The organism is Kribbella sp. CWNU-51 (assembly GCF_054073265.1).
The window spans coordinates 1-55,715 of the sequence record NZ_JBSXMZ010000059.1; the positions used below are offsets into that span (position 1 = coordinate 1).

General features: G+C 68.7%; 55 protein-coding genes (1 of these 55 running past the window's edge). 22 read left to right on the forward strand and 33 right to left on the reverse strand.

The annotated features are described in order from the left end of the window. Window positions 1-105: 105 nt before the first annotated feature. The 5 genes from ACXC9Q_RS39720 to ACXC9Q_RS39740 form a co-directional block, all read right to left on the reverse strand. Complete coding sequence (locus ACXC9Q_RS39720; protein WP_457062014.1) at window positions 106-1,647, reverse strand: glycoside hydrolase family 13 protein; 1,542 nt, start codon at window positions 1,645-1,647, stop codon at window positions 106-108. 9 nt (window positions 1,648-1,656) lie between these two features. Next, entirely contained in the window at window positions 1,657-2,526 is an 870-nt protein-coding gene (locus tag ACXC9Q_RS39725; protein ID WP_457062015.1) for a carbohydrate ABC transporter permease, read from the reverse strand. Further along, the gene (locus ACXC9Q_RS39730) at window positions 2,523-3,296 is read right to left on the reverse strand and encodes a carbohydrate ABC transporter permease (RefSeq protein WP_457062017.1); all 774 of its coding nucleotides are present in this window, start codon (window positions 3,294-3,296) and stop codon (window positions 2,523-2,525) included. Before ACXC9Q_RS39730 ends, ACXC9Q_RS39725 begins: the two co-directional genes overlap by 4 nt. A 179-nt stretch (window positions 3,297-3,475) precedes the next feature. Next, window positions 3,476-4,846 carry an ABC transporter substrate-binding protein gene (locus ACXC9Q_RS39735; RefSeq protein ID WP_457062018.1) on the reverse strand — a complete coding sequence of 457 codons (1,371 nt, stop codon included), beginning with the start codon at window positions 4,844-4,846 and terminating at the stop codon, window positions 3,476-3,478. A gap of 172 nt (window positions 4,847-5,018) precedes the next feature. Next, a complete protein-coding gene (locus ACXC9Q_RS39740; protein ID WP_328524130.1) occupies window positions 5,019-6,011 on the reverse strand; it encodes a LacI family DNA-binding transcriptional regulator in 993 nt (330 codons plus the stop codon). A 67-nt stretch (window positions 6,012-6,078) separates the two neighbouring features. Here ACXC9Q_RS39740 and ACXC9Q_RS39745 point away from each other — a divergent pair, with 67 nt between their 5' ends. The 3 genes from ACXC9Q_RS39745 to ACXC9Q_RS39755 are packed head-to-tail and all read left to right on the forward strand — an operon-like array spanning window position 6,079 to window position 8,927. Then, window positions 6,079-7,326, forward strand: a complete 1,248-nt coding sequence (locus tag ACXC9Q_RS39745) for a DUF4032 domain-containing protein (RefSeq protein WP_457062266.1) — start codon at window positions 6,079-6,081, stop codon at window positions 7,324-7,326. A 52-nt stretch (window positions 7,327-7,378) separates the two neighbouring features. Then, entirely contained in the window at window positions 7,379-7,894 is a 516-nt protein-coding gene (locus ACXC9Q_RS39750; protein WP_457062020.1) for a SigE family RNA polymerase sigma factor, read from the forward strand. A 1-nt stretch (window position 7,895) separates the two neighbouring features. Next, entirely contained in the window at window positions 7,896-8,927 is a 1,032-nt protein-coding gene (locus tag ACXC9Q_RS39755) for a hypothetical protein (protein ID WP_457062021.1), read from the forward strand. Between the two features lie 3 nt (window positions 8,928-8,930). Here the strand turns inward: ACXC9Q_RS39755 and ACXC9Q_RS39760 are convergent, their stop codons facing one another. Then, window positions 8,931-9,332, reverse strand: coding sequence for a type II toxin-antitoxin system VapC family toxin (locus ACXC9Q_RS39760; RefSeq protein WP_457062022.1), 402 nt, complete (start codon window positions 9,330-9,332; stop codon window positions 8,931-8,933). Further along, entirely contained in the window at window positions 9,332-9,604 is a 273-nt protein-coding gene (locus ACXC9Q_RS39765; RefSeq protein ID WP_457062023.1) for a type II toxin-antitoxin system Phd/YefM family antitoxin, read from the reverse strand. The genes ACXC9Q_RS39760 and ACXC9Q_RS39765 overlap by 1 nt, the downstream gene beginning before the upstream one ends. Before the next feature lie 134 nt (window positions 9,605-9,738). Here ACXC9Q_RS39765 and ACXC9Q_RS39770 point away from each other — a divergent pair, with 134 nt between their 5' ends. After that, window positions 9,739-10,047, forward strand: coding sequence for a hypothetical protein (locus tag ACXC9Q_RS39770; protein ID WP_457062024.1), 309 nt, complete (start codon window positions 9,739-9,741; stop codon window positions 10,045-10,047). 20 nt (window positions 10,048-10,067) lie between these two features. On the opposite strand, the gene ACXC9Q_RS39775 is transcribed toward ACXC9Q_RS39770, so the two are convergent. Together ACXC9Q_RS39775 and ACXC9Q_RS39780 are read right to left on the reverse strand one after the other, a co-directional pair. Further along, window positions 10,068-10,835: an SDR family NAD(P)-dependent oxidoreductase gene (locus ACXC9Q_RS39775; protein WP_457062025.1), complete on the reverse strand. Its 768-nt coding sequence runs from the start codon at window positions 10,833-10,835 to the stop codon at window positions 10,068-10,070. Beyond that, entirely contained in the window at window positions 10,835-11,983 is a 1,149-nt protein-coding gene (locus tag ACXC9Q_RS39780; RefSeq protein WP_457062026.1) for an acyl-CoA dehydrogenase family protein, read from the reverse strand. Before ACXC9Q_RS39780 ends, ACXC9Q_RS39775 begins: the two co-directional genes overlap by 1 nt. An 85-nt stretch (window positions 11,984-12,068) precedes the next feature. Between ACXC9Q_RS39780 and ACXC9Q_RS39785 the strand changes: the two genes are divergently transcribed. From ACXC9Q_RS39785 to ACXC9Q_RS39800, 4 genes are all read left to right on the forward strand, one after another. Beyond that, on the forward strand, window positions 12,069-12,653 hold the full coding sequence (locus ACXC9Q_RS39785) for a TetR/AcrR family transcriptional regulator (RefSeq protein WP_329484103.1): 585 nt from the start codon (window positions 12,069-12,071) through the stop codon (window positions 12,651-12,653). A 44-nt stretch (window positions 12,654-12,697) separates the two neighbouring features. Further along, on the forward strand, window positions 12,698-14,368 hold the full coding sequence (locus tag ACXC9Q_RS39790; RefSeq protein WP_457062027.1) for a DUF7800 domain-containing protein: 1,671 nt from the start codon (window positions 12,698-12,700) through the stop codon (window positions 14,366-14,368). Window positions 14,369-14,417: 49 nt separating this feature from the next. Continuing rightward, window positions 14,418-15,302: a S1 family peptidase gene (locus tag ACXC9Q_RS39795; RefSeq protein ID WP_457062028.1), complete on the forward strand. Its 885-nt coding sequence runs from the start codon at window positions 14,418-14,420 to the stop codon at window positions 15,300-15,302. Between the two features lie 127 nt (window positions 15,303-15,429). Then, window positions 15,430-16,314 carry a S1 family peptidase gene (locus ACXC9Q_RS39800; RefSeq protein ID WP_457062029.1) on the forward strand — a complete coding sequence of 295 codons (885 nt, stop codon included), beginning with the start codon at window positions 15,430-15,432 and terminating at the stop codon, window positions 16,312-16,314. 49 nt (window positions 16,315-16,363) lie between these two features. On the opposite strand, the gene ACXC9Q_RS39805 is transcribed toward ACXC9Q_RS39800, so the two are convergent. From ACXC9Q_RS39805 to cysS, 4 genes are read right to left on the reverse strand one after another with little or no spacing between them, the layout of a single operon-like run. After that, the gene (locus ACXC9Q_RS39805) at window positions 16,364-16,768 is read right to left on the reverse strand and encodes a type II toxin-antitoxin system VapC family toxin (protein ID WP_457062030.1); all 405 of its coding nucleotides are present in this window, start codon (window positions 16,766-16,768) and stop codon (window positions 16,364-16,366) included. Continuing rightward, on the reverse strand, window positions 16,765-17,046 hold the full coding sequence (locus ACXC9Q_RS39810; protein WP_457062031.1) for a type II toxin-antitoxin system Phd/YefM family antitoxin: 282 nt from the start codon (window positions 17,044-17,046) through the stop codon (window positions 16,765-16,767). Before ACXC9Q_RS39810 ends, ACXC9Q_RS39805 begins: the two co-directional genes overlap by 4 nt. A gap of 32 nt (window positions 17,047-17,078) precedes the next feature. Further along, window positions 17,079-18,035, reverse strand: coding sequence for a 23S rRNA (guanosine(2251)-2'-O)-methyltransferase RlmB (rlmB, locus tag ACXC9Q_RS39815; RefSeq protein WP_457062032.1), 957 nt, complete (start codon window positions 18,033-18,035; stop codon window positions 17,079-17,081). 1 nt (window position 18,036) lies between these two features. Continuing rightward, window positions 18,037-19,473, reverse strand: coding sequence for a cysteine--tRNA ligase (gene cysS, locus ACXC9Q_RS39820; protein WP_457062034.1), 1,437 nt, complete (start codon window positions 19,471-19,473; stop codon window positions 18,037-18,039). 72 nt (window positions 19,474-19,545) lie between these two features. Between cysS and ACXC9Q_RS39825 the strand changes: the two genes are divergently transcribed. From ACXC9Q_RS39825 to ACXC9Q_RS39840, 4 genes are all read left to right on the forward strand, one after another. Next, on the forward strand, window positions 19,546-20,715 hold the full coding sequence (locus ACXC9Q_RS39825; protein WP_457062036.1) for a neutral zinc metallopeptidase: 1,170 nt from the start codon (window positions 19,546-19,548) through the stop codon (window positions 20,713-20,715). A gap of 103 nt (window positions 20,716-20,818) precedes the next feature. Continuing rightward, on the forward strand, window positions 20,819-21,646 hold the full coding sequence (locus ACXC9Q_RS39830; RefSeq protein WP_457062038.1) for a lysozyme: 828 nt from the start codon (window positions 20,819-20,821) through the stop codon (window positions 21,644-21,646). A gap of 42 nt (window positions 21,647-21,688) precedes the next feature. Beyond that, window positions 21,689-22,246, forward strand: coding sequence for a GNAT family N-acetyltransferase (locus tag ACXC9Q_RS39835; protein ID WP_457062040.1), 558 nt, complete (start codon window positions 21,689-21,691; stop codon window positions 22,244-22,246). A 76-nt stretch (window positions 22,247-22,322) separates the two neighbouring features. Beyond that, a complete protein-coding gene (locus ACXC9Q_RS39840; protein ID WP_457062042.1) occupies window positions 22,323-23,615 on the forward strand; it encodes a peptidase C39 family protein in 1,293 nt (430 codons plus the stop codon). Between the two features lie 54 nt (window positions 23,616-23,669). On the opposite strand, the gene ACXC9Q_RS39845 is transcribed toward ACXC9Q_RS39840, so the two are convergent. Then, the gene (locus ACXC9Q_RS39845) at window positions 23,670-25,352 is read right to left on the reverse strand and encodes a DUF2207 domain-containing protein (protein WP_457062044.1); all 1,683 of its coding nucleotides are present in this window, start codon (window positions 25,350-25,352) and stop codon (window positions 23,670-23,672) included. A 920-nt stretch (window positions 25,353-26,272) separates the two neighbouring features. Further along, window positions 26,273-26,497, reverse strand: a complete 225-nt coding sequence (locus tag ACXC9Q_RS39850; protein WP_457062045.1) for a hypothetical protein — start codon at window positions 26,495-26,497, stop codon at window positions 26,273-26,275. 144 nt (window positions 26,498-26,641) lie between these two features. Here ACXC9Q_RS39850 and ACXC9Q_RS39855 point away from each other — a divergent pair, with 144 nt between their 5' ends. Beyond that, window positions 26,642-27,688, forward strand: a complete 1,047-nt coding sequence (locus ACXC9Q_RS39855) for a neutral zinc metallopeptidase (RefSeq protein WP_457062046.1) — start codon at window positions 26,642-26,644, stop codon at window positions 27,686-27,688. A 31-nt stretch (window positions 27,689-27,719) separates the two neighbouring features. Here ACXC9Q_RS39855 and ACXC9Q_RS39860 read toward each other — a convergent pair whose 3' ends face one another. Further along, complete coding sequence (locus tag ACXC9Q_RS39860; protein WP_457062047.1) at window positions 27,720-29,417, reverse strand: DUF2207 domain-containing protein; 1,698 nt, start codon at window positions 29,415-29,417, stop codon at window positions 27,720-27,722. 75 nt (window positions 29,418-29,492) lie between these two features. On the opposite strand from ACXC9Q_RS39860, the gene ACXC9Q_RS39865 reads away from it, so the two are divergent. Continuing rightward, window positions 29,493-30,602, forward strand: a complete 1,110-nt coding sequence (locus ACXC9Q_RS39865) for a neutral zinc metallopeptidase (protein WP_457062049.1) — start codon at window positions 29,493-29,495, stop codon at window positions 30,600-30,602. 10 nt (window positions 30,603-30,612) lie between these two features. Here the strand turns inward: ACXC9Q_RS39865 and ACXC9Q_RS39870 are convergent, their stop codons facing one another. Next, complete coding sequence (locus ACXC9Q_RS39870; RefSeq protein WP_457062051.1) at window positions 30,613-30,993, reverse strand: nuclear transport factor 2 family protein; 381 nt, start codon at window positions 30,991-30,993, stop codon at window positions 30,613-30,615. A 123-nt stretch (window positions 30,994-31,116) separates the two neighbouring features. Here ACXC9Q_RS39870 and ACXC9Q_RS39875 point away from each other — a divergent pair, with 123 nt between their 5' ends. Then, entirely contained in the window at window positions 31,117-31,950 is an 834-nt protein-coding gene (locus ACXC9Q_RS39875) for a MerR family transcriptional regulator (protein ID WP_457062052.1), read from the forward strand. Window positions 31,951-32,346: 396 nt separating this feature from the next. Here the strand turns inward: ACXC9Q_RS39875 and crcB are convergent, their stop codons facing one another. The 3 genes from crcB to ACXC9Q_RS39890 are packed head-to-tail and all read right to left on the reverse strand — an operon-like array spanning window position 32,347 to window position 33,562. Further along, the gene (gene crcB / locus ACXC9Q_RS39880) at window positions 32,347-32,715 is read right to left on the reverse strand and encodes a fluoride efflux transporter CrcB (RefSeq protein WP_457062053.1); all 369 of its coding nucleotides are present in this window, start codon (window positions 32,713-32,715) and stop codon (window positions 32,347-32,349) included. Beyond that, the gene (locus ACXC9Q_RS39885) at window positions 32,712-33,077 is read right to left on the reverse strand and encodes a DUF190 domain-containing protein (RefSeq protein WP_457062054.1); all 366 of its coding nucleotides are present in this window, start codon (window positions 33,075-33,077) and stop codon (window positions 32,712-32,714) included. The genes crcB and ACXC9Q_RS39885 overlap by 4 nt, the downstream gene beginning before the upstream one ends. Then, window positions 33,074-33,562, reverse strand: a complete 489-nt coding sequence (locus ACXC9Q_RS39890) for a fluoride efflux transporter FluC (RefSeq protein ID WP_457062055.1) — start codon at window positions 33,560-33,562, stop codon at window positions 33,074-33,076. Before ACXC9Q_RS39890 ends, ACXC9Q_RS39885 begins: the two co-directional genes overlap by 4 nt. 247 nt (window positions 33,563-33,809) lie before the next feature. Here ACXC9Q_RS39890 and ACXC9Q_RS39895 point away from each other — a divergent pair, with 247 nt between their 5' ends. Continuing rightward, the gene (locus tag ACXC9Q_RS39895; RefSeq protein ID WP_457062056.1) at window positions 33,810-36,962 is read left to right on the forward strand and encodes a BTAD domain-containing putative transcriptional regulator; all 3,153 of its coding nucleotides are present in this window, start codon (window positions 33,810-33,812) and stop codon (window positions 36,960-36,962) included. Between the two features lie 3 nt (window positions 36,963-36,965). On the opposite strand, the gene ACXC9Q_RS39900 is transcribed toward ACXC9Q_RS39895, so the two are convergent. From ACXC9Q_RS39900 to ACXC9Q_RS39910, 3 genes are all read right to left on the reverse strand, one after another. Then, complete coding sequence (locus ACXC9Q_RS39900) at window positions 36,966-37,802, reverse strand: DUF4097 family beta strand repeat-containing protein (RefSeq protein WP_457062057.1); 837 nt, start codon at window positions 37,800-37,802, stop codon at window positions 36,966-36,968. A 61-nt stretch (window positions 37,803-37,863) separates the two neighbouring features. Continuing rightward, window positions 37,864-38,607 (reverse strand): ABC transporter permease, encoded by a 744-nt coding sequence (locus tag ACXC9Q_RS39905; RefSeq protein ID WP_405071064.1) that lies wholly within the window; start codon window positions 38,605-38,607, stop codon window positions 37,864-37,866. Further along, entirely contained in the window at window positions 38,604-39,551 is a 948-nt protein-coding gene (locus ACXC9Q_RS39910; RefSeq protein ID WP_457062058.1) for an ATP-binding cassette domain-containing protein, read from the reverse strand. The genes ACXC9Q_RS39905 and ACXC9Q_RS39910 overlap by 4 nt, the downstream gene beginning before the upstream one ends. Window positions 39,552-39,779: 228 nt before the next feature. On the opposite strand from ACXC9Q_RS39910, the gene ACXC9Q_RS39915 reads away from it, so the two are divergent. Together ACXC9Q_RS39915 and ACXC9Q_RS39920 are read left to right on the forward strand one after the other, a co-directional pair. After that, the gene (locus ACXC9Q_RS39915; RefSeq protein WP_457062059.1) at window positions 39,780-43,718 is read left to right on the forward strand and encodes a Pls/PosA family non-ribosomal peptide synthetase; all 3,939 of its coding nucleotides are present in this window, start codon (window positions 39,780-39,782) and stop codon (window positions 43,716-43,718) included. Next, window positions 43,718-45,085 (forward strand): M1 family metallopeptidase, encoded by a 1,368-nt coding sequence (locus tag ACXC9Q_RS39920; RefSeq protein ID WP_457062060.1) that lies wholly within the window; start codon window positions 43,718-43,720, stop codon window positions 45,083-45,085. Before ACXC9Q_RS39915 ends, ACXC9Q_RS39920 begins: the two co-directional genes overlap by 1 nt. Here ACXC9Q_RS39920 and ACXC9Q_RS39925 read toward each other — a convergent pair. Further along, window positions 45,082-45,957: a LysR family transcriptional regulator gene (locus tag ACXC9Q_RS39925; RefSeq protein WP_457062061.1), complete on the reverse strand. Its 876-nt coding sequence runs from the start codon at window positions 45,955-45,957 to the stop codon at window positions 45,082-45,084. The genes ACXC9Q_RS39920 and ACXC9Q_RS39925 overlap by 4 nt on opposite strands. Before the next feature lie 70 nt (window positions 45,958-46,027). Between ACXC9Q_RS39925 and ACXC9Q_RS39930 the strand changes: the two genes are divergently transcribed. Beyond that, complete coding sequence (locus ACXC9Q_RS39930) at window positions 46,028-47,011, forward strand: nitrilase family protein (protein WP_457062063.1); 984 nt, start codon at window positions 46,028-46,030, stop codon at window positions 47,009-47,011. Here the strand turns inward: ACXC9Q_RS39930 and ispF are convergent. Genes ispF through ACXC9Q_RS39945 form a run of 3 tightly spaced genes read right to left on the reverse strand, consistent with a single transcriptional unit; the run spans window position 47,005 to window position 48,713 of the window. Continuing rightward, window positions 47,005-47,475, reverse strand: a complete 471-nt coding sequence (gene ispF, locus ACXC9Q_RS39935) for a 2-C-methyl-D-erythritol 2,4-cyclodiphosphate synthase (RefSeq protein ID WP_457062065.1) — start codon at window positions 47,473-47,475, stop codon at window positions 47,005-47,007. The two genes, ACXC9Q_RS39930 and ispF, sit on opposite strands and share 7 nt — an antisense overlap. Then, a complete protein-coding gene (ispD, locus tag ACXC9Q_RS39940) occupies window positions 47,472-48,167 on the reverse strand; it encodes a 2-C-methyl-D-erythritol 4-phosphate cytidylyltransferase (RefSeq protein ID WP_457062066.1) in 696 nt (231 codons plus the stop codon). The genes ispF and ispD overlap by 4 nt, the downstream gene beginning before the upstream one ends. A gap of 60 nt (window positions 48,168-48,227) precedes the next feature. Further along, entirely contained in the window at window positions 48,228-48,713 is a 486-nt protein-coding gene (locus tag ACXC9Q_RS39945; protein WP_012918679.1) for a CarD family transcriptional regulator, read from the reverse strand. A 275-nt stretch (window positions 48,714-48,988) separates the two neighbouring features. On the opposite strand from ACXC9Q_RS39945, the gene ACXC9Q_RS39950 reads away from it, so the two are divergent. Continuing rightward, entirely contained in the window at window positions 48,989-49,555 is a 567-nt protein-coding gene (locus tag ACXC9Q_RS39950; RefSeq protein WP_457062069.1) for a hypothetical protein, read from the forward strand. Between the two features lie 25 nt (window positions 49,556-49,580). Here the strand turns inward: ACXC9Q_RS39950 and ACXC9Q_RS39955 are convergent, their stop codons facing one another. From ACXC9Q_RS39955 to ACXC9Q_RS39965, 3 genes are all read right to left on the reverse strand, one after another. After that, window positions 49,581-50,597, reverse strand: coding sequence for an iron-siderophore ABC transporter substrate-binding protein (locus ACXC9Q_RS39955; RefSeq protein ID WP_457062070.1), 1,017 nt, complete (start codon window positions 50,595-50,597; stop codon window positions 49,581-49,583). 88 nt (window positions 50,598-50,685) lie between these two features. Next, window positions 50,686-51,363, reverse strand: coding sequence for a response regulator transcription factor (locus ACXC9Q_RS39960; protein ID WP_131353111.1), 678 nt, complete (start codon window positions 51,361-51,363; stop codon window positions 50,686-50,688). Beyond that, window positions 51,360-52,574, reverse strand: coding sequence for a sensor histidine kinase (locus ACXC9Q_RS39965; RefSeq protein ID WP_457062073.1), 1,215 nt, complete (start codon window positions 52,572-52,574; stop codon window positions 51,360-51,362). Before ACXC9Q_RS39965 ends, ACXC9Q_RS39960 begins: the two co-directional genes overlap by 4 nt. A 206-nt stretch (window positions 52,575-52,780) precedes the next feature. Here ACXC9Q_RS39965 and phoU point away from each other — a divergent pair, with 206 nt between their 5' ends. Both phoU and ACXC9Q_RS39975 read left to right on the forward strand, forming a co-directional pair. Continuing rightward, a complete protein-coding gene (gene phoU / locus ACXC9Q_RS39970; RefSeq protein WP_457062074.1) occupies window positions 52,781-53,488 on the forward strand; it encodes a phosphate signaling complex protein PhoU in 708 nt (235 codons plus the stop codon). Between the two features lie 283 nt (window positions 53,489-53,771). After that, on the forward strand, window positions 53,772-54,005 hold the full coding sequence (locus ACXC9Q_RS39975) for a hypothetical protein (RefSeq protein WP_457062075.1): 234 nt from the start codon (window positions 53,772-53,774) through the stop codon (window positions 54,003-54,005). On the opposite strand, the gene ACXC9Q_RS39980 is transcribed toward ACXC9Q_RS39975, so the two are convergent. The 3 genes in view from ACXC9Q_RS39980 to mshA are tightly spaced (at most 10 nt apart) and all read right to left on the reverse strand, a layout consistent with a single transcriptional unit that may run on beyond the window. Next, a complete protein-coding gene (locus ACXC9Q_RS39980; protein WP_457062076.1) occupies window positions 53,986-54,732 on the reverse strand; it encodes a phosphoglyceromutase in 747 nt (248 codons plus the stop codon). The two genes, ACXC9Q_RS39975 and ACXC9Q_RS39980, sit on opposite strands and share 20 nt — an antisense overlap. 10 nt (window positions 54,733-54,742) lie before the next feature. After that, complete coding sequence (locus ACXC9Q_RS39985) at window positions 54,743-55,231, reverse strand: YbjN domain-containing protein (RefSeq protein ID WP_457062078.1); 489 nt, start codon at window positions 55,229-55,231, stop codon at window positions 54,743-54,745. Next, a protein-coding gene (mshA, locus tag ACXC9Q_RS39990; protein ID WP_457062080.1) for a D-inositol-3-phosphate glycosyltransferase crosses the window boundary here: on the reverse strand, window positions 55,228-55,715 show its 3' portion. 805 nt of this gene lie beyond the right edge of the window; 488 of the gene's 1,293 nt are visible here — the last part of the coding sequence; the start codon falls outside the window, past its right edge; it ends in the stop codon at window positions 55,228-55,230. Before mshA ends, ACXC9Q_RS39985 begins: the two co-directional genes overlap by 4 nt.

Consider the following 55,715-nt stretch of genomic DNA (forward strand, 5'->3'; position numbering starts at 1 on the left):
CCGCACCTCGGACAACTTCCGCCCCATCACAACACCCTCCAACAATCAGGCGTTGCAACAATCCCCTGAATCTGCCGTCGGCTGACGCAGGTTTGTTTCCCCGCATCAGCGGATCCAAGCGGTCGCGTCGCTCGGAAGCCGGCCGTCGTCGAGGGGGATGCTGGTCAGCAGCACCTCCTCGTGCGGCGGCAGGTCGACAGGCTCGGCGCTCAAGTTGGTCACGCAGGCCAGGTTCTCCCGCTGGAAGGTGAGGACATCAGGTGGCGAGTCGAGCCAGCTGAGCGATCCATCTCCCAGGTGGGCGCGGCGGAGCTTCAGGCCGGTGCGGTAGAGGGTGAGCATCGAGTTCTGGTCGTCGTGCTGGGACTCAACGGTGAGGTTCTTCCAGTCGGCGGGTTGCGGGAGCCAGGTGGAGCCGGCGCCGAAGCCGAACGGCGGCTCCTTGCCGGACCACGGTAGGGGGACGCGGCAACCATCCCGGCCGCGGTCGGTGCCGCCCGAGCGGGTGAAGATGGGGTCCTGGAGGAGCTCGTCGGGCAGGTTCTCGACTTCCGGAAGGCCGAGCTCTTCCCCCTGGTAGACGTACAAACCGCCAGGGAGGGCCATGGCGAGCAGAGCTGCGGCCCGGGCGCGGCGTTCGCCGAGGACGAGGTCCGTGCGCATGCCGTGCTTGCGGTCCTGGTGCGAGAACGAGGTGTCCGGGCGCCCGTACTTCGTCACCGGCCGGGTGACGTCGTGGTTGGACAGCACCCAGGTCGGCGGCGCGCCGATCGGGACGTGGGTCGACAGCGTGAGATCGATCGACGCCTTCAGCTCGCCGGCCTCCCACGGGCGGGACAGGAAGTCGAAGTTGAACGCCGTGTGCATCTCGTCCGGCCGCAGGTACAGCGCGAACCGCTCCTGGTCCGGCATCCACATCTCGCCGACCAGGAACCGGGCGTCGTACGAGTCGGTGATCTGCCGCCAGCCGCGGTAGACGTCGTGCACCTCGTCGTGGTCGGTGTACGACTCCTCGACGCTGTCCAGATCCTTGAACAGTACGGCGGCACTGTCGATCCGGATCCCGTCGACGCCACGATCCAGCCAGAACCTGAGGATGTCGTGGAACTCCTCGACCACCTCGGGATTGCGCCAGTTGAAGTCCGGCTGCTCGGGGGCGAACAGGTGCAGGTACCACTCGCCGTCCTCGACCTGCGTCCAGGCCGGGCCGTTGAAGATCGACTGCCAGTCGTTCGGCGGCTGGTCACTGCGACCTGGCCGGACGATGAACCGCTCCCGCTCGGGTGAGCCCGGGCCGGCCCGCAGCGCCTCGACGAACCAGTCCTGCTGATCGGAGCCGTGGTTGGGCACGATGTCGATGATCGTGCGGATGTTCAGCGCGTGCGCCTCCGCGATGTACGCCTCGGCCTCGGCCAGCGTGCCGAAGGCCGGGTCGATCGCGCGGTAGTCGGCGACGTCGTACCCGCCGTCGGCCATCGGGGACGGGTACCACGGGTTCAGCCAGATCGCGTCCACGCCGAGCTCGGCCAGGTACGGCAACCGCTGCCGAAGCCCGGCCAGATCGCCGATCCCGTCCCCGTTCCCGTCCGCGAAACTCCGCAGATAGACCTGGTAGATCGCAGCTCCACGCCACCATTCGTCGGCCATCGAATCTCCTTAACCTTTCAGGCTTCCGGCGGTGAGCCCGGCCATGATGCTCCGCTGGAAGATGAAGAACACGAGGATGGTGGGGAGGCTGGCGATCACCAGTGAGGCGATCAGCACGTTCTGCGGCATCTGTGCGGACAGCGACGCGATGCCGACACTGATCGACATCTTGTCGGTCTCCGGCAGCACCAGCAGCGGCCAGACGAAGTCCTTCCACACCGTCACCACGGACAGGATCGACACCACCCCGAGGATCGGCCTCGACACCGGCAGCACGATCGACCAGAGGATCCGCAGCGGCGACGCGCCGTCGATCTCCGCGGCCTCCAGCAGTTCGCGCGGGATCGAGTCGAAGAACCGCTTGAGCAGGAAGACGAAGAACCCGTTCGCTGCCGCCGGCAACCAGATCGCCCAGGGTGTGTTCAGCAGACTGGCGTGGAAGATCGGCAGGTCCTTCGCCACGAGGTACGTCGGCAGCAGCAGGACCATCGGTGGGATCATCAGGGTCGCCAGCATCGCGCCGAGGATCAGCTTGCCGAAGAACGGGCGGAGCTTCGACAACGCGTACGCCGCGGTCACGTCCACCGCGAGCGTGAACAGCCACGCGCCACCGGCGTACAAGACGGTGTTCTTCAGGAAGATCCCGAGCTGGAGTTGGTCCCAGGCGTCCTTGTAGACCCCGAAGTCGACATGCTTGGGGAAGAAGCTCGGCGGGATCTGGGCGATCTCGTCCGGTGACTTCAGCGCGCCGGTCACCATCCAGTACAGCGGGAACACGAAGGCGCCGGTGAATCCGATCACGACGACGACCAGCGTGGTCCAGTAGACCACTCGTCCTCTCGGAGTCCGGAGTGAGAGGGGCGACACCAGAGTCCTCATCGGGCGTCCTCCTCGCGCGAGACCCGCAGGTAGACGGTGGAGAACACCAGCAGCACGATCATCAGCATCAGGCCGAGGGCGCTGCCGCCGCCGAAGTCGCCGAAGTTGAAGGCGTACTGGTACATCAGGTAGGCGACCGTGACGGTCGCGTTCTCCGGGCCGCCGCCGGTCAGCAGGTACGGCTCGATGAACACCTGCATGGTCGCGACGATCTGCAGGAGCAGCATCACCAGCAGGATCAGCTTGGTCTGCGGGACCGTCACGTGCCAGACGCGCCGGAACAGACCGGCGCCGTCGAGCTCGGCGGATTCGTAGAGGTCGCCGGGGATGCTCTGCAGCGCGGCCAGGTAGATCAGCGTGCCGGTGCCGAGGTTCATCCAGGTCGACACGAGCACGAGGCTGACGAGCGCCGTACTCGTGGAGTCCAGCCAGCTCAGCGGCGGGAGGTGGAAGACGTCGAGCACCTGGTTGAACAGGCCGTTGCCGGGGTCGTAGAACCACTTGAACAGCAGTACGGCGACCGCCGGCGGGAGCATCACCGGCAGGTAGACGACGAACCTCAGGTAGGCCTTCGCGTGCCTGAGCTCGTTGAGTACGACGGCCAGCACGAAGGGGACCGCATACCCGATGACCAGCGCGAGCGCGCTGAACGCGGCCGTGTTCAACCACGCCGACCGGAACGCCGGGTCCTCGATCACCGTCCGGAAGTTGTCGAACCCGACCCACACCCCAGGATCCACGAAGTTGTTCTGCTGAAAACTCAGAACCACCTCTCGAATCATCGGATACCAGGAAAACAAGGCAAAACAGATCAATGCACCGCAGAGAAACCCGTAGGCAGTGAGGTTGCGCCCAACCGCCCGGCGCAGAGCGCCGTGGTCGTCCGGTGATCGCGGGTCCGTCGCCCCCACTGCGTGGGGACGACGGACCTGCTGGTCGGTAACAGCCATCAGGCGTTCTTGGCCAGGATCTTGTTGGCCTTGCTCTCCGCGTCGGACAGCAGCTTGTCGATGTCGGCGTCCTTGCGGGTCAGCACCGCGGACATCGCCACGTCGAGGACGGCGTACAGCTCCTGCGCCTTCGGCGGTTCGAGCTTGTTGGTGATGTTCGGCTGCGCGGCGACGTACGGCGCGAAGTGGTCGACCGGGACCGTCGCGTACTGCGTGCGCAGGGCAACGACCTCCTTACCCGGTGCGGAGTCGCCGTACAGGTCCGGGATCGGCAGCCCGACCGGACGGCCCTGTTCCTTGGACCGTGCGTAGTTGAACTGGCCCTGGCCCGGCGTCAGCTCGTGGAACTGCAGCCAGAGCAGACCAGCCTTGATCTTCTCCGGCGTCGCCTTCGGGTTGAACATGTAGCCGTCGCCACCACTCAGCGACGCCTTGCCGTCGGACTCCGGTACGGCGGTGACGCCGTAGTCCTCGAACTTGCCCTTGAAGTCGTTGTTCACCGATTGCACGACGTCCGGCGCGCCGATCATCATGCCGAGCTTGCCCCCACCCATCATGCGCATCAGGTCCTCCCACTGGAGGAGCTGCTTGGTGCCCATCGAGTTGTCGTCCCAGCGCATCTTCTTCAGGTTCTCCAGCACCGCCTTGCCTTCGGGGCTGTTGAACGCGGCGGTCTTGCCGTCGTCGCTGACCATCGAGCCGCCGCGGGCGTAGAGCGAGGCGGCGAAGTGCCAGCCACCGGTGTTACCGGCCGAGTACTCGCCATAGCCGACGTACCCGGCGCCGAGTGCGGCGATCTTCTTCGCGGCTTCCTGCACCTCGGACCAGGTCTTCGGCGGGCTGTCCGGGTTCAGGCCGGCCTGGGTGAACAGCTTGCGGTTGTAGACCAGGCCCATGTTGTAGTTGTTGCGCGGCAGGCCGTAGGTCTTGTCGCCGTCCTTGAACACGCCCATCACGTCGGGACGCAGGTCCTTGACCGCGCCGACGCTGCCGACGTACTGGCTGATGTCCGCGGCCTGCTTGGCTTTGATGATCTTCTGGACGTCGGTGTAGTAGACGTAGAAGACGTCCTCCTGGGTGCCGCCGGCCAGCTTCGCCTGGAAGGTGTCCGGGTTGATGCAGGGGAACGCGTCCTTGCTCTGGATGGTGATGTTCGGATGCTGCTTCTGGAAGGCGGCCACATCCGCGTCCCAGGCCGTGCGTTCCTTCGGATTGCTCTTCGGCGGCTGGCAGCCGACCGTGATCGTCACCGGCCCGTCCGCCGATCCCTCGGCGGCCGGTTTCTTCGCCTCCCCCGATCCGCAGGACGCGGCCACCAGCCCGAGTCCCACCACCAACACCAGGCTGAGCCCGCGGCGCGTTGTCCTCATCGATCCACCCTCTCCCTCGATCTTGCGGACACCGTAGGCAACTCGACACCGTCGCGCAATACTTCGATTTGAGATTGCAAAATCGTGACTTTAGATGGGAAGGTGGGCGCTGCGCGCACACGACAGCAGCCGCCGACCGAGGGACCGGTCAGCGGCTGCGGAGTGGGGTGGGTCAGATCCGAGCGCGGGCGGTGGAGGCCCGGACCACCAGCTCGGGCTCGAAGAGCAGTTCGTCGGCGGGTACGGCGGCCCGCTCGATCAGCGCGACCAGCATGTCGACTGCGGCCCGGCCCATCGCATCGATCGGCTGGCGGACGGTGGTCAGGGGCGGGTCGGTGCAGTTCATCATCGCGGAGTCGTCGTACCCGATCACCGAGACCTCGTCGGGGACGGAGAGGCCGGCCCGGCGGACCGCGCGGATGGCGCCGAGGGCGAGGATGTCACTGGCGCAGACGATGCCGGTGACGCCGTTGTTGACCAGCCGGGTCGCGGCCGCGTGCCCGCCCTCGAGCGAGAACATCGTGTGCTCGACCAGGTCCGGGTCCGCCTCCTCCGAGGCGAGGAACGCGTCCAGCTTCCGCCGCGACGGGATGTGGTCGCGCGGCCCGAGCACCATCCCGATCCGGCGGTGACCGAGCGCGCGCAGGTGCCCGATCGCCATCTCCGCGGCGACGACGTCGTCCGACGACACCTGCGGGAAGCCGAGGTGGTCGACGGCCGCGTTCACCAGCACGGTCGGCAGCTTGCGCTCCTGGATCAGCTCGTAGTGCTGATGCGGCGCGTCGGCCTGCGCATAGAACCCGCCGGCGAAGACGACCCCGGACACCTGCTGCTGCAGGAGCAGATCCACGTAGTCGGCCTCGGACACCCCGCCGAGCGTCCGGGTGCAGAGCAAGGAGGTGAAACCTTGCTGCGCGAGCGCGCCACCGACGACCTCGGCGAACGCGGGAAAGATCGGGTTCTGCAACTCCGGCAGCACCAGCCCGACCAGCCTCGCGCGATCGCCGCGCAGCTGCGTGGGACGCTCGTACCCCAGCACGTCCAGCGCGGTGAGCACCGCTTCCCGGGTCGCCTCGGACACTCCGGGCTTCCCGTTCAGGACCCGGCTCACGGTGGCTTCACTGACGCCGACCTTCTTGGCCACCTCTGCAAGTCGTCGTGTCATGACGCAAACTCTACGCCACATCACGCAAATTCTTGCAACGACTTACGTACCTCGCTGAAGCCTCAGGATTCCTGACAGACTGGGCGTCGTGCCCCGATTCGTCGCCACTCGCCCGGACACCGGTCTGCTGTCGCTTCCGTGGGATGTGCCGCTGGAGGACTGGCCCGAGGACCAACTGGTCGCGCTGCCGCGCGGTATCTCGCGGCATGTCGTCCGGTTCGTCCGGGTCAACGGCACTGTGTACGCGATCAAGGAGGTCCTCGAACATCTCGCGATGCACGAGTACCGGCTGCTGCGCGACCTGGAGCGGCTGGAGGCGCCCTCGGTCGAGCCCGTCGGCGTGATCACGGACCGGCTGGACCGCGACGGCGAGCCGATCGACTCGATCCTGATCACCCGGCACCTGCAGTTCTCGCTGCCCTACCGCGCGCTGTTCTCCAGCACGCTCCGGCCGGACACCGTCAACCGGCTGATCGACGCCCTGGTCGCGCTGATCGTGCGGCTGCATCTGCTCGGGTTCTTCTGGGGTGACTGCTCGCTGTCCAACACGTTGTTCCGCCGGGACGCCGGCGCATTCGCGGCGTACCTGGTGGATGCCGAGACCGGCGAGCTGCACCAGGACATCTCCGACGGGCAGCGCGCGCACGACCTGTACACCGCCGAGATCAACCTGTTCGGCGAGCTCCTCGACCTGCAGGAGGGCGGCCTGCTCGACCCGGACATCGATCCGCAGGAGACGGTCCAGTCGATCAACGACCGGTACGACGCGCTGTGGGCGGAGCTGACCGCACCCGAGGAGTTCGCCACCGACGAGATCCACCGGCTGGACTCGCGGATCCGGCGGCTGAACGACCTCGGCTTCGATGTCGCCGAGATCGACATCATCACCGACTGGGACGGCAGCCAGATCCGGATCCAGCCGAAGGTCGTGGACGCCGGCCACCACTCGCGCCGGCTGCTCCGGCTGACCGGCCTGGACGTCGAGGAGAACCAGGCCCGCCGGCTGCTGAACGACCTGGACTCCTACGCCGCCTCGACCGACCAGCAGAACGAGGACGAGGAGATCGTCGCGCACGAGTGGCTGACCGAGGTCTTCGAACCGGTCGTCCGCCTGGTCCCGCGCGACCTGAAGCGCAAGCTCGAGCCCGCCGAGGTCTTCCACGAGGTGCTCGAACACCGCTGGTTCCTGTCCGAGCAGGCCGGCCACGAGATCGACACGATGGAGGCGGCGCGGTCCTACGTGGACGACGTACTGAGCGCCAAGCCGGACGAGAAGCTCGCGCTGCCGACCCCGGCCATCTCCGAGGCCGACTGAGGCTTGCAACGTCCGGCCGCCCGCCAGCGTGGATAAGGGTGGGAGGTGCCGGATGGAAACGCCCGACTTCGACGAGTGGGTGGCGCAACGGGGTGCCGCGCTGTTGCGGTTCGCGTACCTGCTCACGCGCGACCACGCTCGCGCCGAGGAAGCCGTGCAGGACGCGCTGATCGCCGCGTACTCGCGGTGGACCCGGATCTGTCGTGGTCAGGACCCCGAGGCCTACGTCCGCCGGTCGATCGTGAACGCCGACATCTCCCGGTGGCGCAGGTTCCTCCGCCGGGAGACGCCGACCGCCGATCCGGCAGCGGAGTCGCCGGGTCCAGGCGGCGGCTCGGCCGGTCCGGATCACGCGGAGGCGCAGGCGGAGCAGGACGCGGTCTGGACGCTCTGCGCGACCTTGCCCACCAAGCAACGCGCCGCCGTCGTCCTGCGGTACTACGAGGACCTGCCCGACGCCGAGATCGCCGAGATCCTCGACTGCTCCTCCGCCACCGTCCGCTCGCAGATCCACCGGGCGCTGGCCACTTTGCGCACCACGCTGACCACGGCCGAGGAGGCCACCTGATATGGACGCAACCGAGGACATGGTCGCGGCGAGCCTGTCGAGGCACGCGGCCGACGCACCGCCCGACGACCACCTGTTGTCCGATGTCCACCATCGCCTGCGCCGCCGACGTACCGGCCGCACTATCGGTGCCACCGTCCTGGCCTGCGCCGCGGTCGCCACCGCGATCACCGCGGCCCAATCCCTCACCGAACTCCGGACCGACCCGCCGATCGCCCGCCCCGGCGCGGCTGAGCCCGGCTGGCGCTGGGAGTCCTACAAGGCCGTCCAGGTCCAGGTTCCGTCCAGCTGGACGCAGTACATCTCCGGTCCCGCGCCGTGTACGACGTTCGCCAACCCGGCCGTCCCCACGATCGGACGGTTGAACGGCTGGCTCAGCAAGAACTGGTACACCTGCTCGGACGCCGTACTCCCGTTGGACCGCAGACAGCCGTATCTGTGGTTCGACGACGTCCAGGCCCCAGGCATCAAGACGTACGACGGCGGTTGGACCGAGGAGACACGCGTTGTCGGCGGGACGAAGGTCAGCGTGCTGACGGACGACGACGCACTGCGCCGCCGCATCCTCGACTCGGGCCGCCCGATCACCGGCACCGACGACTACGGCTGCACCCCCGCGGACTTCCGGCCGCACGGCACCAGGGTGAACGATCCGGTCATCTCAGCCAGCATCTGCGAATACTGGAAGGGCTCCCTGGTCGCCGGATCGAGCCTCCCCCCGGCGCAGGCCGCCCAACTGGCTCGCCTACTGGTCACCGCGCCCGAGGGCCTGCCGCCGGACTCTCCACCCGGCTGCCAGGACGTATCTCCCCGCACCTACGTTGTCATCCTCCACACACGATCCACCTCGTGGCCGGTCCGCGTCACCTACTCAAGCTGCAACCTCGCCCGCCAGTTCCCGGCCGACGACGGCACGACCCGGCGCCTGATCGGCTACCCGGCCCTGGACCTCATCCGCACCGGCGTCCACAACCCCAACCAGCCCAGCGACCTCTTCGACCCGGCCCGCCCCGTCACCCCGCCACCCCGCTGAGCCTCAGCTCATCCCGGGGCTCGCGACCGGCAGGCCGATCGCCTTGGCCGTCGCCAGCAGACGACGGTCATAGGTCACGAACGCCGTCAAATCGTCGCCCAGGATCGCCTCTGCGGTCGCAAGGTGGATCGCATCCAGCGACCGTATCCACGGATCGCGATAGGCACCCGCGGTGGTGCGCACAATCTCGTCCACGTCGTACACCGAAACCCGAGCCAGGACAGCGGGTACGGAACTGAGGAGGGCTGGTTCGGTGCGGTGGAGGGCTCGGGGCAGTTCGACCTCAACTAGCACCGACGAGATGAAGATCCGATCCACCTGCTCGTTGAGCCAGTCGACCAGTTCGTCCGTCGCCGCCTCACGCCGGACGAGCTTCACCAATGCGGCCGTGTCCAGGTAGATCATCAGTAGCGCTCCCCGTCGCGCATCTGCTCGAGGAGTTCGCCGGCCTCGTGATCGGTCCGCACCTCACCGCTCGGGTGCGGGACGGCACCCTCGGCACGGCTCGGTCGTAGGTGCCCGGTCGCGAGCAAACGCCCCAAGGGAGACGGGTCGACCGGGACCAGACGAGCGATGACCACACCTCGCTCGGTGATCTCCATCTCCTCGCCTGCCTTGACCCGAGCGAGCACCCGGGCCGTCTCCTGATTCAGCATCCTGATCGGCACTTCAGCCATGAGGCCATTGTAGTACATGTTTGACAGACACCGCCTTCCCTGGTTGGTCGACAGAGAAGATACGGGTGTTGCGAGCATGCGATGCCGTTGTCCACAGCCCAACCGCCCACGCGGCGGCGGATAGGGTTTGAAACGTGAAAATCGTTGGCTACGAGACATTCCTGGTGGCGCCTCGGTGGCAGTTCCTGCGGATCGACACCGACGAGGGGATCAGCGGGTGGGGTGAGCCGATCGTCGAAGGACGGGCCGAGGCGGTGCAGGCCGCGGTCGCGGCGTCGATGGAGTACTTGGTCGGCACGGATCCGCTGCGGATCGAGGAGCACTGGCAGACCATTGCCAAGGGCACCTTCTACCGCGGCGGAGTCCGCGCCGCCGCGGCCAACCCGCACCAGTGGCGCTCCCCTGTCTTCCGCCACGCCGACGGCTCCTTCGCCGAGTGGTGACTTCCGAGCGGTGACCGAGGTCAGCGCGGCGGCATCCGGAGGGCGCCGTCCAGGCGGATGACCTCACCGTTGAGCAACTGGTTGTCGAGGATGTGGCGGACGAGGGCGGCGTACTCGGACGGGCGGCCGAGCCGGGACGGGTGCGGGACCTGCTGCTCGAGGATGGTGCGGGTCTCCTCCGGGAGGCCTGCCAGCATGGGGGTTTCCATGGTGCCGGGGGCGATCGTGACGACCCGGATGCCCTTGTCCGCAAGGTCTCTCGCCGCGGTCAGGGTGAGACCGACGATGCCGCCCTTGCTGGCCGCGTACGCCGCCTGGCCGACCTGACCGTCGTACGCCGCGATCGACGCGGTCATCACCACGACGCCGCGATCACCGTCGTCGCCGGGCTGCTGGGCGATCATCCGCTCGGCGGCCAGCCGGAGCACGTTGAAGGTGCCGACCAGGTTCACCTCGACGACCTGCCGAAACGTTGCTAGCGGCAACGGACCCTTGCGGCCGACGACCCGCCCCGGCGTCGCGATCCCGGCGCAGGTGACGACAACCCGCAGCGTCCCCAGCGCGGCGGCCGCGTCCAGGGCAGCGGTCACAGCGGCTTCGTCGGTGACGTCGGCCGGGGCGAACACGACCCGGTCGCCCAGCTCGTCCGCGACGGCCTTGCCCGCCGAGGACGGCAGGTCGACGATCACGACCCCCAGTCCGTCGGCGGCGAGCCGTCGTACCGTCGCCTCTCCGAGCCCGGAACCACCACCGGTGACCAGCGCGACGTCGGCCGGGCCAAATGTCATCAAACGCTCCTCAGCAGGTCGCGGCTGATCACCAGCCGCTGGATCTGGTTGGTTCCTTCGAAGATCTGGGTCACCTTGGCCTCACGCATGTACCGCTCGGCCGGGAACTCGCGGGTGTAACCGTACCCACCGAGCACCTGCACCGCGTCCGTGGTGACCTTCATCGCCGCGTCGGTGCAGATCAGCTTGGCGATCGCCGCCTGCTGCGTGAACGGCCGGCCGAGGTCGCGCCGCCGAGCCGCCTGCAGGTACGTCGACCGGGCGGACTCGACCGCGGCCGCCATGTCGGCGAGCAGGAACTGGATCCCCTGGAAGTCCGCGATCGGCTGCCCGAACTGCTGCCGCTCCTTCGCGTACGCCGCGGCCACGTCGAGCGCGGCCTGGGCCAGGCCGGTCGCGCACGCGGCGATCCCGAGCCGGCCGGAGTCCAGCGCGGACAGCGCGATCCGCATGCCGTCGCCCTCGGCGCCGATCAGGTTCGCGGCCGGGATCCGGACGCGGTCGTAGTTGACCAGCGTGGTGGTCGACCCGGTCAGCCCCATCTTGCGCTCGGGCGCGCCGAAGCTGAGCCCCGCGGCCGACGCCGGCACGTGGAACGCGGAGATCCCGCGCTTCGGGTCGTCCGAGGTCCGGGCGAAGGTGGTGTAGAAGTCGGCGTGCGAGCCGTGGCTGATCCAGGCCTTCGTCCCGTTCAGGACGTACTGGTCGTCATCGCGGACAGCGCGCGTGGTCATCGCGCTGATGTCGGACCCGGCCTGTGGCTCGGACAGCGCGTAGGCGCCGAGCAGGTCGCCGCCGACCATGTCGGGCAGCAGGCGGGCCCGCTGCTCCTCGGTGCCGAACGTCGCCATGGCGTAGCTGGTCATGGTGTGGACGGAGACCCCGACGCCGACCGACATCCAGGCGGCGGCGATCTCCTCCAGCATCTGCAGGTACACCTCGTACGGCTGCTCGGCGCCGCCGTACTGCTCCGGGTAGGGCAGGCCGAGCAGGCCGGCCTTGCCGAGGGTGCGGAACGCATCCCGCGGGAAGGTCTCGCTCTCCTCGGCCCGGGCCGCGTGCGGCGCGAGCTCGTGCTCGCACAGGTCACGGACCAGGGCGAGCAGATCAACGGATTCATCGGTCGGCAGGAGACGATCGACAGCCATCAGGCACCCCTCTCAACGGCTGACCAAATGATACTCGCAACGATACTGAAGCACATAGTTCCGTATCGTTCTATGCTGTCTCGATATGACAACAGTCGTTCCGGGGCGCCGTACCCGCCGGCAGTCCGAGCTGCTCGACCGGCTCTTGGTCCTGTTCCTCGAACAAGGCTTCAGCAGGTTCACCCTGGACGACCTGGCCGCCGAGCTGCGCTGCAGCAAGACGACCCTCTACGCGCTCGCGCCGAGCAAGGAACAGCTCGCCGTCGAGGTGGTGAAGCACTACTTCAAGAATGCCACCGCGCAGGTGGAGTCGGCGGTTGCCCGGCAAACCCGGCACGATCGCCGGATCGCGGCGTACCTGAACGCGGTCGCGGACGCGCTCCGGCCGGCCAGCCGGACCTTCCTGGACGACGTGGCCACGTTCGCGCCGGCCCGGTCGGTGTACGAGCGGAACACCCGGATCGCGGCCGAGCGGGTGCGGTCGCTGATCGAGGACGGGATCAACAACAAGATGTTCCGGCAGGTCGACATCGCGTTCGCGGCCGAGATGATCGCGCACACCATGCAGGCGATCCAGCGCGGTGACATCGCCCGCCGTACCGGCCTGAACGACGCCGAGGCCTACCGCGAGCTCGCCTCCTTCGTGCTCCACTCGCTCCGCATGGACTGACCCGGACGGGGCGGGGGAGGAATTTGCACAGTAGCGTTTCCCGGATGGAGCTCAGGCTGGGACCGCTACTGCGGTACGTCGACGAGACGCGGGCGACCGTCTGGGTGGAGACCGATGGACCGGCCGAGGTCGAGATCCTCGGCCACCGGGCGCGGACCTGGTCGGTGCACGGCCATCACTACGCGCTGGTCCGGATCGAAGGACTCACGCCCGGCAGCAGCACGCCGTACGAGGTGACGCTGGACGGGACGACGGTCTGGCCGCCGGCCGACAACTCCTACGGTCCCAGCGTGATCCGGACACCGCGGGCGGACGGTACGTTCCGGCTGTCGTTCGGGTCGTGCCGGCGGTCCGCGCCGTTCGACGCGGACGGCTTCAAGGAGTTCGGTCCGGACGCCCTGGTCGCGCTGGCCGGGCGGATGGCGGCCGGCGACGACGAGTTGCCCGACGCGCTGCTGCTCCTGGGTGACCAGATGTACGCCGACGACCCGTCCGATGCCGTACTGGAACGACTGCACGCCAAGCACGGTGGCCGGCAGGGGTCCGAGGTGGCCGACGAGATCGGGAACTACGAGGAGTACACCTGGCTGTACGACGACTCCTGGACGACGCCCGCGGTCCGGTGGCTGTTCTCGACCGTCCCGTTGTGCATGCTGCTCGACGACCACGACCTGCGCGACGACTGGAACACCTCGCTGACCTGGCGGCGCTGGGTCACGGCCCAGCCGTGGTGGCGGGACCGGGTGGTCGGCGCGTACGCGTCGTACTGGGTCTACCAGCACCTCGGCAACCTGTCGCCGGAGCAGCTCGACGACGACGCGGTCTACCGCGCGATGCTGACGCTCGAGGACGACGACGAGCGTACTGCGTACCTCGACAGTTTCGCGTGGACCGCCGACGAGGATCCGGCGTCATGCCGGTGGAGCTTCTACCGCGACTTCGGCGACGCGTCGCACGGGGTCCGGCTGGTCGCGGTCGACTCGCGCTGCTCGCGGCGCCTCGAGCCGGACGAACGCGCGATGGTCGACGCCCACGAATGGGAGTGGGTACGGCGGCACACGGTCGGCGCGACCCGTCCGATCCAGCATCTGCTGCTCGCGTCGACGCTGCCGTTCCTGCTCGCGCCCGGGCTGCATCACCTGGAGGGCTGGGACGAGGCGATCTCGTCCGGTGCGTGGGGCAAGCGGGGATCGCGGATCGGCGAGAAGATCCGGCAGGGGATGGATCTGGAGCACTGGGCGTCGTTCCGGAGGTCCTTCGACGACGTGACCACGCTCCTCGCCGAGCTGGTCAGCGGTGAGGATCCGCCGGCGTCGATCTTGATGCTGTCCGGCGACGTGCACTGCAGCTATCTGGCCGAGGCGCGGCTGATCGCCGTACGTCATCCAGGTACGGCGATCCGTCAGCTGACGATGTCTCCGTTCCGGAATCCGGTGCCGCGGAAGGTCCAGTGGGCGAACCACCTGCTCGACGCCCACTGGATGACGACGTTGCTGCACAAGCTGGCCCGGTCGGCAGGCGTGCGGGATGTCGCGGCGGAATGGGAGATCGCGCACGGGCCGTGGTTCGGCAACGGCGCGATGACGGTGACGCTGTCCGGCGCGGACTGGACGGTCGACGTCGACCATGCCGAGTTGCGCGGTGACCGGCAGGTGCTCGGGCGGACGTTGACCTACGGGCCCTTAGACTCGGCTGCCAATCGTTTGATGTCCTGAAGATGCCACTCCGCTCATCAGAGCCGCACGCCCCGGAAGGCTGATGGCCATGAAATCGTCCACTCTTCGACGTACCGCGGCAGTGCTCGCCGCCACCGCGCTGACCCTTGTCGCCACGATGCCTGCCAAGGCCGATCCGGTGAAGCCGCCCCGGCTGTCCGCCGCCGCGATCACCTCGGCCCTGAACGAGCAGGTGAACACCCCGGGCACCGCCTGGATGACCAAGCCGGACGGCACCGTCGTCGTCTCCTACGACACCACCGTCACCGGCAGCAAGCTCACCGCACTGACCAACGTGACCAAGCGGCTCGGTCAGGGCATCACGATGGAGAAGCTGCCCGGCAAGCTGACCAAGTACATCAGCGGCGGCATGGCGACGTACGGCGGCGACGTCAGGTGCTCGGTCGGCTTCAACGTGCAGCGGCGTGGGAAGTACTACTTCCTCACCGCCGGTCACTGCGGCAACGAAGCCGCCCGCTGGTACCAGGACGCCAACCACCAGGTCTTCACCGGCGCGGTGCACGACTCCAGCTACCCGTGGAACGACTACTCGCTGATCGTCTACCGCACTGACATCAAGATGAAGCCGCCGGGCGGCAGTGTGTACCTGTACAACGGGCACTCGCAGGACATCACGACGGCGATGAACCCGGGCATCGGGCAGTACGTCTACCGCAGCGGCTCCACCAGCGGTCTGCACAGCGGCCGCGTCACCGGGCTGAACGCGACGGTCAACTACGGCGACGGCCGGGTGGCCGGCCTGATCCGCACCAGCGTCTGCGCGGAGCCGGGCGACTCCGGCGGTCCGCTGTTCTACCGGCAGTGGGCGTTCGGCCTGACCTCGGGCGGCTCTGGCGACTGCACCTCGGGCGGTGTCACCTACTTCCAGCCGGTAGTCGAGGCCCTCAACGTGTACGGCGTCTCCATTTACTGAGCGCAGGTTTCCCCTACGCTCCGAATTCACCTGAATACCCAGGGAGAGAACGGGGTACGAGAGGTCACGGTTTAAGTCAAGGACGCACCCGCCCCGAGCGCGTCCTCATCGTGAGGAGGCTGAAACCGTGACATTTTCGCCTATCCGCCGTACCACCGCGATCCTGGCCGCCGCCGGGCTGGCTGCCGCCGGACTGCTGGCCACCCAGGCCTCGGCCGCGACGATCAACCCGTCGACGCTGTCCGCATCCGCGATCACCGCGACGTTGAGCAAGGACGCGTCGATCCCGGGCACCGCCTGGCAGACGAACCCGGACGGCCGGATCATCGTGTCGTACGACGACACGGTCACCGGTGCCAAGATGTCGGCGCTGACCGGCGTCACCAAGCAGTTCGGCAACCGGGTCACGCTGGAGAAGATCCCCGGCAAACTGACGAAGTACATCGCCGGCGGCGACGCCATCTATGGCGGGCAGTACCGCTGCTCGCTCGGCTTCAACGTCCGGAGTGGCAGCACGTACTACTTCCTGACCGCGGGCCACTGCGGCAACATCGCGTCCAGTTGGTACGCGAACTCGAGCAAGACCACGCTCCTCGGGACGACCTTCGGGTCGAGCTTCCCGGGGAACGACTACGCGATCGTGAAGTACAGCACGTCGTACACGAACCACCCCGGCACGGTGGACCTGTACAACGGCTCCTCGCAGGACATCACGTCCGCCGGCAACGCGTCAGTCGGCCAGGCGGTCAAGCGCAGCGGTAGCACCACCGGTGTGCACAGCGGCACGGTCCAGGCCACCAACGCCACGGTGAACTACGCCGAGGGCACGGTCACCGGTCTGATCCGCACCAACGTCTGCGCCGAGGGTGGCGACTCGGGCGGCGCCCTGTTCGCGGGCTCCGTCGCCCTCGGTCTGACCTCCGGTGGCTCCGGCAACTGCTCCTCAGGCGGTACGACGTACTTCCAGCCTGTCACCGAAGCCCTCTCGCGCTACGGCGTCAGCGTCTACTGACGCACTCGTGGACTACAGGCCCGGGATCTCGTCCCGGGCCTGTAGTGCTTCACGCGGGCGCAAGTACAGGAAAACCGAGCTCCTCCGCCGCGATGGTCAGTTCCTTGTCGTAGGTCACGAACTCCGACAGGTCCGCGCGGAACGGATCGGCACTGGCGAGATGGATTGCGTCCAGCGAGCCGAGCTTCGGGGTCTGGTATGCCATCGCCCGGCCGAGCACCGTCGAGGTGAGATCGACCAGGTAGACACCGCGCACCGCTTGCCCCGCGAAGTACGGGACTTGCTGATGGTCGACGCCGGCCCACAACAGCGTGCGAGTGATTTCGAGCCTTGCCAGTTCACTCGTCACCAGTTCGGTCTCCGTCGGCAGCGACTCGCGCCACGCACGCAGAGCCGCCGACTCGGCTTCCGGCTTGATGAACTTGAGCAGCGCGCAGGCGTCCAGGTAGATCACCTGTTCCGCTCCTTGTCGCGACCAGCGATGAGCAGGTCAGACAGGCTCCCGACGTCTGGCGCCAACTCCAGCACGAGATCCGGCATCCCCAGCTCGGCCGGCGGTGTCACCTCGCCGGAGTCGATCATGTGCTGCAAGGCTCCTGGCCGTTCGTCCTCCGGGACGAGACGTAGCACCGGCCGGCCGCGGTCGGTCACCACGATCGTCTCCCCGGCGCGCACCCGGGCCACCGCCTTCGACGGGTTCTGGTTCAGCTCGCGCAGCCCTATGGTCTCCATACCCATCAATGTACCTACATCATGTAGTTACATCACGCGCGGCGGCGGGAGATTTCGTAGAGGGTTACACCGGTGGCGATTCCCGCGTTGAGGGACTCCGTCGCGGTGGTCATGGGGATGGAGACGATGAGGTCGCAGTTCTCGCGGACCAGGCGGGCCAGGCCCTTGCCTTCGGAGCCGACGACCAGGACCAGCGGCTCGGTGGCGGCGTCGAGGTCGGGGAGCTCGACTGCGCCGTCCATGTCCAGGCCGATGACCATCAGGCCGGCGTCCTTGTAGGACTTGAGGGCGCGGTTGAGGTTGGTGGCTCGGGCGACCGGGATCCGGGCCGCCGCGCCGGCCGACGTCTTCCACGCGGACGCGGACATGGACGCCGCACGACGCTCCGGCACGAGTACGCCGTGCGCGCCGAAGGCGGCCGCGGACCGGGTGATCGCGCCCAGGTTGCGCGGATCGGTCACGCCGTCGAGCGCGACGATGAGCGGCACCTCGCCGGCGTCGTACGCCCGGGTGAGCAGGTCGTCGGGATGCGCGTACTCGTACGGCGGGATCTGGATCGCGACGCCCTGGTGGGCCCCGCCGGCGGTGACCCGGTCGAGCTCGGTCCGGGGCACCTCGAGCACCGAGATGCCGTGCTCGACGGCGATCAGCAACGCCTCGCGCAGCCGGGCGTCCCGTTCGGTGCCTTCGGCAACATGCAGCGCGGCGGCCGGGACACCGGCCCGCAGCGCCTCGACCACCGGGTTGCGGCCGTAGACCCACTCGACACCCGTGTCCATGGACTTGCGGGCCGGGCGGTTGCGGTCACGCTCCTTGGCGCGCTCCTGGGCCTTCGCCCGCTTGTGCGCGGGGTGCTTGACCCGGTCCACCGCCTTCGGTGTCGGGCCCCTGCCCTCGAGACCGCGGCGAACCCGGCCACCGGATCCGGCCGTCGGGTTCCCCTTCGGCTTCTTCCGGATGGCGCCCTTGCGCTGGCTACTGCCTGGCACGTCAGTTTCCTTCGTCGGTAGTAATCGGTGCCGCGAGCGACCAGCGTGGTCCCTGCGGCGTGTCCTCGACGACGACGCCGAGTGCCTTGAGCCGGTCGCGGATCGCGTCCGACGCGGCGTAGTCCTTGCGTTCGCGGGCGGCCTGCCGCTGCTCGAGCAGCGCCTTCACCAGCCCGTCCACCACCTCGGTGAGCTCGTCGCCGACCGCGGCCCGCGAGGCCCACGGCTCTGCCAGCGGGTCCAGCCCGAGCACGCCGAGCATCCCGCGCACGGCGGCCAGTGCCTCCCGCAGCGCGGTCGAATCACCGTCGGCGACCAGCTTGTTCCCGTCGCGGACCGTGTTGTGCAGTACGGCGACCGCCGCCGGCGTGCCGAGGTCGTCGTCCATCGCGGCGACGAAGTCCGTCGGCAGCTCCACCGCCGGCTCGACCCCACCCGTCACCTCGTCGGCCCGGGTGACGAAGCCCTCGATCCGCTGGAAGCTCGTCGCGGCCTCGTCCAGCGCGGCGAACGAGAACTCCACCACGGACCGGTAGTGCGACTGCACCAGGTAGTACCGCAGCTCGATCGGCCGCACTCGCTGCACCACGTTGCGCACGATCGCGCCGTTGCCCATCGACTTGGACATCTTCTCGCCGGCCGTGGTGACCAACGCGCTGTGCATCCAGAACCGGGCGAACTTCTGCCCGACCGCGGTCGACTGGGCCAGCTCGTTCTCGTGGTGCGGGAAGCGCAGGTCCAGCCCACCGCCGTGGATGTCGAACTCGTCACCCAGATACTTGCCTGCCATCGCGGAGCACTCCAGATGCCAGCCCGGGCGGCCGCGGCCCCACGGCGTCGGCCAGGAGGCCGTCCGCGGCGTGCCCTCGGTGTAGCCCTTCCAGAGCGCGAAGTCGCGCGGATCCCGCTTGCCGCGCGGGTCCGCGTCCTCGGCGGGCTCCATGTCCTCGATCTTCTGGTGGGACAGAGCGCCGTACGACGGCCAGGACCTGACGTCGAAGTAGACGTCGCCGGAGCCGTCCGGAGCGACGTACGCGTGCCCGCGCTCGATCAGCTCGGCGATCATCTCCAGCATCTCCGGGACGTGCCCGGTCGCGCGCGGCTCGTACGTCGGCGGGCGGCAGCCGAGCACGTCGTACGCCCAGTGCAGCTCGCGCTCGAACTCGTAGGCGTGCGCCCACCACGGCACGTGCCGCTCGGCCGACTTGGCCAGGATCTTGTCGTCGATGTCGGTCACGTTCGCGATCACGGTGACCTGGTAGCCCGAGCGCTCCAGCCAGCGCCGCAGGACGTCGAAGACGACCTCCTTGTAGATGTGCCCGACATGCGGGGCACCCTGCACCGTCAGCCCACAGTGGTAGATCCCGACCTGGCCCGGATGGACCGGCACGAAATCCCTCACTGCTGCCGTTGCGGTGTCGTACAAGCGAAGTGTCACCGGTCAAGGGTAACGGGAAGTGGCACTCCTCCTTGACAAGATGTCCCCAAGCTCGCTCATCCAGGAGGACTCTTGTCGAACCAGGGCCCGTACGGACCGCCACCCGGGCAGTACCAGGGGCCGCCCCCGCCGTACGGTCCCCCACCGGGTGGTCCGCAGTACGGCCCGCCGCCGGGCGGTCCGCAGCACTGGGGGCCGCCGCCACCCCAGGGTCCGGGATTCGGCTGGGGCTCGAACGGATTCCCGCCGCCCAAGAAGAAGAGCAAGGCGGGCTGGATCATCCTGCCGATCGCCGTCGTCGGGCTCGCGGTGGTCGGGTTCACGGTGCTCAGCTCGGTGCTGAAGCACAACGGCGACAGTGACTACACCCAGCCACAGCCGACCTCGACGGCGACCGACGGTCCGACCGAGGAACCGACGTACATCGCGACGACCCAGGCCCCGACGGCGCCGGCCACCACCCGGACGACGCAGCCGCAGCCGACGAAGACCACGCCGCCCCCGCCCTCGGACACCGACATCGTCGCGAAGAACCGGATCTACAAGACCGGCGTGCAGAAGACGGTGAACTGCCGGGAGTCCGGCGCCCGCGCGAACGGCGCCACCAACGCGCGCAAGTACTACAACACTGTGCTGGCCTGTCTGGTCAAAGCCTGGCCGAAACAGGTCGCGCTGGCCGGCGGGCGGTTCGTGCCGCCGCACCTGGTCGGCTTCGTCGGGACGGCCCAGTCCCCGTGTGGCGGGAGCTCGCCGAGCTCCTTCTACTGCTCGTCGAACCGGACCATCTATATGGACGCCAACAGCGACCTGAAGTGGTACCAGCTGTATCTGACCTACCCCAACAAGACCCAGGCGATGGCCTGGCTGCGCGCGGAGATGACCGACACGGTCGCGCACGAGTTCGGTCACCACGTGCAGAACATGACCGGCATCCTGGCCGCCACGGACAACCTGCAGTACGAGTTCACCGGTGACAAGTCGCTGGAGATGAGCCGCCGGCTGGAGATCCAGGCGACCTGTTTCGGCAACGTGTTCATGGGCGCGAACAAGAGCAGTTACGGGATGACCGGGCTGCTGAAGTCGCAACTGGACTACCTGCACTCCCACCAGGGCGACGAGTACATGACCCAGCCAGACCACGGCAGCCGGGAGATCATCCCGCGCTGGGCGAACGCCGGTTTCGTCACCCGCAGCCCGTCCGCCTGCAACACCTACACCGCCGCACCGACGTACGTGCGGTAATTACTCACCATTCGACCCAGATTGAGTGGTTGATTCTTACCGATCCCGGGTAAAACTTCGCCGAGCGCTCTGTCCGCCCCTCATCGCTCTGTGGAGGTCCACCGTGAAGTCCGCCCTTTTCACGGGTGCCGCCGTCACTCTTGGTCTGCTTCTGGCCTCGATCGGCTCCGCCCAAGCCAGCACCACCTCGCCCGCATCCCACCAGCCAACGCCCCAGGCCCGTCAGCACGGCATCGACAAGGCCGGCGACGCGTACATGGGCTGGCTGTCGAACACCACGACCACCGCTGCCCCGGCAGTGATGGCCCCCGCCGCATCGGTCGAAGGCATCGACGTCTCCAGCCATCAGGGCAACGTCAACTGGGCCTCGCAGTGGAGTGCCGGCAAGCGGTTCGCCTACGTGAAGGCGAGCGAAGGCAACTACTACACCAACCCGTACTTCGCCCAGCAGTACAACGGCTCCTACAACGTCGGGATGATCCGCGGCGCCTACCACTTCGCCACCCCGAACGACTCCAGCGGCGCCAACCAGGCCAACTACTTCGTCGACCACGGCGGAGGCTGGTCCCGGGACGGCAAGACCCTGCCGGGCTCGCTCGACATCGAGTACAACCCGTACGGCGCGACCTGCTACGGACTGAGCCAGGCCGCGATGGTCAACTGGATCCGCGACTTCCTCAACACCTACAAGGCGCGGACCACGCGGGACGCGGTGATCTACACCAACCTCGACTGGTGGAGCCAGTGCACCGGCAACAGCACCGCGTTCAACGCCACCAACCCGCTCTGGGTCGCCCGGTACGCCTCGGCGCCCGGCACCCTGCCCGGCGGCTGGCCGTTCCACACGATCTGGCAGTACAGCTCGAGCCCGATCGACCAGGACCGGTTCAACGGCGACCAGTCTCGGCTGGTTGCCCTCGCCAACGGGTGAGCCGGGGGTAATTGGGTTGCGGCGGTCTCATAGTCTCGATCGGTGAGCTTTTCACTGCCGATCGAGACCGACCGCCTGACCCTGCGCCGCTATCTCGCCACCGATTACGACGACCTGCTCAGGCTGCAGTCCAGACCGGATGTCGCCCGGTTCCTGCTGTACGGCCCGAGGACGCCCGAGCAGGTGAAGGAGTCCCTCGCCGGCCGGCTGACCGACGTACCGATGGACACCGACGGTCAAGCGCTCACCGTCGCTGTGATCCTGCGGGAGACCGGTCAGCACGTCGGCGAGGTCACCTTGTTCGTGCACAATGCCGAGCAGCGGACCGGGGAGATCGGGTTCGTGTTCCACCCGGACTTCCACGGCCGCGGGTTCGCCGCGGAGGCCTCGATCGAGCTGCTCCGGCTCGGCTTCGAGGAGCTCGGCATGCACCGAATCATCGGCCGGCTGGACGCCCGCAACACCGGCTCGGCGAACCTGCTGCGGCGGCTCGGCCTGCGCCAGGAGGCGCACTTCGTCAAGAACGAGTTCCTGAAGGGCGAATGGACCGACGAACTGGTCTTCGCCTTGCTTGCTGAAGAGTGGAACAAGCGCTCGTAAGTATTTGACAGGAGAGATAACTGTCGCGGCACGCGTTCACCGCGACAGTCACGGCGCGCGGGTCTACCGTCGAAACATGACCGCCGCCCGTTCCTTCACCGCCCTGATTCTCGGTGTGGTCGTGCTGAGCGCGGGCTCGCTCCCGAGCGAGGCCGTCAAGGTAGCCCCACCGCGTCAGATCGCCTACCGCACGTGGACGTCGACCACCGACTTCCTCGCCGGTGCCCAGTACGGCACCACCGTCGCCGACGGTGCCCTGAGCTTCGGTACGCCGACCGGCAGCACGGCGTACGTCGATCCGTTCGGGGACGGCACCGCCAAGAACTACGACCAGACCAGCTGGATCTCGCCGCAGGTCAGCAGCGGCTTCGGGCTGACCGAGCTGGTCGCGTCCTGGAACGCGACCACGCCGCCCGGCACCTGGATCGAGGTCTCGCTGGCAGGTACGACGGATCTCGGCACCACGACCAAGTGGTACGTGCTCGGCCGCTGGTCCGGTGGCGACGACACCGCCGCCGGCGACATCCACCGGACGTCCGTGCCGCAGCAGGGTGACGCCGACGGATCCGTTGCCGTCGACACCTTTACCGCAGCGACCGGCCACTGGCTGGATCGCTGGCAGCTCAAGGTCAGCCTGTATCGGCTCAGCGGTACGACGCAGTCGCCGGTGGTGCGGTCCGTGGGGGCGATGGCATCCCGGCTGCCCGCCGACAAGAAAGTTGCCGTGAGCCCCCTTGGCGGTGCGGAGGGCGTCGTACTGGATGTCCCGACGTACTCGCAGGAGACGCATATCGGGCAGTATCCACAGTGGGACGGCGGCGGTGAGGCGTGGTGCTCGGCGACGTCCACCGCGATGGTGCTCGACTACTACGGCGCCGGGCCGACCGCGACGGAGACGGCGTGGGTCGATCCGTCCTATACCGATCCGCAGGTGGACCACTCGGCGCGCTCGGTGTTCGACTACTCCTACGACGGCGCCGGGAACTGGCCGTTCAACACGGCGTACGCCGGGAGCCGCGGAGTGGACGGGTTCATCACCCGGCTGCGGTCGCTGACCGAGGCGGAGCAGTTCATCAAGGCGGGGATCCCGCTGGTCGCGTCGCTGTCGTTCAAGAAGGGCGACCTGCCCGGCGCGGGCTACGGGACCAACGGGCACCTGATGGTGATCGTCGGGTTCGACCAGGCCGGCAACGTGGTCGTCAACGATCCGGCCTCGCATCTGATCGCGAGCAACGACCAGGTGCGGACGACGTACGACCGGGCCGCGTTCGAGAACGCATGGGTGCCGCACTCCGGTGGGCTCGTCTACGTCATCCACCCGGCGGGCATGCCGTTGCCGGCGCCGCCGAATCCGCAGCACAACTGGTGAGAGCGACAGTGCCCGCCACACCGGGGCGGTGTGGCGGGCACTGTTCTGTCTGACTCAGCGGGCGAAGAGTGCGCCCGTCAGGTTCGTGGTGAGGTTGCGGAGCGAGTCCGGCAGGTACTGCAGGTGCCAGCCACGGGGGCCGCGGTACCAGGTGAAGCCTTCGTCCTCCTCGTCCGGAGTGCTGTCGGTGGCGACCAGTGCGTCGATCCAGCGCTCCGATCCGCCGAGGACGACGGCGTACGGGAGGGCGCGCGAGCAGAGCTCGGCGTGCTGGTCGACCGGCAGTTCGCTGACGTCCATCTCGAGCAGCTCACCGCGGATCGCGGCGACCTGGCCGAGCACCCGGCCGGCGGCCGGCGCCTTGGCCGGCATGTAGCGGCCGACCACGATCAGGCCGATGCCCACCAGGGTGACCGCGAGGCCGACCAGACCCCAGGTCGACAGCAGTGCGAGGACGACCGTGAGTGCGACGCCCAGCACGGTGGTGACGATGCCGATCGTCGCCCACAGCGACCGGGTCCGATCCGGGCGCTCGTTGAACCAGCCGCGCTTGACCACACCGTCGTACAGGGCGTCCTGGACCTGGGCGAGGTTCGCCCGCACCTGACGGCCGAGCTCGGAGACCAGCACCGAGTCCGAGTCGCCGAAGATCGCGCGGATCAGGACGTTCTCGTACCGCTGCAGCTCCTCCGACGGCGCGTTCGAGACCCGACGCAGCTCCCAGTCGGGCCGCGCGTACTCGGTCTCGTGCTCCAGCTCGATGATCGTGATGTGACCGCGGACGGCCAGGTCGATGATCGTCGCGGTGACGTCCACCGGGTCGATCCGTTCGTCGATCAGCGTGCCCACCTCGCCGGGCCGCAGGTCGGACGGCGGACTGAAGTCGATCCGGGTGTCGGTGCCCAGGCTGAACAGCGACGCCGGTACGACGCGCCGCGGGTCGACCCGGTCGCGTCCGCGCAGCCGGTAGAGCACCAGCAGCGCGATCACGCCGAGCAGCAGGATCGCGAGCGCGGTGAGCAACTGCGCGGTGTCGGTGGAGAAGGCTCGCTTGAAGGTCTTGCGGTACTCGACGATCGAGTTTGCGGCGATCTCGCCCTCGGGGAAGCCGATCACCATCCGGACCGTGTTCCCCGGCGGCAGCATCTGCTGCTGGAACGTAGGCCCGGACGTCTCACCGATCTGCGCCAGCGTGCACGGAGTGTTGCTGTCGATCGCGCCGGCGAAACAGGAGACGTGCGAGACCTCGGGTGTGCTGAAGAGGATGTTCGCCTGCGTGACGGGCAGGTTGATGCCGGTCAGCGGGGCGAACCGGACCTCGGTGCCGTTCAGCGTCTTGGCGACCGCGCCCTTCACCGTGTAGGTGAAGTCCAGTTGAGTGGTGCCGCTGACATCCGCGACCGCCACCGAGGTGACGTCGCCGTCGGTCTTCACGTCGGCCTGCTTGTCCTGACCGCCGGCCTTGACGGTCAGGTCCCCGATCTCCTGCACGTGATCGACGTCGTCGGGCAGGTGGTCGCGGGTGACGATGAACCGGGTGAACGTCCCGCTCACGTTGCTCAGCTTCCAGGTCTCGGAGACCCTGAGCAGGCCGTCGCGTTCGACCCGGACCTGGCTGTCGAAACTGGTCACGGCCGGGTCGGCCGCGGAACCCGAACCGGCCGCACCGGCCGGCGCAGTGGTCAGGCCCATCAGGCCGAGGGCACACAGGGAGAGCCCGAGCACACGTAGACGCATCGCCCAATCACACCGTAGAGAGAGGGTCAGGTTGACACCGGCACGATAGCCCCTGGCGAGTGTCAGGCGACCAGTGGGGACCAGCGTCAGGTCAAGTTCGGTTGAGCCTGGTCCCGGATAGCGTCTTCGGTGTTTCAGGCAACCAATGGGGTCCGCGGGCTGATCGCGCTGCTCGTCGTCCTGAATCGGCCTGAAGGCGGTCTCCAACACGCTGAAGCACAACGGTGACCTGCGGCGGTGCTGTAGGGCCCGGATTCCGGTCGGCTGAGAACCGACTGGCCGGGGTGGCTAGCCTGGTGGGTCCGGATCACGCAAAGTATGTCCGAGGGGTGTGCGGTGTCCGGGGGGAAAGTACCGACCTGGCGCGCTTCGGCACCCCGAACAGCGCCGGATGCACCACGTTGACGGCTACACCAGCAAGGTCGTGAGGAGTATCGATGTCGGACAACTGGAACCCACCTCCGGGGAACGAACCGGCTGACGGTGAGCAGCCGGCCGGCCCGCCGGAGCGGGGTCGCGGGGGTGGCCAGCCGCCCAAGTGGTGGACCGGGGACACCGCGGCCAAACGTGAGTTCCAGGACCCGGCGCAGGGCGAACGTCCGCCGAACAAGTGGTTCGGCGAGGGCTGGGCGAACCGCCGCCCGGAGAACCCCGACGAACCGTCGTCCTGGCAGACCAGCCCTGACCAGTCCCGCCCGACTCCACCCCAGCAGGCTGGTCCACAGCCCGGTTGGGGCCCACAGCCAGGCCCGCCCCAGCAGTCCGGTCCGCCACCTCAGTCCGGTCCGCCACCTCAGTCCGGTCCGTCACCTCAGTCCGGTCGAGGTCCGCAGCCCGGCCCTGCCCAGCAGTCGGGACCGCCGCACTCCGGTCCGACGCCGCAGTCGAGCCCACCCCAGTCCGGCTCAGCCCAGTCCGGCTCAGCTCAGTCCGGTCCAGCGCAGCAGTCTGGTCCGCAGCAATCCGGTCAGCAGTCTGGTCCAGCTCAGTCCGGATGGACGCAGCAGTCCGGTCCGCAGACCGGTGGAGCTCAGTCCGGATGGATGCAGCAGACCGGTCCGCAGCAGTCCGGTCCGGGTCGGCCGGGGCAGTCTCGGCCGCCGCAGCAGCCCAGCACGGACCAGTCGCAGTCCAGTGCTTGGCACTCGGCTCCGTCCCAGTCCAATCCCGAGCAGCCCGGACCGTACTCCGAGGGCTCATATCTTTGGGGCTCCCCGCAGTCGGCGCCTCAGCAGTCGGCCTCGCCGTGGAGCAACGCCCTGCCGCCACAGCAACCACAGCAGCAGCGCATGCCCCGGCACGCGGCTTCGTCCGGCAACCAGCTCGGTCCGATGGGCCAGCCGGTGCAACAGGGGCCGAACTGGCAGTACCCGCCGATCCCGATCCCCCAGCCGCCCGGCGGGCGCAGGCGCAAGCCGACGCGGACTCCGCGCCTTCTCCTGATCGGCCTGGTGGTGCTCGCCGTCCTGGTCGTCGGCACCGGCGTCACACTGCTCGTCCGCAACACTGGCAACGACGCCCCACAAACGACGGGCACCCCGTCGGCCTCGGAGTCCCCGTCCGAATCGCCCTCCGAGTCAGCGTCCAGTGCGCCGACCCCGACGAGGCCACCCGGCCCGACGGTCGACGAGGTCGTCAAGGCCAGCAAGCTCTACAGCATCGGCCCGATCGCGGCCTCGAAGTGCGCGGAGCCGCTGATCGCGCCCACAAACTTCACTGCCGCCAAGAACTACTACAACCGGCTGCTGCCGTGCCTCAACCGCACCTGGTCGCTGGCGATGAAGAAGGGCGGTCTGCCGTTCCGCGCCCCGAAGGCGGTCGTGTACGCCGGCAAGCTGCCCTCCCCGTGTGGCATCCAGCGCAGCGTGCGAGCGGCGTACTGCGGTGCGAACCAGACCATCTACCTGCCGTTCGCGGTGGACTTGCGGTACTTCCAGTCGAACCCGATGTACGCCCGCGCGATCATGCTGAACACGTTCGCGCACGAGTACGGCCACCACGTGCAGAACCTGGCCGGCATCCTCGGGGCGTCGGTGACGCGGCAGCAGACGATGACGCCGAACCAGAAGCTGCAGGAGAGCCGCCGGCGGGAACTGCAGGCGACCTGCCTGGGCGCTGCCTACCTCGGCGCCAACGCGGCGTTCACGCCGATGCGGGACCCGCTGCTGCAGAACTGGAAGTTCCTGATCTCCCACACCGGCGACGACTACGCCCGACCGCGCATCCACGACCACGGCAATCGGGTCAGCAACTACCAGTGGTCGATCGCCGGCTACAACAGCAAGAAGCCCGACTCCTGCAACACGTTCACCGCCGCTGACGTCCGAGTGAACTAGGCGGGACCGTCAGACACCGCCTTGCCAGCCTTCAGAACAGGCGGCGCGCTGTGGTCAGCGTGCCGCCGAACGCGGTGACGAAGTTGCTGAGCGACTCGCCGATGTCGGACAGGTGCCAGTTGTCCGGGCCGGAGTACCAGCCGATGCCGGCGTCCGGGTCGTCGTCGTCATCGGTCGCCGCGATCTCCAGCGCCCATTTCTCGGTCAGTCCGAGCACAGCGGCGTACGGGAGGCAGCGGGACGCGAACTCGAGGCGGTGGCTCTGCGGCAGGTCCGCCGACGTCTCGTCGACCAGGTACCGCTGCAGGCCGGCCACTCGACCCAGTACGGCGGCTCCGCGCGCAGTGCGAGCCGGTGCGACCTGACCGATCAGTGCGAGCACCAGACCCGCCGCCATCACCGCGAAGCCGACCAAGCCGTACTTGCTCACGATCGCGAGCACGATGGTCAGTACGACGCCCGCACCGAGCAGCACCACGCCCGCGGTGGTCCAGCGGTTCCGAACGGCGTCCGGACGGGTGGTGAACCAGCCCTGCGTCACCACATCGGCGTACAGCTGCTCGCGGACCAGGTTGAGTCGCGGCCGCAGCGCCGGGCCGAGGTTGGACACGACTACCGAGTCGCCGTCCGCGAAGACCGCGTCCAGCAAGGCCTTCTCGTAGGGCAGCAGTTCGGGGCCGCCCTGGTGGAGCCGGTGCAACTCCCAGTCCAGCTTGCCGAAGTGCGACTCCCGCGGCAGCTCGACGATCGCCAGATAGTTGCGGACGGCAAGGTCCAGCAGGGTCGCGGTGATGTCGACGACGTCGGCGGTCTCGTCCACGACCGTACCGACCTGGCCCGGCCGGATCCCGTCCGGTGCGGCGAACTGCGGACCGTCCGAGCCGTTGAGCACCGGCCGCTCCGGCGCGCCCTCGCCGACCTTGGCGGCGTCACGACCGCGGAAGAACCACAGGGCCACGGAACCGAGCAGTCCGATGCCGAACACGATCACCGCCAGGCCGATCGTGCTGGAGTCGGCAGTGAACGCCCGCCCGAGCGTCCAGCGGGTCTCGAACTGCGCGTTCGGCTGCACGGTCGCCTGGTCGCTCAGTCCGGTCAGGAACGTCACCCGGCCACCCGCGGGTACGCCGTTCTGCTCGATCTGCAACCCGGCCGACTCGGCCAGCTGCGACGACGTGCACGGCATGCTCGAGCCGACCCGGCCGGCGAAACAGGTGACCCAGGTGGCGAACGGGACGTTGACGCTGAGCTCGGCCTTCGGGATCGACACCCCGAAGCCCTGCACGACCGGCCAGCTCACCTCGAGGCCCTCGGTCGAGTCGGCCACCACGTTGTCGACGGTGTAGCTGTAGACGATCTTCGACTGCCCGGACACGTTCACGGTGAGTTTGCGACCGTCGTCGGTGCTCTCGTTCTTCAAGCCCTGGGCCGGTTGACCGTTCACCGTCGCCGACACGTCACTCAGGTCGTAGGTCCGGTCGCGGTCGGCGTCGGACCGGACCCGGGTGGCCAGGGTCCGGCTGAACGTCGTACCGCCGGCGGCGAGGTCGACCGTCTCCTTGACCTGCAGTGTGCCGTCCTTGGTCAGCGTCGCCTCGGCCGAGTACGCCGAGATCTGGTCGTCGGCGGCCTGCGCGGGCAACGTGCCCAGGGCAACGAACAACGCGGACAGCGGGGCGGTCAGGGACATCAGCAGGGCAGCCGGAAGGAGGCGGCGCTTCAGTGACATGGGTCGAGAGTAGTCTCGTGCCGGTTCGCCCAGCGAACCCGACCGAACCCGATCACGGCGCAGGAGGCCAGACCTGTGAGCAGTCCGTACGGCTACGGTGGCCGTCTCCAGGACAGTCCGCCCGGACCGCCTCCCGGTGTGCTGCCACCGCCACAGTCCGCGCCGTGGCCGCCGCAGGGGCCGTACTCCACTGGCCCCGGTCCGATGCAACAGGGAGCGCCGTACCCGGGGCAGTGGGGGCAGCCGTACTACGGCGGTCCGGGTCAGTTCAACGGGTTCCAGCCACCGCGTCGCCGGGGCGGTCCGGTCCGGCTGATCGTGCTGGCGTTCGTGCTGCTGATCTTCATCGCCGTGTCGGTGGCGGTGCTCGGCAGTCTGCTGGGCAAGAGCGACGACAACACCGCCCAGCCCGAGGTGACCGGTCCGTCGATCGTGCCGACGCCGACCAGCAACCCGCAGAAGGGTACGGCGGAGGACTACCTGCTCAACGCCGACATCTACCGCACCGGTCCGCTGGACGAGCAGAACTGCCCGGCCGCGAATCTGCGTGACGGCAGCCTGGCAGCGCAGAAGGTCTATTACCAGAAGCTCTTCAAGTGTCTGAACGACGCGTGGCGGCCGGTCTTCAAGGAGCTCGGCCAGGACAAGCCGGACCCTGGTCTGGTCGTGTTCGACAAGCCGGTGACGACACCGTGCGGCCGCTTCGAGCCGCTGTCCGGCCGGGTGCTCGCGTTCTACTGCTACGGCAACCAGGTCATGTACACCGACGTCAAGCAGATGAACCGGGCGTTCGGACCGCAGCAGGATCTGGCCTACCTGATGACGATCGCGCATGAGTACGGCCACCACGTGCAAGGCGTCAGTGGGCTGTTCTATGCCCGTGCCGTCTATCTGCAGGACCATCCGGATCAGGAACTCGAGAGCTCACGTCGCAACGAGCTGCAGGCGTCCTGCTTCGGTGGTGTGTTCAGCAAGGCGGTCGAGAAGTCGTACCCGCTGACCAACCGGCTGGCCGAGTTCAAGGAGCAGTCGAGCAACAGCTTCGGTGAAACGCCTGACACCCCGGAGGACGAGCGTACGCACGGCTTGGCGACCAGCCAGGGCTTCTGGATCCAGAACGGCTTCAACATCGGCGCAGACAAGGCCTGCAACACCTTCGCGGTATCGGCCGACCTGGTGAAGTAACGATCTCCTGCTAGGTGGCGAGCGGTTTCACGGTCAACTGGTAGTCCTCCTGAAGGCGACCGTCATCGTCGACGACGAGGACGACCCGAGCGGCCCAGGCGAGCTCACCGCCGGACGAGATCAGCTGGATGGTGAACGTGACGACGTCGTGGTGGGCCGTCGCGTCGTCCCCACCGGAGACGGCGTACTTTCCACTCTCGACGAACTCCTGGTAGGCCTCCGTGATCCTGGCCTCGAGCTCGTCGTGTCCACGGAACTGCGCCCCCTCCACAAACTCGACACCGTCCGGCCGCCAAAGGGCGGCGATCATCCGTCGGCGCGATCCAGGGTCGCGCTCACTCCACACAGCCAGATAGCGGTCAACCGTTTCGAACTCGGTCGTCCTGGTCATGGTGGTGTCCTCTCTTTGTGTCGGTACGGCGTTCAGGACGACCCTCGTCACGACCGCAGCGGGAGGGTCAAGCCGGGAGGCCGGAGCGGACTCTCCCACCGTGGGAGACCGCAGAATGGGCCTGTGACCGCACACCTGTCCATCGGCGACTTCTCGCGCGCCACACACATGACCGTCAAGATGCTGCGCCACTATCACCAGATCGGCCTGCTCGAACCCGCTGACGTGGACGTGCACACCGGCTACCGCCGCTACACCGATGCGCAGATCCCCACGGCCCAGGTGATCCGTCGGCTGCGTGGACTGGACATGCCGCTCGAGGAGATCCAGGCGGTCCTGACCGCGCCCGACGTACAGACGCGCCGCGATCGGATCGCCTCACATCTGCAACGCTCGGAAGGCGAGCTGGAACGTCGACAGGGCGCCGTCGACGCGCTGCGCGACCTCCTGTCCCCTGGCCCCGCCGATGCCGTAGCCGGGATCGAGGTACGCCGTACGCCGGCCACACCGGCGGCCGCGATCACCGAGGTCGTCGACGCCGAGGACTCGGTGTCCTGGTTGCAAGGGGCACTCGGGGAGCTGTACGCCACCTTGGCCGCACGGGGTCTGACTCCAGACGGCAACGCCGGCGGCATCTACGCCGACGATCTGTTCACCCACCATCGTGGGCAGGCGACGGTCTTCGTCCCGTGCGCCGGCCCGGTGACGCCGGTCGGCCGGGTCGTACCCCTGGTGGTGCCGGCCGTCGAACTCGCCGTCATCTCGCATGTGGGCTCGCCCGCCGACGTCGACCGCGCCTATGGCACGCTCGCCGCTTACGTAGCTCACCACGCGCTCGCTGTCGACGGCCCGATGCGCGAGTACTACGTGATCGGCCAGGCCCAGACCGCCGACACCTCCCGCTGGCAAACCGAAATCGGCTGGCCAGTCTTCCAAGTCGACGACAGCACCCCATAATCAAGCGCCTTTGGTGATCCACTGGACCAAGCACTACTGCCAGCGCTGGGACCCATTCGGCCTGGCCTGCGCACCCGACCCGATCAACTGGCCCGCCTCGCGCGGCCACCGAGCTGGCCGGACCGGCGACCGCCCGCCGGCCGCCTTTCTCTGCGAGGCTCTGGCGAGTCTTGGGTGAACTGAGCTAGTGCCTCGCCAAGAAACGTCGAGGTCGTTACCGCACTTGCCTTCCGCCCGGGTCAACTTCAGGGGAGAACCTCGCAGCTGCACCCTTCGCCCTACCGCATACCCGGGGAGAAGGGGCCAGATCAGGGGTGAACCCCGCAGCTGGCCGCCGGTCCGGCTTCGGGGTGGTAATCACTCCGGGCTACCTCCCGAGCCTTGCTTGACGCGGCACTAGATCGCCTGGCCGATCGCCGCGCCGAGGAACGCGCCGCCGAGTCCCGCAATGATGCTGGCGGCAACGTTCGCGCCAGCGAAGAACTTCGCGCCCTGCTCGATCAGCCGCAATGTCTCGTAGGAGAAGGTGGAGTACGTGGTCAGCGCACCGCAGAACCCGGTCCCGACCAGCAGTTGCACCGAGTGCGGCACACTCGACGTCGTCGCGGTACCGGCGACCACCCCGAGGATCAGCGAGCCGACGATGTTCACGGTGAACGTGCCCCACGGGAAGACGGTGTCGTGGCGGGCCTGGACCGCGCGGTCGGTGAGGTAACGCAGTGGTGCCCCGACAACTGCCCCGGCAATCACCAACAGCAGGTTCACCGCGACTCCCCCTTGGAGTCCGCGGCGGCGTCACGTCCGGCGTACCGGATGACTTCGCAGTCGTCGAGGATCACCAGGCCCTCGGTGACGAGTTCGTCCAACTGGGGCAGGAAAGCGCGGATGCGGTCGTGGGTGTCGACGATGACGATGACCACCGGCAGATCCTCGGACAGGCTGAGCAGACGCGTGGTGTGGATGCGGTTGGACGCGCCGTAGCCTTCGACGCCGTGCAGCACGGTGGCGCCGGCCAGTCCGGCCTTGTGGGCGCGGTGCACGATCTCGGTCGACAGGGGCTTGTGGTGCCACCGGTCGGACTCGCCGATCATGATCGTGAGTCGAAGTGCGGTGCCGGTGAGTCTCATCGCTGCCTCCGGTGAATCAGGCTTCGCGTCGCGCCGGCTGTTGCCCAGACCGCGATCAGCGCGGCGGCCGCAGTACTGGCGAGATAGATCAGAGCCGTACCGGGGTGCCGGTCGGCGATCAGGCGCTGGATGTCGAGGGTGTAGGTGGAGAACGTGGTGAAGCCGCCCAGGATCCCGGTGCCGAGGAACGGGCGCAGGTACCGTTGCCGGGTCCACACATCGGTGACCAGCACCATCAGGACACCGATCAGCGCGCTGCCGGCGATGTTGATCACCAACGTGGCCCAAGGGAAACCGCCCGCCGGGGTGGGCCAGGCCAGACCGATCAGGTAGCGGGCGGTCGCGCCGATCGCGCCGCCGACGGCGATGACCGCGAGTACGGCGGCGTCGGTCGCCAGATGCCGGGTGGGGCGGGCGAGATGCAGGTCGACGTCGGGATCGATGGGTTCCTGCGGAGCCGGATCGGTCTGCTCGCGTTGCTGCACCGGGTGTTGCCTCCTACCTGGACAAGTACCCCGCGGCAAGCGCGCCACGGGGTCGGACAGGTAGGGACTGTTGGCCATCCCGCGATCGGGAGACGGTTCGGGGCCGGCGAGCCCCACCGCCGGTCGTACACCACAAGCCTAACCGCTGCCGCCGCCGGCACGCCCAGCAGGGACACGCACCGACCCGGTGCCCTGGGTCCTGGCGCTACGCGCCGAGAAGCGCTAGCCGTGGGTCGGGTGGGGCCAGGTGGCGTGGGAGAATCTGCGGGTGCAGATCGGGCTACTGGGATCATTTGAGGTACGCGCGGACGACGGCAGCTTGGCCGACGTGCCGGGTGCTCGGTTGCGCGCGCTGTTGATCGCCCTGGCGCTCGAGCCGGGCCGCGTCGTGTCGAAGGCGACGCTGGTCGACTGGATTTGGGGTGAGCGTCCGCCGGCTGATGCCGCGAATGCCCTGCAACGCTTGGCTTCCCGGCTGCGGAAGGTGCTGCCAGGGGTGATCGAGGGGCAGACGGGCGGCTACCGGTTGACGGTGAGCGCCGACACCGTCGACGCCCTGCGGTTCGAGCGTCTCCTCGCTCAGGCTCGCCAGGAGGAGGGTTCCGGGCGGCTTCGGCTGTTGCGCGAGGCCCTCGCTTTGTGGCGCGGGACAGCGATGCAGGATGTCGGGTTGGAGGACAGCGAGGCGTTCGAGTCGGCGGTGACGCGGCTCGAGGGGCTGCACCTGACCGCGATGGAGGATCGGTTCGAGGCAGAGGTCAGCCTCGGCCACGGCGCGGAGGTGGTCGCGGAACTGACCGACGCGGTCGCCGCGCACCCGCTGCGCGAGCCCCTTGTGGCCGCGCTGATGCGTGCCCTGGTGGCGGCCGGTCGCGACTCCGAGGCCCTGCTCACCTACGAGCGCACGAGGGAGGCCCTCGCGGACGCGTTGGGCGTTGACCCCTCGCCGGAGCTGTCGGCTTTGCACGTCGCGTTGCTGCGGGGCGAGTTGGGACGCCGGGAAGAGAACCGGAAGACCAATGTGCGGGCCGAGCTGACGAGTTTCGTCGGGCGGGACGCTGACGTCGCCGTGGTCCGCGAGCTGATCGCGGAGCATCGGCTGACCACGCTGGTCGGGCCGGGCGGCTCGGGCAAGACCAGGCTGGCCACGGAGACCGCGCGTACGCTGCTCGGCGACCTGCCGGACGGGGTCTGGCTGGTGGAGCTCGCCGCGATCGGCGCCGACGGTGACGTCGCGCAGGCGACGCTCACCGGGCTCGGGCTCCGGGATGCGCTACTCGGCTCGGGACCGGGCACCGACCTGGTGGACGGGCTGATCGCCGCGATCCGCGAGCGGGAGGCGCTGCTGATCCTGGACAACTGCGAGCACGTGATCGAGGCGGCGGCTCAGTTCGCCGATCGAGTCCTCGGAGAGTGCCGACTGCTGCGGATCCTGGCGACGAGCAGGGAACCGCTCGGCATCACCGGTGAGGCGCTGTGGCTGGTCGAGCCGCTGGCCTTGCCCAGCGACGCCGGCGCCGGCGAGATCGCGTCCTCTGCAGCCGTCCGGTTGCTGCGGGACCGGGCGGACGCGGTGCGCAGGGACCTCGCGGCCGACGAGCACACGTTGGCAGCTATGGCGCGCATCTGCCGGGCGCTGGACGGCATGCCCCTGGCGATCGAACTCGCCGCGGCCAGGTTGCGCACCATGTCCATCGATCAGCTCGCCAACCGGCTCGACGACCGGTTCCGTCTCCTGACCAGCGGCAGCCGGACCGCACTGCCGCGGCACAGGACGCTGCGCGCGGTGGTCGATTGGAGCTGGGAGTTGCTCACCGATGCCGAGCGGCTGGTGCTGCGCCGGCTGTCGGTCTTCTCGGGCGGGGCGAGCCTGGAGGCGGCCGAGCAGGTCTGCGTCGGAGCCGACGTCGAGCCGGATGAGGTGCTGGAGCTGCTCACCTCGCTGGTCGAGAAATCACTGCTGGTCACCGACGGCGACGGTGCCCCGCGCTACCGGATGCTCGGCACGATCAAGGAGTACGCCGCGGATCGGCTCGCGGAAGCCGGGGAATCGGACCTGGCCCGGCAGGCGCATCTGTCCTACTTCACCGAGTTCGCCGAGACCGCGGAGCCACATCTGCGCCGCGCCGAGCAACTGGACTGGCTCGCCACGCTCGAGGCCGAGCACGACAACATCAGTGCCGCGCTGCGGGCAGCGATCGCGGCCGGCGACGCACCGGCGGCGATGCGGCTCGCGGCGGCCACCGGCTGGTACTGGTGGCTCAGCGGGCGCCGGGGCGAAGGCATCGAGCTGATGATCGCGGCCACCGAGGTTCCCGGCGAGGTGACCGATGAGGTTCGGGCCATGACGTACGCGCTGGTGGTGCTCTTCGTGACGTCAGGGCGGGGCGGCGAGCAGCAGGGCGTGGAGTGGATCCACAAGGCGTATCGATTCAGTCAGCAATCCGAGCACCACAACCCGCTGCTGGATCTGGTGATCCCGCTGGAACGCCTGCTGGAGGACCCTGAGGCCGTCGTACCGGCGTTCGAGTCGTTGCTGGACAGCGTCGACCCGTGGGTACGCGCTCTGGCCCGTTGGCAGGTCGGCAAGATGCGAACTGTGCTCGGCGAGACCGGCCCGGAGGTGGAGGCCCCGATGGAGATGGCGCTCGCGGAGTTCCGGACGCTCGGCGAACGGTTCGGGATGTCGCTGGCCCTCTCCGAGCTGGCAGGCCAACTGGCCCTGCGTGGCGAACTCGCCGGTGCCTCCGAGTACTACGAACAGGCGATCACCGTCGTCACCGAGGTCGGCGCGATCGAGGATGTCATCCGGCTGCGGACCCTGCAGGCCCTGCTGTACTGGCGGAACGGCGATCAGGAGGCGAGCGCGGCCGCCATCGCCGAGGCGGAGAAGTGCGCCGAAGGCGTCACCTGGACGTACGTACTGGTCGACCTGGCGCTGACGAAGGCGGAGCTCGCTCGCTGGGGCGGCAACGCCGAGGAGGCCCGCCGTCAACTCGCCGTCGCGACTAGCTATCTGGGCGACGACGCGAAGCAGGCGAACATCCGGGCCGGGATAGAAGACATGCTCGGCTACCTGGCCGACGATGTCCGGGACGCCCGTACGCACCGCGTGGCTGCCGCGCAAGCGGCGGCCGAGGCGGGCCACCCACCCTTGACGGCCCAGGTAGTGGTCGGGATCGCGGATCTCGCCGTTCGCCTCGACCAGTACGAACAGGCGGCGCGGTTGCTCGCGGCCGGCGACGGACTCCGCGGACTGCCGGATCGCTCCAACCCGGATGTGGCCAGGATCGAGCGGGACGCACGACGTCACCTCGGCGAGGCACGGTTCGCCGAGGTGACGCAGGAGGGTGCGGAGGGGAGCTGGTCCGAGCTGGTCGAGGCCACGCTCGCTTCGTGAGGCTCAGCTCGCCGCGCGCTGAATGATGATGTCGCCGTGCCGCGTACGGGCGTGCACCATGACCTTGTCGTCGGACGGGCCGGCGTCGCCTTGCGACGAGACGAAGTTGTGCACCGCCCCTCGCTCGCTGTCCACGTCGACGGAAGCCGCGGCACCCTCGCTGATGCCGACCTCGATGTTTCCGGAGGCGTTCATCAGCTTCGCCTGACCGTGGGTCATCCGGCCGATCCGAATGGCACCGCTGGCCGTCTTGGCGATGACGCTGCCGTCGGCGCGGTCGATGTCGAATCCACCGCTGGCACTGCTCAGATCGAGGTCGGCCGCGGCGTGGCCGATCCAGGCCCGGCCGCCCGAGCTCGAGATCCCGACGCTGCCCTCCACCTCGCCGATCCGTACCTCGGACGCACCGCCCTCGATGTCGGCGCGCCCGGCGATGTGGCCGATCTCGACCTCGCCAGCCGAGATGTTCGCGTGCAGGGCGTCGATGCGATCCAGCTCGACCCGGCCCGATGCCATGTGCAGCTCGCATTCGCCGAACGATCCGTCAGCCTGAACGCTCGAGTACGCCAGGTAGGCGACCAGGCTGGACCCGGCGGGCAGGTCGATCGTGATGGCGACCGAACCGTTCTTGCTGCCGGCCGCTGTCGTCTTGACCGACAGCTGACCGTCGGCGAACTCGACCTTGGTCTTGCCGGCCACCTTGACGTCCGACCGGCTCGCCGGGTCGATGGGTTCGACCAGCACCACGGTGTCGGTCCGTTCGGTCGCGGCGACCCGCACCCGGGCACCGGCGACCTGAACGGTGGCGCCGATAGGCCCCGGCGTGGCGAATGTAGGCATGACAACTCTCCTCGTACGTCGTCTTGGTGGTGTCGTTGACGGGCTCGACCGCCCTGGTTGGTCAGGCGCGCTTCTTGAAGGTGGAGAGCGACCACACGAACCCGATCGCGGCGATCCCGACGCACCAGACGATGGCCTGGACCGCGCTGCTCGTCGAAGCCGGTTCGCCGGCCAGCAGCCCGCGCAGGGTTTCGATGATCGGGGTGAAGGGCTGGTACTCCGCGAACTGCCGGACGCCGGCGCCCATCGTTGCGGCCGGCACGATCGCACTGCTCAGGAACGGCAGCATGATCAGCGGTACGCAGGCCATCCCCGCCGATTCCGGGGTCTTGGCGAACAGTCCCAGCGCGACCGTGATCCAGCTGGTCGCGAACGAGACCAGCACGATCAGACCGATCGCACCGAGCCAGTCGGCGAAACTCGCGTCCGGCCGGAATCCCACCGCGAACGCGACACCGATGATGGCCGCGACGGCGATCAGGCTGCGGAGCAGGGTCTCGGCGACGTGCGCGACCAGTACGGCGCTGCGGGAGATGTCCATCACCTTGAACCGGTTGATGATCCCCTTGGTCATGTCGGTGTTCACGGCCGTCGCGGTCGCGCTCAGTCCGTAGCAGATCGCCAGGATGATCATGCCCGGCGTCGCGTAGTCGATGTACTTCTCACCGACGTCGAAGGCGCCGCCGATCACGAAGACGAACATCAGCAGGAGCACGATCGGGAGCAGGATCGCGTTGAACACCGCGACCGGGTTCCGCACGGTGTGCTTGAAGTTGCGACCGAGCATGGTCGTCGAGTTGCTCATGATGCGTTCACCTTCGTGTTGGTACGGCCGGTCAGGGAGAGGAAGACGTCGTCGAGGTCCGGGGTGTGCACCGAGAACTCCTCGGCGTCGATCGAGTGGGCATCGAGCTGGTCCAGCAGGTCGCGGACCGATTTCGCCCGGCCGTCACTGGGGACCCGCAACGTCAGGTCGTCCTCGGCGTCCCGCGTCGAGTCGGTCAGGACCTGCTGTGCGGCGTCGAGTTCGGCGTCGCCGGCGAACCGGAGCCGGACATGGCTGCCGCCGATCAGGCGCTTGAGCTCGGCGGGCGTGCCCTGGGCGACCAGCTTGCCCTGGTCGAGCACCGCGATCCGGTCCGCGAGCCGATCGGCCTCGTCCAGGTACTGGGTGGTCAGGAAGATGGTGACGCCCTCGGTCACCAGCTGGCGGATGATGTCCCACATCGTCCGCCGGCTGCGCGGGTCCAGTCCCGTCGTCGGCTCGTCCAGGAAGATGATCCGGGGCTTGCCGACCAGGGTCATCGCCAGATCCAGCTTCCGGCGCATACCGCCGGAGTACGTCGCCACCATCTTGTGCGCCGACTCCGTCAGGTCGAACCGCTCGAGCAACTCAGCGACGATGCGCTTGCCCTCGCCCGCGTCGATGCGCTTGAGGTCCGCCATCAGCCGCAGGTTCTCCTGGCCGGTCAGCAGCTCGTCCACCGCCGCGAACTGGCCGGTGACCCCGATCGCCGCGCGGACGGCCTTGGTCTCGGTGGCCACGTCATGACCGGCGACGCGGACCGTGCCGCCGTCGGCCTTCATCAACGTGGTCAGCACGTTGACCGTCGTCGTCTTGCCCGCGCCGTTCGGGCCGAGCAGGGAGAAGACCGTACCGGCCGCGACCTCCAGGTCGATGCCGTCGAGCACGACCTTGTCCTTATACGCCTTGCGCAGCCCCGAGGCCGCGATCGCTGAACTCGTCATGGGACTACCTTCGGCGCCCCGCCAGCCACCGCCCTGACACGCTCCTGACACCGCACCTGACGCGACGGGGACCGATCCATGCCGCGCGGGAACAAACACCCACAGTCGCCCGACAGTTGGTTACCCGCGATCGCCAGGTTTCGTTGGGGTTTCACCAAGTGTGCGACCGCGTACGAAGGCTTCGCTCGGGGTTATCTATCTGGTAACCGGGCGGCGTAAGATCCGGCCGTGACGTTGCGACGTGGTGACCTGGCGCCACCCGCGCGGACGCTGGTGGATGTGTTGCAGGAGACGGCGACGAAGTACGCCGATGAGCCTGCGCTGGACGACGGCCACATCAGTCTGAGTTATCGCGAACTGCTGAACCAGACGACCAAGTTCGCCGCGCGTCTCACCGAGGCCGGGATCGGGCCAGGCGACCGGGTCGGAGTGCGGATCTCGTCGGGGCACAACGATCTGTACGTCGCGATCCTCGGGACGATGCAGGCCGGGGCGGCGTACGTCCCGGTGGACGCCGACGACCCGGACGAGCGGGCGGAGCTGGTGTTCGGCGAGGCCGATGTGGCGGCTACGGTCGGCGACGACCTGGAGCTCACACTCACCCGCCCGCAACCCGCGCCGATCCCGAGCGACGACAACGAGAACGCCGACGGCTACTACGACTACCCGTACAGCGCCCGGATGGACTCCTCCGGTACGACGGACGCACCCAGAGCACACGGCGGTCCGGAGCCGACCGACGACGCGTGGATCATCTTCACCTCGGGCTCGACCGGCGTACCCAAAGGCGTCGCCGTCACCCACCGGTCGGCCGCGGCGTTCGTGGATGCGGAGGCGCGGCTGTTCCTCCAGCAGGAGCCGATCGGGCCGGATGACCGGGTGCTCGCGGGCCTGTCCGTCGCGTTCGACGCGTCCTGTGAGGAGATGTGGCTCGCCTGGCGGCATGGCGCGTGCCTGGTGCCGGCGCCGCGCTCGCTGGTCCGGACCGGTATGGACCTCGGGCCGTGGTTGGTTGCCCAAGGCATCACTATCGTCTCGACCGTGCCGACGCTGGCGGCGCTCTGGCCGGCCGACGCGCTCGACCAGGTCCGGCTGCTCATCTTCGGCGGCGAGGCCTGCCCGCCCGAGCTCGCCGAACGGCTCGCGATCGACGGCCGCGAGGTCTGGAACACGTACGGCCCGACCGAGGCCACAGTCGTCGCCTGCGGCGCCCGGCTGACCGGCGAGGGCCCGGTCCGGATCGGTCTCCCCTTGGACGGCTGGGATCTGGCCGTGGTCGATGCTGCGGGCAACGAAGTGCAAGAGGACGAGATCGGCGAGCTGATCATCGGCGGCGTCGGCCTGGCCCGGTACCTCGACCCGGTCAAGGACGCCGAGAAGTTCGCCCCGATGCCGAGCCTGGGCTGGGAGCGCGCGTACCGCAGCGGCGACCTGGTTCGCAACGACCCCAAAGGCCTCCTGTTCCAGGGCCGCGCCGACGAGCAGGTCAAACTCGGTGGCCGCCGGATCGAGCTGGGCGAGGTGGACGCCGCACTCCAGGCTCTGCCCCAGGTCTCCGGCGCCGCCGCCGCGGTCCGCAACAGCGCCGCCGGCAACCAGTTGCTGGTCGGGTACGTCGTACCCGAAGACCCGGCTGCGTTCGACCAGACCAAGGCGACCGCGCGACTGCGCGAGGAACTGCCCGCGGCGCTCGTCCCCCTGCTGGCCGTCGTCGACACGCTGCCGACCAGGACGTCCGGCAAGGTCGACCGCAACGCGCTGCCCTGGCCGCTGCCCGGGATGGACAGCGACGCCCCGGCGGCCGAGCTCAGCGGGACCGAGGGCTGGCTGGCCGAGCGCTGGACGAAGGTCCTCGGCGCGACGGTCACCGGCCCGGACAACGACTTCTTCCTGCACGGCGGCGGCAGTCTGGCCGCCGCCCAGCTGGTGTCGGTCCTGCGCGAGCGGTACCCGGACGTGACCGTCGGCGACATCTACGAGTACCCGCGCCTCGGCGCGCTCGCGGACCGGCTCGACGAGTCACAGCCAGTGGCGTACGTGCCGGTCGAGATCCGGGAGATCCGGCCGACGCCGACGAGCACGCAGCTCCTGCAGACCGCGCTCACGCTCGTCCTGCAGACAGTCGTCGGCGTTCGCTGGCTGGTCTACCTGTTCACCCTGAACAACGTGCTCGCCGAGCTGGCCGGCCCGCTGCCGTGGGCCAGGACGGTCTCGTGGTGGTGGATCCTGGTCGGCTGGCTGCTCCTGATCACCCCCGCCGGCCGGATGGGCATCGCCGTCGTCGGCGCGCGCATCCTCCTCCGCAACCTGAAACCCGGCACCTACCCCCGCGGCGGCACGGAGCACGTCCGGCTGTGGGCCGCCGAGAACCTCTCGGACGCCGCCGGCGCGGCCAACCTGGCCGGCGCCCCCTGGATCGCGTACTACGCCCGCGCGCTCGGCGCGAAGGTCGGCCGCGGCGTCGACCTGCACACGCTGCCGCCGGTGACCGGCATGCTCACGATGGGCCGCGGCGCGTCGATCGAGCCCGAGGTCGACCTGGCCGGCTACTGGATCGACGGCGACCGGCTGCACGTCGGGCCGGTGACCGTGGGCGCCGAGGCCGTGATCGGTTCCCGGAGCACGCTGCTGCCCGGCGCCGAGATCGGCCGGAACGCCGAGATCGCCGCCGGCTCGGCCGTCTCCGGCAAGGTCCCCCCGAACGAGCGCTGGTCCGGCTCCCCCGCGAGCCGCGTCGGCCGGGCCCGGCACCCATGGCCGGACCACCGGCCCGCCCGCGCCCCCTGGTGGGTGCTCGCGTACGGCGTTCAGTCCGCCGTGATGTCCCTGATCCCGGTGGCCGCGGCCGCCGCGGCACTCGTCGTACTCGGCAACGCGATCAAGGGCACAGAGACGCTCCAGGCAGCCGCACTCAGCGCGCTGGGCGCGATCCCGCTGATGACCCTCGTCGGGTTCGTGACGCTCGCCGTCCTGACACTGATCGGCGTCCGCCTACTCGGGATCGGCATCAAACCCGGTCACTACCCGGTCCGCAGCCGGATCGGCTGGCAGGTGTGGGCGACCGAGCGGCTGCTGGACACCGCCCGGACCCTGCTGTTCCCGCTGTACGCGAGCCTGCTCACCCCCTGGTGGCTGCGGGCCCTCGGCGCGAAGATCGGCCGCGACGTCGAGGCGTCGACGGTCCTGCTGCTGCCGAAGATGACGACCGTCGGCGAGGGCGCGTTCCTGGCCGACGACACGATGATCGCGTCGTACGAGCTGGGTGGCGGCTGGCTGCACGTGGCCGGCGCGAAGGTCGGCAAGCGTGCCTTCCTCGGCAACTCCGGCATGACCGCGCCCGGCCGGTCGGTGCCCAAGAACGGCCTGGTCGCGGTGCTGTCGGCGGCCCCGAAGAAGTCCAAGGCCGGTACGTCGTGGCTCGGTTCGCCACCGGTGAAGCTCCGGCGGCAGGCGGTCGAGGGCGACCAGAGCCGGACCTTCAACCCGCCGTTCAAGCTCAAGGTCGCTCGGGCGCTGGTCGAGCTGTGCCGCTTCGTCCCGATGATGTGCACGGTCCTGATCGCGCTCGGCGTGCTGTTCGCGCTGCAGGCGCTCGACATCTGGCTCGGGCCGTGGGTGACCCTGCTGCTGTCCGGCGCGGTGATCCTGGCCGCGGGCGCGGTCGCGGGCGGGATGGCGACGGTCGCCAAGTGGCTGATCGTCGGCCGGACCCGCGCGGTCGAATATCCGCTGTGGAGCTCGTTCGTCTGGCGCAACGAGGTGGTCGACAGCTTCGTCGAGCTGGTCGCGGCGCCCTGGTTCGCGAACGCCGCCGCGGGTACGCCGGTCCTCAACCTGTGGCTGCGGTCTCTCGGGGCCAAGATCGGCAAGGGCGTCTGGTGCGAGACGTACTGGTTACCCGAGGCCGACCTGGTCACCCTCGGCGACGGTGCCACGGTGAATCGCGGTTGCGTGCTGCAGACGCACCTTTTTCATGATCGAGTTCTCTCCATGAGCACAGTCACCTTCGGACCAGGAGCAACCCTCGGGCCCCATGGCATCGTCCTGCCCGCCGCCAGCGTCGGGGCAGGAGCTACCATCGGACCGGTGTCTCTCGTGATGCGTGGTGAAGGTGTGCCGGCCGGGACGCGCTGGGCTGGGAACCCGATCGCTCCCTGGCAGGGCTGATGGTTGGCCCGCTCAAACGACTTCTGGGCAACGGGCAGCCGGGAGCGACGACGGCCGGCGACCCGTACGTGCCCACCCACGGCAACGGCGGCTACAAGGTCGAGTCGTACGAGCTGGACCTGGACTACCGGGTCAACAGCAACCGCCTGAGCGGCAAGGCGACGATCACCGCCTTCGCCACCGAGGCGCTCTCGCGGATCAGCTTCGACCTGTCCGGCCTCCGAGTGGCGAAGGTGTCGGTGAACGGCCGGCGGCCGCAGCGGTATGTGCACCGCCAGGGCAAGCTGCACGTCACCCTGGCCGCAACGATCATGGACGGCGCCGAGTTCACCGTCGAGATCCAGTACGCCGGCAACCCGAAGCCCGAGGACAGTCCGTGGGGCGAGCTCGGCTGGGAGGAACTCACCGAGGGCGTGATCGTCGCCAGCCAGCCGAGTGGCGCGGCCACCTGGTTCCCGTGCAACGACCACCCCGGCGACAAGGCGCACTACCGGATCACGGTCACCACCGATTCGCCGTACCAGGTGGTGGCGAACGGACGGCTGGTGTCGCGCCGGGTGAAGGCCAGCCGGACCACCTGGGTCTTCGACCAGGCGGCGCCGATGGCGACGTACCTGGCGACCGTCCAGATCGGCCGGTACGACGTGGTCGAGCTGGCCACGTCTCCGGTGACGACCCGGGGTGTGCTGCCGGGGAGCCAGATCCGCGAGTTCAAGACGGACTTCGGCCGGCAGCAGGACATGATGAAACTGTTCTGCCGGTTGTTCGGGCCGTATCCGTTCGGCGCCTACACGGTCGTCGTGACCGACGACGACCTGGAGATTCCGCTGGAGGCGCAGGGTATCTCGATCTTCGGCAGCAACCATGTGGACGGCCGTCGTACGTCCGAGCGGCTGGTCGCCCATGAACTCGCGCATCAGTGGTTCGGCAACAGCCTGACCCCGGCGCAGTGGCAGCACATCTGGCTGAACGAGGGTTTCGCCTGCTACGCCGAGTGGTTGTGGTCGGAGGAGTCCCGCGGCCTCACCGCCGCGCAGCAGGTGGCCAAGGCGCACGCGCGCCTGAGGAGCCTCCCGCAGGACCTGATGCTGTCGGATCCCGGCCCGACGCTGATGTTCGACGACCGCCTCTACAAGCGCGGTGCGATCACCCTGCACATCGTGCGCCGGCACCTCGGCGACCAGGCGTTCTTCGATCTCCTCCGCGCCTGGACCAAGACCTACCGCCACGGCTCGGTGACCACCGCCGACTTCATCGCACTGGCCGCCACCTTCAGCCCCGACGAGGAAGCCCTCCGCCACATCTTCGCCGCCTGGCTGGATTCCTACGAACTGCCCCCGCTGCCCCGCATACCACGAATGCGCTAGTCGCCCCGGGTCGTGCGGGCCACCTCGGCGGCGGCTTTCAGGAAGCGTTCGGTGAGCGGGGTTCTGGTGGCCCAGGCGCAGCCGGTCCACCAGGTGGCGGCGCGGCCGGGGAGAGGGATCAGGCGGACCTCTGGCGGTGCGATGCGTTCGGCCGATTGGGGTACGACGGCAGGCCCGGCACCGGCCGCGGTCAGGGCCAGGACGGTCTGCAGGTCGCCGGCCTCCTGAAGTACTTGCGGGTGGCAACCGAGTTCGGCGTACAGGCTGTTGATCTGCGCCGTCAGGCCGGGCCCACGAGCCGGGGTGAGGCGGACCAGCGGGCGCGCGTCGATCCAGCTGACCAGGTCGCGCGGGACGTCCGCGCTCGCCGGGACCGCGAGGGTGAGCCGATCCCGTCGTAACCGAAGGTGTTCGAGGCCGGCCGGGACGGGGAGCCGGACGAAGCCGATCTGGAGACTGCCGGCCAGCAGCCGCTCGCACTGGACCACCGACGACATGTCCTCGAGTGAGATCGTGACGCCGGGCCAGCGGCTGCGGAACAGCGCGACCGCCCGCGGCGCGAGCTCGATCCCGGACAACCCGAACCCGATCGCCAGGGAGCCCTCGGCACCTGACGCGACCTGGGCAGCCCGCCGATCGAACGCCTCGGATCGGTCCAGCAACTCCAGAGCGTCAGGAAGCAGCAGCTCCCCGGCTGGGGTCAGCCGGGCACCATGCCGGCCACGGCTGAACAGCACCGAACCGACCCGACGCTCCAGCACCTGGATCTGCTTGGTCAGCGCCGGCTGACTGGTCGACAACTCTTCGGCCGCGGCACCGAAGTTCCGCAGCCTGGCGACCGTGACGAACGTCCGGAGCAAACGGAGATCCATAACCCCAGGATATGGAATCGTACCGAACGGCTATTGGACGTCATCGATACCCGGGCGTTTCGATGGTCGTATGACAGCCTTCCGCGCCGCCGTCGTCCAGTTCGAACCGACGCCCGATCAGCCCGCGATCAATCTCGCCACGGTTGAGCGGCTGGCCCGGCAGGCGGTCGCCGACGGCGCCCGGCTGGTCGTGTTTCCCGAGCTGTGTCTGCTCGGCTACTGGCACCTGCGCCGGCACACCGCCGAGCGGCTGCACGAACTGGCCGAGCCGGCCGACGGGCCGCTGATCAGCCGGATCCGTGCCCTGGCGAAGGAACTGGACGCAGGTCTCGGGGCCGGCTTCCTCGAGGATGCCGATGGCAAGCTGTTCAACTCGTACGCCGTCTGCCTGCCCACCGGCGAGGTCCACGTCCACCGGAAGCTGCACGCGTTCGAGCACGAGGCGATCGCCAGCGGGTCGTCGTACACGGTGTTCGACACGCCGTGGGGGTTCCGGGCCGGGGTGCTGATCTGCTGGGACAACAACCTGGTGGAGAACGTCCGGATCACGACGTTGCTCGGCGCAACCGTCCTGCTGGCGCCGCACCAGACCGGCGGGACGAGCTCCCGCAGCCCGCACGGAATGAAGCCGATCCCTGTCGACGTATGGGACAACCGGCGGCAGGATCCGGAGGCCGTACGCGCTGCCTTCGACGGGCCGAGCGGGCGGGGGTGGCTGATGCGGTGGCTGCCGGCGCGGGCCCACGACAACGGCCTGTTCGTCCTGTTCAGCAACGGTGTCGGCCGGGACGACGACGAGCTCCGGACCGGGAACGCGATGATCCTCGATCCGTACGGCCGGATCGTCGCCGAGACGCCGGTGCCCGACGAGGCTGTGGTGGTCGCCGACCTGGACCTCGAGCTGGTGCCGATGGCAACCGGCCGCCGCTGGCTCCGCGGCCGCAGGCCCGAGCTCTACGGCCTGCTCACGCAGGTCATGGGAGACGAGCTGGACCCGAGGGCTGCACGCTTCTCGACGGATCCTGTCAGCCTGCCGGGACCGGAGGGTCAGTAGATCAGGGCGATCGCGATCGCCGCGATGCCCTCGCCGCGGCCGGTGAACCCCAGGCCGTCGGTGGTTGCGGCGCTGACCGACACCTCGGCATCGCAGGCCGCGCTGAGCACCTTCTCCGCCTCCTGCCGGCGGGCACCGATCCGCGGCCGGTTGCAGACGATCTGGACCGAGACGTTGCCGATCTCGAACCCCGCGGCCCGCACCCGCCGAGCAGCCTCCGCCAGGAGGGCGACTCCGGCGGCACCGGCCCACTCAGGCTCGGCCGTGCCGAAGTTCGACCCCAAGTCACCCAACCGCGCCGCGCTCAACAGCGCGGTGCAGATCGCGTGCGCTGCCGCATCCCCGTCCGAGTGCCCCGAAAGCCCGGATGTCTCTTCCGGCCAGTGCAAACCGGCCAGCCACATCGGGCGGCCTTCCTCCAGCGGGTGTACGTCGATGCCGTTCCCGACCCGTGGGACCTTCACGCCAGCCGCCTCTCCGCCAGCAACGCCTCGGCCAGCAGCAGGTCCTGCGGTCGCGTCACCTTGAACGCGTCCGGCGACCCCTCGACGGTCATCACGATGACTCCGAGCCGCTCACACAGCATCGCGTCGTCGGTCGCCCCGACCACGCCGGCGGCATGCGCACGACGCAGTACGGCGGGATCGAACCCCTGTGGCGTCTGCACGGCGACCAGCGACGACCGGTCGGGTGTATCGACCACTTCACCGGTCGGCGCGACCCGCTTGATCGTGTCGGTCACCGGCACCACCGGTACGACGGCCTGGGCGCCACCGCGGACCGCCGCGACGACCCGCTCGATCACGTCGACCGGGACGAAGGCGCGCGCCGCGTCGTGCACCAGGATGCAGTCGATCCCGTCGACCGGGACCACGTCGAGAGCCGTGCGCACCGAGTCGGCCCGCTCGGTGCCGCCCGGGACCACGAGCAGCCGGGCGTCACCGGCGTACGGCTCGAGTTCCTTGCCGACGGCCTCTTCGGTGCCCGGCGGGACGGCGACCACGAAACAGCTGAGGTCGGCGGCGATCGCTGCCTTCAGTCCACGGACCGCGTGGACCAGCAGCGATTCGCCACCGACCTCTCGAAACGCTTTGGGTGTCTCACCACCGAGCCGCAACCCGAGCCCGGCCGCCGGAATGATCGCCGCGGTGCTCATGCGAACTCCGGGCAGGACGGCAGGATCACGTGTTCCGACTCGACCTGATCGTGGTGCTGATCAGGAGGCGAGGACCTCGTCGAGGATGGCCTCCGCCTTGTCCTCGTTGGTGTGTTCGGCCAGGGCCAGCTCGGAGACGAGAATCTGGCGAGCCTTCGCCAGCATCCGCTTCTCACCGGCGGACAGACCACGGTCACGCTCACGGCGCCACAGGTCGCGAACGACCTCCGCCACCTTCATCACGTCACCGGAGTGCAGCTTCTCCAGGTTCGCCTTGTAACGACGCGACCAGTTGGTCGGCTCCTCCGTGTGCGGCGCCCGCAGCACGTCGAAGACGCGCTCCAGACCGGCCTGATCCACGACGTCACGCACGCCGACAAGATCGAGGTTGCACGCGGGGACCCGGACGACCAGGTCGTTCTGAGCGACGATCCTCAAGACCAGATAGGTCTTGTCCTCACCTTTGATCTGACGGGTCTCGATGTCCTCGATGACGGCCGCACCATGGTTGGGGTAAACAACCGTCTCGCCGACTGTGAAAGTCATATGTCACGTGCCCCTTTCCGAGTCCTATCCTACCACGCGGTCGGTGGTCCGGTCGGGACGTTTGCGCTGGTCAGAGGCCACTTCTCGCCTTGACAAACGCTCTCAGCCGTGCCTCGCGCGTGCGTGAACTGTTGCCTAGGACACCACTCCGGGACCTCCGTGACCCCCGGCGAGACCCCTCCCGCCGTCGGGTCCGGCCGGGCCGCGGGCTACGCTTTGGTGCGCCGGAGGCCGCTGCCTGACGGCGTCGAACAGCTTGTACGAGAGGGATTCCAGTGCCGATCACGTTGTCCTCGCGGTCCGTCCGGCGTACCGCGCTGGCGGGTGCCGCCGCCACTCTCAGTATCGCGCTGGCGGCGTGCAGCGCGAGCTTCGATGCGCAGACCCAGAAGCCGTACCAGGCGGCAGAGGGCACCAACGCCGACTCCGGCTCGCTCCACGTCCGGAACATGCTGGTGCTGGCGGACCCGGACGGCAAGGGCGAACTGCACACCGTCATCGTCAACGACGGCATCGAGGACGACACCCTGGTCAAGATCTCGCAGGCCCCCGCCGGCACGCCGGACGGGCAGGCCGGCGGCGACCAGCCCGCCGACGTCACGTTCAGCGAGATCAAGACGCCGCTGGACCTGAAGGCCGGGACGTCGACGCTGCTGCCGCCGGCGACCGGTACGGAGACCGACAGCGGCGAGGCGAGCGGCGACCCGATCACGGTCACCGGCGGCAAGCCGGGCCAGGTGGTCAACGTGACCATCACCTTCGGCAAGGCGGCGCCGATCACCACCTACATCCCGGTGCTGAGCGACGACTACTACTCACCGGGCCCCCTGGGCGAGCAGTAGCCGTCCAGCACCCTGTCAGCCCTGGTCAGCCCTTGGCCTGGGCTGCCTTGGTCAGGCCCGGCAGCATCCTGTCCAGGACCCACGGGACACTCAGCACGCTGACGGCGCTCATCCCGGAGATGACCTGCTGGTCCTGCAGGGCGTAGGCCCCGCCGCGCTCGACCGCGCCGAGCGACGAGAAGACCGGGTCGGACAGGAACTTCTGCGTCCCGATCCCGTCGACGTACGCGACCAGGACGTCGGCGTCGACGTCGGCGATCTTCTCCTTACTGATGGCGAGGGAGAACTCCTTCTTCGTGTTGGTCTTCTCCAGCGCCTCCACGCCCGGCGCGTTCTTGAAGCCCATCTCGTTCAGGATCTGCACCCGCGGGTCGCCCGGCATGTAGACGTAGTTGTCCGGGCCGAACGAGCCGACCGTGATCGTCTTGCCCTTGAACTCCGGGTGCTCGCTCGCGACCTGGGCGATCTTGTCCTGGATGCCGGTGATCAGCTTCTCCGCGTCGGCCTTCTTGCCGAGCGCCTCGCCGACCAGCAGCGTCTGGTCCTGCCAGGTGGTCTGCCACGGCGCCCCCGGGTACGCGACCGTCGGCGCGATGCCACTCAGAGTCTTGTACGTCGCCTCGTCGAAGCCCTCGTACGGCGCCAGGATCACGTCCGGCTTCAGCGCCGCGATCTTCTCGAACGGGTACTTGTCGCCGGTGTCGAGCAGCGTGGTCTTCGCCGGGTCGAACTCGCCCGCGCCCCAGGCAGTGGTTCCCGCCGCGGTTTGGCCGTACGTGACCTTCGGCATCCCGACCGGGGTCTCACCGAGGGCGTAGACCACGTCCTGCGCGTTCCAGCCGAGCGTGACGATCCGCTCGGGCTTCTTGGTGATGGTGGTCTCGCCGAACGTGTTCTTCAACGTGACCGGGAACCCGGCGGACGCCGTACCGGCCGAACTGCCGGCCGACTTGCCGGCGTCGCTGCCGCACGCGGCCAGCGTCGTCGCGACCAGTACGGCGGTGACAGCCGCACCGATCACGCGGGGACGGGACCAGGACATGGTGACTCTCCTCAGAAAAGCGGGGTGCCTCAACTAAGGAGAGCCTAAGCTAACCCCGGAGGTCGTGGCGACCTGCCGGGGATGTGACTCAGGACTCGAACTTGTAGCCCAGACCACGCACCGTGACCAGATGCTGCGGGTTCGACGGGTCCTTCTCGAGCTTGGAACGCAGCCGCTTGACGTGCACGTCCAGGGTCTTGGTGTCGCCCACGTAGTCGGCGCCCCAGATCCGGTCGATCAGCTGCCCGCGGGTGAGCACCCGGCCGGTGTTGCGCAGCAGCATCTCGAGCAGCTCGAACTCCTTCAGCGGGAGCCGGATCTCGGTCCCGGACACGGTCACCACGTGCCGCTCCACGTCCATCCGGACCGGTCCGGCCTCGAGCGTGTCCGGCAGCAGTTCGACATCCTGACCGCGGCGCAGGACGGCGCGGATGCGCGCCAGCAGCTCCCGCGGGCTGTACGGCTTGGTCACGTAGTCGTCCGCACCGAGCTCGAGGCCGACGACCTTGTCGACCTCGGTGTCCTTGGCACTGACGATGATCACCGGGACGTTGCCCCGGCTGCGCAGTGCCCGGCACACCTCCGTGCCGGACAGACCCGGCAGCATCAGGTCGAGCAGGACGATGTCCGCACCGGCCCGGTCGTACTCGTCCAGCGCGTCCGGTCCGGTCTCCGCGACGGCGACCTCGAACCCTTCCTTGCGCAGCACGTACGACAACGCGTCGCTGTAGCTCTCTTCGTCTTCGACGACCAGCACTCGGGTCACGAAGCTGCCTCCTTGGTCCTGTCTGACGGGGTGGGCGTCAGGTAGATGGCCGGCTCGTCCTGGCTGGAGGAGTCGGTCTGGCCCGCGGCGGGTTCTAGCCGCAGCGGGAGTCTCACGGTGAAGGTGGATCCCTGGCCCTCGACGCTCCAGACGCGCACATCGCCACCATGGATGGAGGCGATGTGCTTGACGATCGAGAGGCCGAGGCCGGTGCCACCGGTTTCGCGGCTGCGGGCCCGGTCGACCCGGTAGAACCGCTCGAAGATGCGTTCCAGGTCGCTGCTCGGGATGCCCACGCCCTGGTCGGAGACGGTGACCTCGACCAGATCGCCGATCGGGTGCGCGGCGACCGCGACCCGGGTGCCGTCGGGGCTGTAGTTGACCGCGTTCTCGACCAGGTTGCCGATCGCGATGGACAGCTGGTCCTCGCTGCCCATCACTTCCAGGGCCGGCTCGGTCTTCACCACGATCTTGATGTCGCGATCCTCGGCGTCGACCCGGCAGCGATCCACCGCGCTCTCGATGACGGCGTTGATGTCGACCGGGCCGGGGTTCTCCAGCGGGTCGTCACCCTGCAGCCGCGACAGCTCGATGATCTCCTTGACCAGCCGGCTCAGCCGGGAGGCCTCGACCCGCATCCGGTCGGAGAACCGCTGCACCGCCTCGGGATCGTCGGACGCCTCGGACACCGCGTCGGCGAGCAGGATCAGCGCGCCGACCGGGGTCTTCAGCTCGTGGCTCACGTTGACGGTGAAGTCCCGCCGGATCGCCTCCAGCCGGCGCTCCCGGGTCCGGTCCTCGACCAGGACCAGCACCAGCTGGCTGCCCAGCGGCGCAACCCGGGCGCTCACGTACTGCGTGGCACCAAGCCGGCCGCGGACGATCTCGAGGTCCTGCTGCCGGATCTCGCCGTCGCGGCGGACCGCCCGGACCATGGTCAGGATGCCGTCGACCACCAGCCGCTCACCCCGGACGAGGCCGAGGACGTGCGCCGGCGCGCTGGCCTGGAGCACCTGGTCCTCGGGACCCATCACCACCGCGGACGAACGCAGTACCGACAGAACGGTGGCGACGCCGTTGGGCACGATAGGGTCGGGGGACTCCGGGATCTTGCGCTGGGCCCGCTCGGAAAGCATCATCGCGCCGAGCGAAAGCAGGGCCAGGGCCGCGCCGATGACGCCGCCCAGCACCGCAGCCAGCGTGGGGTCCACGGCAACGATGCTACGCGGGCAACCAGCAGGGAAAGACCGAATGATCACCGGATGACCGGGACACGACCTAACTGTTCATCGGTCGTTCACCACTCGTCGCCATCCGGCAACCTCGACGGCATACGGTCACCGGTGGGCGGGTACAGGCAGGTGCCTGCCACCCCGCTCACCGTGGCACCGGACACCACAGATCGGAATCGAACACAATGCGTGACAGCTACCACGAGCAGCTCGACGACATCCTCGCCGAGCTCGAACGGATGACGCGGACGGTGTCCACCGCCGTACGCCGATCGACCGCGGCCCTGCTGGAAGCGGACATCCGCAGGGCCGAAGAGGTCATCGCGGCCGACATCCAGCTGGACGCGGCCGGTGAAGGTGTGGAGGAGAAGGTCTTCGAGCTGATGGCGCGGCAGTCGCCGGTCGCCAACGAGCTGCGGATGCTGGTCGCGGCGCTGCGGATGGTGGCCGACCTGGAGCGGATGGGCGACCTGGCAGCGCACGTGTCGAAGATCGCCCGGATGCGCTACCCGGCCCCGGCGATCCCGGCCGAGCTGCACGACGTGATCGAGGAGATGGGCACCGTCGCGGGCAAGATGGTCGACGCGGCCGGTGACGTGATCTCGTCCCGCGACGTCGAGGCGGCCGGCAAGCTCGAGGCCACCGACGACCAGATGGACAAGCTGCGGAGCAACCAGTTCCGGCTGATGATGGACGACGCCTGGCCGCACGGCGTCGAGGTCGCGGTCGACATCGCGCTGCTCGGCCGGTACTACGAGCGCATCTCCGACCACGCCGTCTCGATGGCCCGCCGGGTCGTCTACCTGGTCACCGGCGAGCTCCCGGTCGCCGTCGGCGGCACCGCAGCCGGCTCCGGCGCCGGCGCCTCCACCCCCAACCCGAACGGCAACTGAGCTCCACCAGCCAGCAGGCGCCTCCGGCAACAGTTGCCGGAGGCGCCCTTTCGCGTGCTCCGCACATCGGGGACCGCCTTCGCTTGCGCCTGCCCGCCGCCCGACCCGCGAACACGAGCACTCCCGAAGCGCAGTACAGCCCTCGGCTACCGGCGACCTTGTGCACGGATCAGGCACCGCAACAGCTCCCCGATGGTTGCTCGGTGCTCAAGGTGGTCGCACAGGTGGGTGGTGCGAGCGGGTGGCGCGGGGCCTGATCTGCCCTTTCCGATAGCGTCCTGGCATGGACGAATCTCTCACCGACCGACTGATCAACACTGACCTGTCAGCCCTGAACAGCGCCGAGATGCGCGCACATCTCGACGCCGTGGAGCAGCACATGAGGCACCTGAACAGGTCCGAGCTCACTCTGTTGGAAGGCAGTCCGGAGGTGGTCGCACAACAACCCCACCTGCAGGACAGACTCGCCTACCTCCGCTCGCTCGATCTCCAGGAGATCAGCGGCCCTGGTTCTTGACGGCTTCGATGGCTTCTTTGGCGGCGGTGGGGTCGAGGTACTCGCCGCCGGGGGTGAGGGGGTGGAAGTCCTCGTCGAGCTCGTAGTAGAGCGGGATGCCGGTCGGGATGTTCAGGCCGACGATGGTCTTCTCGTCCAGGTTGTCCAGGTGCTTGACCAGGGCGCGGAGCGAGTTGCCGTGCGCGGCGACCAGGACGGTCTTCCCGGCCCGCAGGTCCGGCACGATCGCGTCGTACCAGTAGGGCAGCATCCGCTCGACGACGTCCTTCAGGCACTCGGTCGCGGGCATCAGCTCCGACGGCAGCCCGGCGTACCGGGGGTCGCCGGCCTGGTCGTACTCCGAGCCGCGCTCGATCGCCGGCGGCGGCGTGTCGTACGACCGCCGGAACAGCATGAACTGCTCCTCGCCGAGCTCCTCCAGGGTCTGCTTCTTGTCCTTGCCCTGCAGGCCGCCGTAGTGCCGCTCGTTCAACCGCCAAGACCGCCGTACGTCGATCCACTGGCGGTCGGCCACCTCGAGCGCGATGTTCGCGGTGCGGATCGCCCGGCGCAGTACCGAGGTGTGCAGCACGTCGGGGAGCAGGTCGCGGTCGCGAAGCAGCTCGCCGCCGCGCTGCGCCTCCTCGACACCGCCCGCGTTCAGGTCGACGTCGACCCAGCCGGTGAACAGATTCTTGGCGTTCCAGTCGCTCGTGCCGTGGCGGAGCAGGATCAGGCGATAGGTCATGGCTGCCAGCCTACTGGGGCTCCAGCCAGCCCTTGAACGCGTCCAGGTTTCGAGTGGATTCACCCCGGGCCACGCGCCACTCGTACTCCTTGCGGATGGAGGACGCGAACCCGAGCTCCAGGATCGTGTTGAACGACGTGTCGGCGTACTCCAGCACCGCGCCGAGCAGCCGGTCCACCTCGGTCGGCGTGATCGCGTGCAGCGGGACCCGCCCGTCCAGGTGGATGTCGCCCAGGTGGTCGACGGCGAACGCGACGCCGTACATCTTCAGGTTCCGCTCCAGCAGCCAGCGGTAGACCGCGGCGTGGTTCTCGTCCGGGTGCCGGGCCACGAACGCGTGCACCTGGACCGACTGCGCCCCGACCGTGAGCGTCACCGTGGTCTTCAGCTTGCGCTCCCCCGGCAGGTCGGCGGCGAAGACGCCCGGCTCGCTCTCGGTGAACTCGAGCTCGTTCTCGGTCAGGACCTGGCGGATCACGTCCGCCGCCGACACTCTCACCCAGCCACCTCCGCCGCGATCTCCGCGGCCATCGTCTGCGCGGCGGTCCGGTACGCCGCCAGCGTCTTGCGGGCGGTCAGCTCCCAGCCGAAACCCTGCGCGTGCTTGACCGCCGCCCGGCTCATGCTCTCGCGGGTGAGCGGATCCGTCGCGATCCGGCCCAGCGCGTCGGCGAAGTCGTCGACGCTGTGCCCGCGCACCAGCAGCCCGGTCTGCCCGTCCAGCACCGCCGTACTCAGGCCACCGACCGCCGCCGCGACCACCGGCGTACCGCAGGCCTGTGCCTCCAGCGCGACCAGCCCGAAGGATTCCGAGTACGACGGAACGCACACAACTGATGCGGCTCGGTACCAGTCCGCCAGCACCGGCCGCTCCATCGGCTTCACGAACCGGGTCACGTCGTCCACCCCGAGCGCCCGGGCCAGCTCGGCGTGCGCCTCGGGGTGCTCCATGCCGTTGCCGGACGGACCGCCGATGATCGCGA

Excerpts from the sequence above, each read along its gene's own strand:
- ACXC9Q_RS39720 (WP_457062014.1), bottom strand. The coding sequence starts at position 1,647 with ATGGCCGACGAATGGTGGCGTGGAGCTGCGATCTACCAGGTCTATCTG.
- ACXC9Q_RS39725 (WP_457062015.1), bottom strand. The coding sequence starts at position 2,526 with ATGAGGACTCTGGTGTCGCCCCTCTCACTCCGGACTCCGAGAGGACGA.
- ACXC9Q_RS39735 (WP_457062018.1), bottom strand. The coding sequence starts at position 4,846 with ATGAGGACAACGCGCCGCGGGCTCAGCCTGGTGTTGGTGGTGGGACTC.
- ACXC9Q_RS39740 (WP_328524130.1), bottom strand. The coding sequence starts at position 6,011 with ATGACACGACGACTTGCAGAGGTGGCCAAGAAGGTCGGCGTCAGTGAA.
- ACXC9Q_RS39750 (WP_457062020.1), top strand. The coding sequence starts at position 7,379 with ATGGAAACGCCCGACTTCGACGAGTGGGTGGCGCAACGGGGTGCCGCG.
- ACXC9Q_RS39755 (WP_457062021.1), top strand. The coding sequence starts at position 7,896 with ATGGACGCAACCGAGGACATGGTCGCGGCGAGCCTGTCGAGGCACGCG.
- ACXC9Q_RS39760 (WP_457062022.1), bottom strand. The coding sequence starts at position 9,332 with ATGATCTACCTGGACACGGCCGCATTGGTGAAGCTCGTCCGGCGTGAG.
- ACXC9Q_RS39765 (WP_457062023.1), bottom strand. The coding sequence starts at position 9,604 with ATGGCTGAAGTGCCGATCAGGATGCTGAATCAGGAGACGGCCCGGGTG.
- ACXC9Q_RS39775 (WP_457062025.1), bottom strand. The coding sequence starts at position 10,835 with ATGACATTTGGCCCGGCCGACGTCGCGCTGGTCACCGGTGGTGGTTCC.
- ACXC9Q_RS39780 (WP_457062026.1), bottom strand. The coding sequence starts at position 11,983 with ATGGCTGTCGATCGTCTCCTGCCGACCGATGAATCCGTTGATCTGCTC.
- ACXC9Q_RS39785 (WP_329484103.1), top strand. The coding sequence starts at position 12,069 with ATGACAACAGTCGTTCCGGGGCGCCGTACCCGCCGGCAGTCCGAGCTG.
- ACXC9Q_RS39790 (WP_457062027.1), top strand. The coding sequence starts at position 12,698 with ATGGAGCTCAGGCTGGGACCGCTACTGCGGTACGTCGACGAGACGCGG.
- ACXC9Q_RS39795 (WP_457062028.1), top strand. The coding sequence starts at position 14,418 with ATGAAATCGTCCACTCTTCGACGTACCGCGGCAGTGCTCGCCGCCACC.
- ACXC9Q_RS39810 (WP_457062031.1), bottom strand. The coding sequence starts at position 17,046 with ATGGAGACCATAGGGCTGCGCGAGCTGAACCAGAACCCGTCGAAGGCG.
- ACXC9Q_RS39840 (WP_457062042.1), top strand. The coding sequence starts at position 22,323 with ATGACCGCCGCCCGTTCCTTCACCGCCCTGATTCTCGGTGTGGTCGTG.
- ACXC9Q_RS39845 (WP_457062044.1), bottom strand. The coding sequence starts at position 25,352 with ATGCGTCTACGTGTGCTCGGGCTCTCCCTGTGTGCCCTCGGCCTGATG.
- ACXC9Q_RS39855 (WP_457062046.1), top strand. The coding sequence starts at position 26,642 with ATGCCCCGGCACGCGGCTTCGTCCGGCAACCAGCTCGGTCCGATGGGC.
- ACXC9Q_RS39860 (WP_457062047.1), bottom strand. The coding sequence starts at position 29,417 with ATGTCACTGAAGCGCCGCCTCCTTCCGGCTGCCCTGCTGATGTCCCTG.
- ACXC9Q_RS39870 (WP_457062051.1), bottom strand. The coding sequence starts at position 30,993 with ATGACCAGGACGACCGAGTTCGAAACGGTTGACCGCTATCTGGCTGTG.
- ACXC9Q_RS39885 (WP_457062054.1), bottom strand. The coding sequence starts at position 33,077 with ATGAGACTCACCGGCACCGCACTTCGACTCACGATCATGATCGGCGAG.
- ACXC9Q_RS39900 (WP_457062057.1), bottom strand. The coding sequence starts at position 37,802 with ATGCCTACATTCGCCACGCCGGGGCCTATCGGCGCCACCGTTCAGGTC.
- ACXC9Q_RS39905 (WP_405071064.1), bottom strand. The coding sequence starts at position 38,607 with ATGAGCAACTCGACGACCATGCTCGGTCGCAACTTCAAGCACACCGTG.
- ACXC9Q_RS39910 (WP_457062058.1), bottom strand. The coding sequence starts at position 39,551 with ATGACGAGTTCAGCGATCGCGGCCTCGGGGCTGCGCAAGGCGTATAAG.
- ACXC9Q_RS39920 (WP_457062060.1), top strand. The coding sequence starts at position 43,718 with ATGGTTGGCCCGCTCAAACGACTTCTGGGCAACGGGCAGCCGGGAGCG.
- ACXC9Q_RS39925 (WP_457062061.1), bottom strand. The coding sequence starts at position 45,957 with ATGGATCTCCGTTTGCTCCGGACGTTCGTCACGGTCGCCAGGCTGCGG.
- ACXC9Q_RS39930 (WP_457062063.1), top strand. The coding sequence starts at position 46,028 with ATGACAGCCTTCCGCGCCGCCGTCGTCCAGTTCGAACCGACGCCCGAT.
- ispD (WP_457062066.1), bottom strand. The coding sequence starts at position 48,167 with ATGAGCACCGCGGCGATCATTCCGGCGGCCGGGCTCGGGTTGCGGCTC.
- ACXC9Q_RS39945 (WP_012918679.1), bottom strand. The coding sequence starts at position 48,713 with ATGACTTTCACAGTCGGCGAGACGGTTGTTTACCCCAACCATGGTGCG.
- ACXC9Q_RS39955 (WP_457062070.1), bottom strand. The coding sequence starts at position 50,597 with ATGTCCTGGTCCCGTCCCCGCGTGATCGGTGCGGCTGTCACCGCCGTA.
- phoU (WP_457062074.1), top strand. The coding sequence starts at position 52,781 with ATGCGTGACAGCTACCACGAGCAGCTCGACGACATCCTCGCCGAGCTC.
- ACXC9Q_RS39975 (WP_457062075.1), top strand. The coding sequence starts at position 53,772 with ATGGACGAATCTCTCACCGACCGACTGATCAACACTGACCTGTCAGCC.
- ACXC9Q_RS39980 (WP_457062076.1), bottom strand. The coding sequence starts at position 54,732 with ATGACCTATCGCCTGATCCTGCTCCGCCACGGCACGAGCGACTGGAAC.